This window comes from Citrobacter farmeri (assembly GCF_019048065.1).
Classification (GTDB): domain Bacteria; phylum Pseudomonadota; class Gammaproteobacteria; order Enterobacterales; family Enterobacteriaceae; genus Citrobacter_A; species Citrobacter_A farmeri.
Map to the genome: position 1 here is coordinate 633,724 of NZ_CP077291.1, position 57,671 is coordinate 691,394.

The 57,671-nt window shown below is 54.4% G+C and carries 53 protein-coding genes (1 of these 53 running past the window's edge); 28 read left to right on the forward strand and 25 right to left on the reverse strand.

Features of this window, described 5'->3' with window-relative positions; genetic code table 11:
• A protein-coding gene (locus I6L53_RS02965; protein ID WP_042322701.1) for a hypothetical protein crosses the window boundary here: on the reverse strand, window positions 1–698 show its 5' portion. The gene continues 46 nt to the left of window position 1, outside the view; 698 of the gene's 744 nt are visible here — the first part of the coding sequence; the start codon lies at window positions 696–698; its stop codon lies off the left edge, out of view.
• A 539-nt stretch (window positions 699–1,237) separates the two neighbouring features.
• Between I6L53_RS02965 and I6L53_RS02970 the strand changes: the two genes are divergently transcribed.
• The 7 genes from I6L53_RS02970 (at window position 1,238) to I6L53_RS03000 (ending at window position 6,961) form a co-directional block, all read left to right on the forward strand.
• The gene (locus I6L53_RS02970) at window positions 1,238–1,504 is read left to right on the forward strand and encodes a helix-turn-helix transcriptional regulator (protein WP_000556587.1); all 267 of its coding nucleotides are present in this window, start codon (window positions 1,238–1,240) and stop codon (window positions 1,502–1,504) included.
• A complete protein-coding gene (locus I6L53_RS02975) occupies window positions 1,501–2,052 on the forward strand; it encodes a host cell division inhibitor Icd-like protein (RefSeq protein ID WP_072015729.1) in 552 nt (183 codons plus the stop codon). The genes I6L53_RS02970 and I6L53_RS02975 overlap by 4 nt, the downstream gene beginning before the upstream one ends.
• Entirely contained in the window at window positions 2,049–2,276 is a 228-nt protein-coding gene (locus I6L53_RS02980; RefSeq protein WP_042321772.1) for a hypothetical protein, read from the forward strand. The genes I6L53_RS02975 and I6L53_RS02980 overlap by 4 nt, the downstream gene beginning before the upstream one ends.
• Window positions 2,273–2,593, forward strand: a complete 321-nt coding sequence (locus tag I6L53_RS02985; protein ID WP_000743146.1) for a DUF5375 domain-containing protein — start codon at window positions 2,273–2,275, stop codon at window positions 2,591–2,593. Before I6L53_RS02980 ends, I6L53_RS02985 begins: the two co-directional genes overlap by 4 nt.
• Window positions 2,594–2,607: 14 nt before the next feature.
• A complete protein-coding gene (locus I6L53_RS02990; protein ID WP_042321775.1) occupies window positions 2,608–4,941 on the forward strand; it encodes a primase-helicase zinc-binding domain-containing protein in 2,334 nt (777 codons plus the stop codon).
• 239 nt (window positions 4,942–5,180) lie between these two features.
• On the forward strand, window positions 5,181–6,068 hold the full coding sequence (locus tag I6L53_RS02995; RefSeq protein WP_001672564.1) for a sce7726 family protein: 888 nt from the start codon (window positions 5,181–5,183) through the stop codon (window positions 6,066–6,068).
• The gene (locus tag I6L53_RS03000; RefSeq protein WP_000273847.1) at window positions 6,050–6,961 is read left to right on the forward strand and encodes a sce7725 family protein; all 912 of its coding nucleotides are present in this window, start codon (window positions 6,050–6,052) and stop codon (window positions 6,959–6,961) included. Before I6L53_RS02995 ends, I6L53_RS03000 begins: the two co-directional genes overlap by 19 nt.
• 912 nt (window positions 6,962–7,873) lie before the next feature.
• Here the strand turns inward: I6L53_RS03000 and I6L53_RS03005 are convergent.
• The 7 genes from I6L53_RS03005 to lsrA are packed head-to-tail and all read right to left on the reverse strand — an operon-like array spanning window position 7,874 to window position 14,519.
• Window positions 7,874–8,620: a beta/alpha barrel domain-containing protein gene (locus I6L53_RS03005; protein WP_042321779.1), complete on the reverse strand. Its 747-nt coding sequence runs from the start codon at window positions 8,618–8,620 to the stop codon at window positions 7,874–7,876.
• Window positions 8,621–8,631: 11 nt separating this feature from the next.
• Window positions 8,632–8,922 (reverse strand): (4S)-4-hydroxy-5-phosphonooxypentane-2,3-dione isomerase, encoded by a 291-nt coding sequence (gene lsrG / locus I6L53_RS03010; RefSeq protein ID WP_042321781.1) that lies wholly within the window; start codon window positions 8,920–8,922, stop codon window positions 8,632–8,634.
• A 49-nt stretch (window positions 8,923–8,971) separates the two neighbouring features.
• Window positions 8,972–9,847 carry a 3-hydroxy-5-phosphonooxypentane-2,4-dione thiolase gene (gene lsrF / locus I6L53_RS03015; RefSeq protein WP_042321783.1) on the reverse strand — a complete coding sequence of 292 codons (876 nt, stop codon included), beginning with the start codon at window positions 9,845–9,847 and terminating at the stop codon, window positions 8,972–8,974.
• A 28-nt stretch (window positions 9,848–9,875) separates the two neighbouring features.
• A complete protein-coding gene (gene lsrB / locus I6L53_RS03020) occupies window positions 9,876–10,898 on the reverse strand; it encodes an autoinducer 2 ABC transporter substrate-binding protein LsrB (RefSeq protein ID WP_000155278.1) in 1,023 nt (340 codons plus the stop codon).
• Window positions 10,899–10,924: 26 nt separating this feature from the next.
• The gene (gene lsrD / locus I6L53_RS03025; RefSeq protein WP_042321786.1) at window positions 10,925–11,923 is read right to left on the reverse strand and encodes an autoinducer 2 ABC transporter permease LsrD; all 999 of its coding nucleotides are present in this window, start codon (window positions 11,921–11,923) and stop codon (window positions 10,925–10,927) included.
• Window positions 11,923–12,972, reverse strand: coding sequence for an autoinducer 2 ABC transporter permease LsrC (gene lsrC, locus I6L53_RS03030; RefSeq protein WP_042321789.1), 1,050 nt, complete (start codon window positions 12,970–12,972; stop codon window positions 11,923–11,925). Before lsrC ends, lsrD begins: the two co-directional genes overlap by 1 nt.
• A complete protein-coding gene (gene lsrA / locus I6L53_RS03035; protein WP_042321793.1) occupies window positions 12,966–14,519 on the reverse strand; it encodes an autoinducer 2 ABC transporter ATP-binding protein LsrA in 1,554 nt (517 codons plus the stop codon). Before lsrA ends, lsrC begins: the two co-directional genes overlap by 7 nt.
• A 249-nt stretch (window positions 14,520–14,768) precedes the next feature.
• Here lsrA and lsrR point away from each other — a divergent pair, with 249 nt between their 5' ends.
• The 6 genes from lsrR (at window position 14,769) to I6L53_RS03065 (ending at window position 23,348) form a co-directional block, all read left to right on the forward strand.
• Entirely contained in the window at window positions 14,769–15,725 is a 957-nt protein-coding gene (lsrR, locus tag I6L53_RS03040) for a transcriptional regulator LsrR (RefSeq protein WP_042322706.1), read from the forward strand.
• Window positions 15,726–15,833: 108 nt separating this feature from the next.
• Entirely contained in the window at window positions 15,834–17,426 is a 1,593-nt protein-coding gene (gene lsrK / locus I6L53_RS03045) for an autoinducer-2 kinase (protein WP_042321799.1), read from the forward strand.
• Between the two features lie 12 nt (window positions 17,427–17,438).
• Window positions 17,439–17,789 (forward strand): cupin domain-containing protein, encoded by a 351-nt coding sequence (locus I6L53_RS03050; RefSeq protein WP_042321801.1) that lies wholly within the window; start codon window positions 17,439–17,441, stop codon window positions 17,787–17,789.
• 256 nt (window positions 17,790–18,045) lie between these two features.
• Window positions 18,046–20,013, forward strand: coding sequence for a YjhG/YagF family D-xylonate dehydratase (locus I6L53_RS03055; RefSeq protein WP_042321804.1), 1,968 nt, complete (start codon window positions 18,046–18,048; stop codon window positions 20,011–20,013).
• Between the two features lie 328 nt (window positions 20,014–20,341).
• Window positions 20,342–21,721, forward strand: a complete 1,380-nt coding sequence (locus I6L53_RS03060; RefSeq protein ID WP_042321807.1) for a glycoside-pentoside-hexuronide (GPH):cation symporter — start codon at window positions 20,342–20,344, stop codon at window positions 21,719–21,721.
• A 10-nt stretch (window positions 21,722–21,731) separates the two neighbouring features.
• Entirely contained in the window at window positions 21,732–23,348 is a 1,617-nt protein-coding gene (locus tag I6L53_RS03065; protein WP_042321809.1) for a glycoside hydrolase family 43 protein, read from the forward strand.
• Window positions 23,349–23,360: 12 nt separating this feature from the next.
• On the opposite strand, the gene I6L53_RS03070 is transcribed toward I6L53_RS03065, so the two are convergent.
• Entirely contained in the window at window positions 23,361–24,122 is a 762-nt protein-coding gene (locus I6L53_RS03070; RefSeq protein ID WP_042321812.1) for an IclR family transcriptional regulator, read from the reverse strand.
• A gap of 150 nt (window positions 24,123–24,272) precedes the next feature.
• Window positions 24,273–26,198 (reverse strand): sigma-54-dependent Fis family transcriptional regulator, encoded by a 1,926-nt coding sequence (locus I6L53_RS03075; protein ID WP_042321815.1) that lies wholly within the window; start codon window positions 26,196–26,198, stop codon window positions 24,273–24,275.
• 235 nt (window positions 26,199–26,433) lie between these two features.
• Here I6L53_RS03075 and I6L53_RS03080 point away from each other — a divergent pair, with 235 nt between their 5' ends.
• Genes I6L53_RS03080 through I6L53_RS03090 form a run of 3 tightly spaced genes read left to right on the forward strand, consistent with a single transcriptional unit; the run spans window position 26,434 to window position 29,929 of the window.
• A complete protein-coding gene (locus tag I6L53_RS03080; protein ID WP_042321817.1) occupies window positions 26,434–27,630 on the forward strand; it encodes a CaiB/BaiF CoA transferase family protein in 1,197 nt (398 codons plus the stop codon).
• Window positions 27,631–27,641: 11 nt separating this feature from the next.
• Entirely contained in the window at window positions 27,642–28,559 is a 918-nt protein-coding gene (locus I6L53_RS03085; RefSeq protein ID WP_042321819.1) for a hydroxymethylglutaryl-CoA lyase, read from the forward strand.
• A gap of 20 nt (window positions 28,560–28,579) precedes the next feature.
• Window positions 28,580–29,929 (forward strand): MFS transporter, encoded by a 1,350-nt coding sequence (locus I6L53_RS03090; protein WP_042321823.1) that lies wholly within the window; start codon window positions 28,580–28,582, stop codon window positions 29,927–29,929.
• Window positions 29,930–29,988: 59 nt separating this feature from the next.
• Here I6L53_RS03090 and I6L53_RS03095 read toward each other — a convergent pair whose 3' ends face one another.
• The 7 genes from I6L53_RS03095 to I6L53_RS03120 form a co-directional block, all read right to left on the reverse strand.
• Complete coding sequence (locus I6L53_RS03095) at window positions 29,989–30,381, reverse strand: DUF4280 domain-containing protein (RefSeq protein ID WP_042321826.1); 393 nt, start codon at window positions 30,379–30,381, stop codon at window positions 29,989–29,991.
• A complete protein-coding gene (gene tssA / locus I6L53_RS03100; RefSeq protein WP_042321828.1) occupies window positions 30,378–31,298 on the reverse strand; it encodes a type VI secretion system protein TssA in 921 nt (306 codons plus the stop codon). The genes I6L53_RS03095 and tssA overlap by 4 nt, the downstream gene beginning before the upstream one ends.
• Window positions 31,286–32,479, reverse strand: a complete 1,194-nt coding sequence (locus I6L53_RS23585; RefSeq protein WP_247751668.1) for a hypothetical protein — start codon at window positions 32,477–32,479, stop codon at window positions 31,286–31,288. Before I6L53_RS23585 ends, tssA begins: the two co-directional genes overlap by 13 nt.
• A 237-nt stretch (window positions 32,480–32,716) precedes the next feature.
• Window positions 32,717–34,849 carry a type VI secretion system protein gene (locus I6L53_RS23590; RefSeq protein WP_247751669.1) on the reverse strand — a complete coding sequence of 711 codons (2,133 nt, stop codon included), beginning with the start codon at window positions 34,847–34,849 and terminating at the stop codon, window positions 32,717–32,719.
• Window positions 34,846–35,592, reverse strand: coding sequence for a DotU family type IV/VI secretion system protein (locus I6L53_RS03110; protein WP_042321834.1), 747 nt, complete (start codon window positions 35,590–35,592; stop codon window positions 34,846–34,848). The genes I6L53_RS23590 and I6L53_RS03110 overlap by 4 nt, the downstream gene beginning before the upstream one ends.
• Complete coding sequence (gene tssK / locus I6L53_RS03115) at window positions 35,576–36,913, reverse strand: type VI secretion system baseplate subunit TssK (RefSeq protein WP_042321837.1); 1,338 nt, start codon at window positions 36,911–36,913, stop codon at window positions 35,576–35,578. Before tssK ends, I6L53_RS03110 begins: the two co-directional genes overlap by 17 nt.
• Window position 36,914: 1 nt before the next feature.
• Complete coding sequence (locus I6L53_RS03120; protein ID WP_225934963.1) at window positions 36,915–37,295, reverse strand: T6SS protein Cts2N; 381 nt, start codon at window positions 37,293–37,295, stop codon at window positions 36,915–36,917.
• A gap of 458 nt (window positions 37,296–37,753) precedes the next feature.
• Here I6L53_RS03120 and tssB point away from each other — a divergent pair, with 458 nt between their 5' ends.
• From tssB to I6L53_RS03180, 12 genes are all read left to right on the forward strand, one after another.
• Window positions 37,754–38,266 carry a type VI secretion system contractile sheath small subunit gene (gene tssB / locus I6L53_RS03125; RefSeq protein WP_042321839.1) on the forward strand — a complete coding sequence of 171 codons (513 nt, stop codon included), beginning with the start codon at window positions 37,754–37,756 and terminating at the stop codon, window positions 38,264–38,266.
• 17 nt (window positions 38,267–38,283) lie between these two features.
• Entirely contained in the window at window positions 38,284–39,765 is a 1,482-nt protein-coding gene (gene tssC, locus I6L53_RS03130; protein ID WP_042321842.1) for a type VI secretion system contractile sheath large subunit, read from the forward strand.
• Between the two features lie 18 nt (window positions 39,766–39,783).
• Entirely contained in the window at window positions 39,784–40,269 is a 486-nt protein-coding gene (locus tag I6L53_RS03135; RefSeq protein ID WP_042321844.1) for an Hcp family type VI secretion system effector, read from the forward strand.
• Window positions 40,269–40,649 (forward strand): type VI secretion system baseplate subunit TssE, encoded by a 381-nt coding sequence (tssE, locus tag I6L53_RS03140; RefSeq protein ID WP_042321848.1) that lies wholly within the window; start codon window positions 40,269–40,271, stop codon window positions 40,647–40,649. The genes I6L53_RS03135 and tssE overlap by 1 nt, the downstream gene beginning before the upstream one ends.
• 18 nt (window positions 40,650–40,667) lie before the next feature.
• Entirely contained in the window at window positions 40,668–42,389 is a 1,722-nt protein-coding gene (tssF, locus tag I6L53_RS03145) for a type VI secretion system baseplate subunit TssF (RefSeq protein WP_042321851.1), read from the forward strand.
• A complete protein-coding gene (locus I6L53_RS03150) occupies window positions 42,353–43,324 on the forward strand; it encodes a type VI secretion system baseplate subunit TssG (RefSeq protein WP_084196625.1) in 972 nt (323 codons plus the stop codon). The genes tssF and I6L53_RS03150 overlap by 37 nt, the downstream gene beginning before the upstream one ends.
• Window positions 43,257–45,770: a type VI secretion system ATPase TssH gene (tssH, locus tag I6L53_RS03155; RefSeq protein ID WP_042321853.1), complete on the forward strand. Its 2,514-nt coding sequence runs from the start codon at window positions 43,257–43,259 to the stop codon at window positions 45,768–45,770. Before I6L53_RS03150 ends, tssH begins: the two co-directional genes overlap by 68 nt.
• Window positions 45,771–45,797: 27 nt before the next feature.
• Window positions 45,798–46,397, forward strand: a complete 600-nt coding sequence (locus I6L53_RS03160; protein WP_139155873.1) for a hypothetical protein — start codon at window positions 45,798–45,800, stop codon at window positions 46,395–46,397.
• Window positions 46,398–46,509: 112 nt separating this feature from the next.
• Entirely contained in the window at window positions 46,510–48,468 is a 1,959-nt protein-coding gene (locus I6L53_RS03165; RefSeq protein WP_042321855.1) for a type VI secretion system Vgr family protein, read from the forward strand.
• Window positions 48,468–48,989 carry a toxin-antitoxin system YwqK family antitoxin gene (locus tag I6L53_RS03170; RefSeq protein ID WP_042321857.1) on the forward strand — a complete coding sequence of 174 codons (522 nt, stop codon included), beginning with the start codon at window positions 48,468–48,470 and terminating at the stop codon, window positions 48,987–48,989. The genes I6L53_RS03165 and I6L53_RS03170 overlap by 1 nt, the downstream gene beginning before the upstream one ends.
• Window positions 48,990–49,169: 180 nt before the next feature.
• Window positions 49,170–49,589 (forward strand): hypothetical protein, encoded by a 420-nt coding sequence (locus I6L53_RS03175; protein ID WP_042321859.1) that lies wholly within the window; start codon window positions 49,170–49,172, stop codon window positions 49,587–49,589.
• Between the two features lie 618 nt (window positions 49,590–50,207).
• Entirely contained in the window at window positions 50,208–50,408 is a 201-nt protein-coding gene (locus I6L53_RS03180) for a hypothetical protein (protein WP_042321861.1), read from the forward strand.
• A gap of 70 nt (window positions 50,409–50,478) precedes the next feature.
• On the opposite strand, the gene I6L53_RS03185 is transcribed toward I6L53_RS03180, so the two are convergent.
• From I6L53_RS03185 to I6L53_RS03220, 8 genes are all read right to left on the reverse strand, one after another.
• Entirely contained in the window at window positions 50,479–51,687 is a 1,209-nt protein-coding gene (locus I6L53_RS03185; RefSeq protein WP_042321864.1) for an MFS transporter, read from the reverse strand.
• Between the two features lie 78 nt (window positions 51,688–51,765).
• On the reverse strand, window positions 51,766–52,557 hold the full coding sequence (locus I6L53_RS03190; RefSeq protein ID WP_042321867.1) for an SdiA-regulated domain-containing protein: 792 nt from the start codon (window positions 52,555–52,557) through the stop codon (window positions 51,766–51,768).
• Window positions 52,558–52,739: 182 nt separating this feature from the next.
• On the reverse strand, window positions 52,740–52,997 hold the full coding sequence (locus I6L53_RS03195; protein ID WP_072015731.1) for a putative Se/S carrier protein: 258 nt from the start codon (window positions 52,995–52,997) through the stop codon (window positions 52,740–52,742).
• On the reverse strand, window positions 52,994–53,761 hold the full coding sequence (gene yjiL / locus I6L53_RS03200) for a putative 2-hydroxyacyl-CoA dehydratase activator YjiL (RefSeq protein ID WP_042321876.1): 768 nt from the start codon (window positions 53,759–53,761) through the stop codon (window positions 52,994–52,996). Before yjiL ends, I6L53_RS03195 begins: the two co-directional genes overlap by 4 nt.
• A 9-nt stretch (window positions 53,762–53,770) precedes the next feature.
• Window positions 53,771–54,922 (reverse strand): double-cubane-cluster-containing anaerobic reductase, encoded by a 1,152-nt coding sequence (locus I6L53_RS03205; protein ID WP_042321878.1) that lies wholly within the window; start codon window positions 54,920–54,922, stop codon window positions 53,771–53,773.
• Window positions 54,923–55,018: 96 nt separating this feature from the next.
• Window positions 55,019–55,258, reverse strand: coding sequence for a DUF2164 domain-containing protein (locus I6L53_RS03210; RefSeq protein ID WP_042321881.1), 240 nt, complete (start codon window positions 55,256–55,258; stop codon window positions 55,019–55,021).
• A gap of 9 nt (window positions 55,259–55,267) precedes the next feature.
• Window positions 55,268–56,551 carry a DUF445 domain-containing protein gene (locus I6L53_RS03215; RefSeq protein WP_042321887.1) on the reverse strand — a complete coding sequence of 428 codons (1,284 nt, stop codon included), beginning with the start codon at window positions 56,549–56,551 and terminating at the stop codon, window positions 55,268–55,270.
• Window positions 56,552–56,600: 49 nt separating this feature from the next.
• Complete coding sequence (locus tag I6L53_RS03220) at window positions 56,601–57,527, reverse strand: LysR family transcriptional regulator (RefSeq protein ID WP_042321889.1); 927 nt, start codon at window positions 57,525–57,527, stop codon at window positions 56,601–56,603.
• Window positions 57,528–57,671: the final 144 nt, after the last annotated feature.

A 57,671-nucleotide genomic window follows, 5' to 3' on the forward strand; every position in this document is an offset into this window, starting at 1 on the left:
AGCTTCATCCGTCTGGCCGGGCTTCTTAACAGCGCCATATCAACACCGGTTATGACCGGGCGATTCATGCCCGTTACGGACAGGACCGGCTCCTGCTCCATATCAAAATGATACAGGGCTGACTGCATATTCAGGGCATCACCCAGCTCGCGGGTCACGGTCGCACGCGGCGAGGTTTCTCCACTCATTTCCAGCGACCGTATACGCAACAGAAAGGCACGTAACAGTGCAGGGTTGATACCGGTCAGCGCCTTCTTCCACTCACTGTTGGCGTAGGTAGTGAACGCTTTTTCATGGGCGCTGATATAAGCCGTACCGGAGGAGCATGCGCCAAGCATGGCGTGGCTTTTGTCTTTCTCCAGCTCGGTAATCAGACCGGTGAACTCATCAGCCAGTTCGCGGCTGGCGATACGTTTGCTGTGTTCAGCTTTCAGTTCAGGAGTGAGGTTGCCGCGCAGAGTTCGAAAGCGGCTGCGCCAGTCCTGTTCGGCCTGTGCGCTTTCACTGAGGGCGGTCTGTCGTTCCTGCTCACAACGCTGAATGGAAGCCTCAATGTCGCTGAGTTTACCCATGCTGGCCGAGTGTGCGTCTTTTGCTTCGTTAAGTGCGGCCAGCGCACCGGCAATACGTTGTTCCGCGCCTTCATCCTGTTTACTGATAACGGTCTGCATGGCTTTGATAATGAGTTCGGGTTTCATGTTCAGGTTCTCCGTATGTTCAACCTGAAATGATTCTGACGCCTCCTGCACAACAACACGATTCATTGCCGTTGTCAGAGTGCTGGCACAAACAGACCTTAAAATCAGGCTGGCCAGAGAAAGGTCGCAGGAAAACCTTACTCACCGTTTGTTTTTTTACTTATAACTATTCACTACTGTTCACCTTAAGAAAAAAGACAATTAATACAGTAAGATAAGTGGTGAACAGTTAGGGGGCTGACTGTTCACCGTCTGTTCACCACTGTTCACCCTCCCCTTTTTCAGTCAGCCAATCACTTAGACTTTTTAACGATTAAAAAGTGAAAATATATAAATAAAAGTAATCATGAATAGGCCATCAGTTTGCCAACAATTACCAAAAGATTGCCAACGATTACCACTGTATAAAAATCGTTCTGTTGTGTGGTGAAGCACTACAAAATGACTTGTTGCCCTGAGGGAAAATATTCACAAAATAGAGAGCTACCCGAAGCCGGACGGACACGACCGGCACTGTATGGACTTTGTGAGGTAGCCCGATGCACACCGCTTTTTCTTCCCCGTCTTCTGCCCCTGCCGCGCCGCTGATGCCGGTTTCTGATACCGTTCACGAGCGCTTTATCCGTCTGCCTGAAGTGATGCATCTGTGCGGCCTGTCCCGCTCGACCATTTACGACCTCATCAGCCGGGAAGCTTTCCCGAAACAAATCTCCCTCGGTGGGAAAAACGTGGCGTGGGCGCAGTCTGAAATCACCGCATGGATGGCGGATCGCATTGCCGAGCGCAACCGGGGCTATGACGCATGATGACAACCACTCAGCAAACAGCCCCTTTTTCTGGCTTGCTTCTTTTCGCCGTTTCCAGGTATAGTTTTCCCGCTGTCGCAAAATCGGCAGCCGGGCGTAGGAACCCGTGTAATTCACAGGCGACAACAGACGCGCCATGCGTCTTTTTTTACGTCGTTGCTCAGGCACACCCATTTTTCGGGCTGTGGTGCTTATTCCATAGCCCCTGTCAGATAATGGTGGTCCGGGCGGGGCAGCTTTCGGGCTGGCCGGTATTCTGTGAAGCCGGTATTCCTACCCCCGTTCGGGTCACCACCCATGAGCGTAGGAACTCCGGTGGTGGCAATAACCGCTATTCACAGGAGGTTGCCGCTATGGCTACGACCCTCACCCCGTCACACCCGCAGTTTGTCTTTGTGTTTGCCGCCGTTCGTCGCGCAGACCGTAAACCCCGTATTTGCCTGCTCCGCACCGTTGCCGGTGATGAACACGCTGCACGCCTTTCTCTCGTTCGCGATTACGTCCTCTCGTTTGCTGGCCGCCTGCCGGTTGCGGAGGTGCGCGCATGAGACACACCACTATTACCGCCCGTGACCTCGAATGTCTGGAGCATATGCGCAACGTCGGCCAGCTCGTCGGCGACCTGATACAGGTGCAGGACTGCGCCACCGTTCGTCGTGACCCGGCGCAGCACTTACAGCTCACCTCCGTGATTTACCTCATGACCGCCCAGCTCGACGGTGTGGTCGAACGCTGCAATCAGCAGTGGCTGACCGGGGAGGGTAACGTATGAAAAAGCCATTACCGCCCGTATTACGTGCCGCGCTGTATCGTCGCGCCGTGGCCTGTGCCTGGCTGACCCTGTGCGAACGCCAGCACCGCTACCCGCACCTCACCCTCGACGCGCTGGAAAGCGCCATTGCCGCCGAGCTGGAGGGCTTCTACCTGCGCCAGCACGGCGAGGAAAAAGGCCGCCAGATTGCCTGTGCACTGCTGGAAGATTTAATGGAAGCCGGACCACTCAAAGCCGCCCCGTCGCTGTCCTTTCTCGGGCTGGCCGTGATGGATGAGCTTTGCGCCCGTCATATCACGTCGCCGGTACTGCACTGAGGGAGAAAATAACGATGAAAATGAACGTAACAGAAACCGTAAAACAGGCGTGCGGCCACTGGCCGCGCATTCTCCCTGCGCTGGGTGTGAAGGTGATTAAAAACCGCCATCAGGCCTGTCCGGTGTGTGGCGGCTCTGACCGTTTCCGCTTTGACGATAAAGAAGGGCGCGGGACGTGGTTCTGCAATCAGTGTGGCGCAGGTGACGGGCTTAAGCTGGTAGAGAAAGTGTTTGGCGTGACCCCGTCAGAAGCTGCCGGGAAGGTGAACGCCGTGACAGGCAATCTGTCGCCGGTTGCCCCGGAAGTGATTGCGGCCGCAGAGGCCGAAACTGTGGCCGACCGCAAAGCGGCGGCCGCGCTGGCCGTCAGGCTCATGGAGAAAACCCGACCGGCCACCGGCAATGCCTACCTCACCCGCAAGGGTTTCCCCGACCGGGAATGTCTGACGCTCATCGTCATGCATAAAACCGGCGGCGTGACGTTCCGCGCCGGTGATGTGGTTGTCCCGCTGTATGAGGATACCGGCACACTGGTTAACCTTCAGCTTATCAATGCTGACGGTCTCAAACGCACCCTGAAAGGCGGTCAGGTCAAAGGTGCATGTCATGTCATCGAAGGGAAAAAACAGGCCGGAAAACGCCTGTGGATTGCGGAGGGTTATGCGACCGCACTCACCGTCCATCACCTGACCGGGGAAACCGTCATGGTGGCGCTGTCCTCCGTGAACCTCCTTTCTCTGGCGAGCCTTGCCCGTCAGAAGTACCCGGCCTGTCAGATTGTCCTCGCCGCTGACCGTGACCTTAACGGCGACGGCCAGAGTAAAGCCGTAGCGGCCGCTGGAGCGTGTGAGGGCGTTGTTGCCCTGCCTCCGGTGTTCGGTGACTGGAATGATGCGTTTATGCAGAAAGGTGAAGAGGCCACCCGGAAAGCCATTTATGACGCCATCCGGCCACCGGCGCAAAGCCCGTTTGATAACATGAGCGAGGCGGAATTTACCGCCATGAGCGCCAGCGACAAGGCTCTGCGGGTGCATGAGCATTACGGCGAAGCGCTGGCGGTGGATGCGAACGGCCAGCTCCTGTCCCGCTATGAAAACGGTATCTGGAAAAATATCCCGGCAGCCACTTTTTCACGGAATGTGGCTGACTTATTCCAGCGCCTGCGCGCCCCGTTCTCATCCGGGAAAATTGCCTCGGTGGTGGAGACCCTGAAACTGATTATTCCGCAGCAGGAGGCACCGGCACGGCGTCTGATTGGTTTTCGCAACGGGGTGCTCGATACCCAAAGCGGCATATTCAGTCCACATCATAAATCGCACTGGCTGCGCACGCTGTGCGACGTGGATTTTACCCCGCCGGTAGAAGGCGAAATGCTGGAGACTCACGCGCCGAATTTCTGGCGCTGGCTCGACCGGGCGGCCGGTAAAAATCCACAAAAACGCGACGTGATTCTGGCCGCGCTGTTTATGGTGCTGGCGAACCGCTACGACTGGCAGCTCTTTCTCGAAGTCACCGGTCCCGGCGGGAGCGGCAAAAGTATTCTGGCCGAAATTGCGACCCTGCTCGCCGGGGAAGATAATGCCACGTCTGCCGATATCGACACGCTGGAAGACCCGCGCAAGCGTGCATCCCTGATTGGCTTCTCGCTTATCCGTCTGCCTGACCAGGAAAAATGGAGCGGTGACGGCGCAGGGCTTAAGGCCATCACCGGCGGCGATGCGGTCTCGGTTGACCCGAAATACCAGAACCCCTATTCCACGCATATTCCGGCGGTGATTCTGGCTGTGAACAATAATCCCATGCGCTTCACCGACCGCAGCGGCGGTGTGTCACGTCGCCGGGTGATTATTCACTTCCCGGAGCAGATTGCCCCGGAGGAACGCGACCCGCAGCTCAGGGATAAAATTGCGCGCGAGCTGGCCGTGATTGTGCGCCAGCTTATGCAGAAATTCAGCGCCCCTATGACCGCCCGCGCACTGCTCCAGTCGCAGCAGAACTCCGACGAGGCGCTCAGCATTAAGCGCGATGCTGATCCGACGTTTGATTTTTGCGGTTATCTGGAAATGCTCCCGCAGACCAACGGGATGTTTATGGGGAATGCCAGCATCATCCCGCGTAATTATCGTAAATATCTCTATCACGCGTATCTGGCCTATATGGAGGCTAACGGGTACAGGAACGTGCTCAGCCTGAAAATGTTCGGGCTGGGGCTGCCCATGATGCTGAAAGAGTACGGCCTGAATTATGAGAAGCGGCACACCAAGCAGGGGATACAAACCAATCTGTCGCTGAAAGAGGAAAGCTACGGCGACTGGCTGCCGAAGTGCGACGACCCCGCAGCAACATAACCTCACTCAGACCGGCAACAGCCGGTCTTTTCTTTTATGGCCATTGCCGAAAGCTGAACAATGTGCTGCTCACTCTTTCTCGGTTGATTTAATATTATCTCATTGATATTATTGTTTTTAATATGATTTTAGTGGTAAGTGCATCCCTTAAAATCGTAAATTCTTTAATAATGTTGAGAGAATCAAGGAAATCACGCTACTATTTGTGTCTAATACTATTGGTTTTTGGCTAAAGGTGCGTGAGTGAGATTGGTGTTGAAATGAGCAATAATAAAAATATTGGACAGCTATTTACAAGTCAGGCTATTAATGCTGTTGCAGATGGCGATTTTTCCTTACTCCATGAGTTAATAGGTAATGTTTTAACTCCTAAATTTTTTCCTGTTAAAGTATCCGAAATATTCGATATAGCATTTAAGAAATTATCACATGAATATAAATCAGAATATTTTTTCAAAAATATTATAGCAAACGAAGTATTTTTGAAAAAACATAAAAAAAATGAAGCTGTAATGCTTTCTGAATTTCGAGTTGGAACAAATAAAGCTGATTGTGTAATATTAAATGGATTATCAACTTGCTATGAAATAAAAACGGAGTTAGATAATCTAAAGAGATTGCCAGAACAATTAGATTCATACATAAGCTTATTCGATAAAGTTTATGTTGTAGCAGCAAAAACTCACATCGAAAAAATAAAACTAATCGTTCCAGAAGCTGTTGGTATCATTGAACTCACAGATAAAAATAAGCTGGAAGAAATTAAACCTGCGTTAACCATCAATTCTGAAATTAATCCAAAATTAATGATTGGTTCAATGAGAATTGCAGAATATAAATTTATGGCAGAGGAAATATCAGGGGATAAAATTAACCTACCAAACATGGATGTATATTCTTTCTGCTTAGAAATATTTGAGAACACAGATTCTTATACCCTAAGAAAACACTTTCGTAACTCGCTGAAAAAACATAGGGCTAATGATATTAGCTTCATTAATACGCTACCTAGATCACTAAAATCATCGGCAATTAGCTATAGTATTACTCAGACTCGTCAGAGATCGCTGACAAAAATACTATCAAGCTACATTGAAAAGGATGATATATGTACTTCCCTTTACTGAGAGGTAAGCAGTACGAGTTGATAGCATTAAAAGAGTTATCAACTATTGTTCCTAACGATCTTTTTAAACCGATAATTGAACCCGTACGAAAAAATCTCAAACAGCTCGAAGTTGCAGTTAAGTTATTGAATAAAAACAAAATTATACCAATTATAATTGTTAACTCTGAAATAGGTGAATTAAAAGGTAATACAAATAATTTTATTAACAATCTATATAATATTAAAGGAATATCATTCATGCCGTGTATTAAATACATTGATGATATTCAAGAATTTGATAGATTGAATGGTATTATAAATGGTGAGAAAGCATCCTATGTTGAGAGTGGGGTAACCAAAGAGCTAGTTTCTCGTTTAAAAGTGTTTTCTATTAACATTATACCTGAAGGTTCTCCTAATATTGTTTTACAGCAGTTATCCAATATAGTATTAATGGATGATCCCTTTAAAAAGAAAAAAAGGAACGCTGACTATCCTTCTAATTCATATTTTTCGGACTTGCATGTAAGGTATTCCGGAGTTCATAATTCAGTAATTGGTTTTGGTGATTTTAATATTGCGGGTTCAGATTACGCTGAGTCTGGCGGCCCTGCATACGTAGTGACTATTCATGTGAGCTATCTAGATAGTAATGAATTTGACGCTATGTCAGTTAGACATTTTTCTTCTGTAGATGATGGAACTCCTTCGAATCCATCAGGCAAATTCCAGCAAGCTTTAGAAAAACTTGTATTGCACGATCAAAATTTTCCTAAATTTTTTGATAATACATCAGGCCTAAGAGGGTTCAAATCATTGCATGCGCGAAGACATTACCCTGGATTAGGTCAGGTTAAACAATTGTCAATGCAACATCATATTGAAACGATCTGTAACTTCATCGCAGTCTAGTTTTGTAATATATTTATAAATATGTGTATGATAGTGACTATCATAATAGGATTTATCATCATTTCAATACATTAACTGCTAATCATGATCCTTGTTGAGTGCGGGATGAATTATGAAAAGCTGATTACAAAACAGGCATTTCGGAAAAACCTGCTGCGGAAAGAATAAATCTACGACGACTGGTTGCCTAAATGTAACAAACCTACAGCGATTCAACCTATCTCAGACCGGCAACAGCCGGTCTTTTTATATCTGACCAACACCATGGGGTGAACAATTCATTGTTCACCCTTCACCGTATATTCACCCTGTATCATTATGAAATTATTAATAAAAAACCAGAGGTGAACAGAATGAACAGTAAAACCCAAAAAAACTTTTTATCCCCACGCGCATCACCTGACCGGACACATCCAGACGATCAAAAATCATAAAGGTGAAGAGTCGACTGTTCACTCTTCACCAACTCATCACTACCTAACCACATGATATAAAATGATAAATAACCGAGGTGAACAGTGTGAACAGTTAAATGCAAAAAAACTTTTTTATGACACTCTTGTCCCGGTTAGGTTCCGAGTGACGGATCCTAACCGAAAAGAAGCTTTAACACTTATTTAGTGAGTCATATCAGTTAGCTAGGGTGAAGCGGGGGTGAAAAAATGGTTGGGGGCATAAATGGGGGCACATGTCATAGTTTGTTAAATTTAATTTTTATTTTTCATTTAGTTAAGTTATGTTTCGAGTCCGGCCTTCGCACCAAAAGCGAAAAATAAACGTCAACGGACTTGCCGGAAACCGCGCCACACAAGATTTGCCATTCCAACAATAGATCGCCTCGCTCTGGCTCCCGAACCTTAACTAATTCAACAAGGTTATCCCGCAAATCACGCCCACCCGACAGCCCCCTCATCACCCCTTCGCAGAATGTATCGTCGTTAACCAGCGGGTGGTGTTTTCCGCCAGCGCATCGTTCCTGAAGAGGGCGCTGCCGGATACCACGCGATCGACGCCACTGGCGATGATCTCCGGGAGTTCTTCCAGGGTGAGTGAACCGTCAACGGCCAGAAGTATGGAATCCCGCTTCCCGGATGCATTGAGTAATGCGACAACCTGGGCGATGCGCCTTAGCAAGGCCGACCTGCTGAGCTTGCTACCGTAACCAGGATTCACCGCCAGAATTTGCACGATCTCGACGTCTTCAATAACCGGCAGAATGTGTTCCAGTGGTGTTGCCGGACAGAGGCTAATCCCTCGCAACACCGGCATCGTACCACCGGAGACTTCCGCGTTTTGCTCGCCCAGCCAATGGAGCATATGGTGCAAATGCGGCGTCTTCTCCACCTGCAACGTGACGCAGTGCGCGCCCGCTTTTACGCTTGCCTGCACGACGGGCCAGGGATTATCCACCATCAGGTGAACATCCTTAATTATCTGCTGTGGCAATTGCGCGATTGCCCAGGGACCGACGGTGAACTGAGGGCAAAAATGCCCGTCCATCAGATCCAGGTGAAGAACAGGTTGTTCAAGTGCGCGAAGCGTTTGTTGGTACTCACCGAGTTTGAGCCACTGGCCGGCAAGAATACCGATGCTTAACGGGTAACGCTTCATCAACGATACGCACTCTGCGCGATTCAAACTGGAAAAGGGACGGTTCATTTTTTAGATCCTTATGGCATCAATCCATTGAAGACGCGTTTTTTTCGTGGGCAACTCATCAGCGATTCCAGTTTTTCCACACAAGCGAGGTAGTGGGGCGTTGTTTTATGGAACGCAACGGCGGCTTCATCCTTATAGGCTTCATAAATATAAAAGCGGCTCTCAATCTCCGGATCCTGCAACACATCAAAACGCAGATTCCCCTCTTCACGCACAGACCCCAGATGATTGAGGCGAAATACGTCGATAAATTCGTCGACTTTGTCTTCGTGGACGTTAATTTCCACCAGAGTGACATGCATACTGTTCTCCTTGAAACGCATGGGCCCGCCAGGCAGGCCCATGACCTTTTTAGTTTTTCTCGCTCAGATAGAGTTCATACGCGCGTTCAGCGGTTTCATTACGGTGTACCACCGCGTGGACGGCCTTCATCATGGCGACAGGGTGATCGGACTGGAAGATGTTACGTCCCATATCGACACCGGATGCCCCCTGGTCGATGGCCTGCCAGCACATCTCAAGCGCTTCACGCTCAGGTAATTTTTTCCCACCCGCGATAACAATCGGGACCGGGCAACCTGCGGCGATGCGCTCAAAACCTTTATCGACATAGTAGGTCTTGATGATCTGCGCCCCCATCTCTGCGGCGATACGCGTGGCGAGTGAGAAGTAGCGCTGATCGCGCACCATGTCTTTCCCCACGCCGGTTACCGCCATCGTCGGCATGCCGACTTTGATACCGGCATCGATCAACTGAATGATATTTTTGATCGACTGGTGCTCATACTCACTGCCGATATACACCTGCGCCGCCACGGCGCAACTGTTGAGACGAACGGCATCATCAATGGAAAGTGCGACTGCTTCATTGCTTAACTCGGTGAGAATAGAGTTGGCCCCCGAGGCGCGCAGTACCACCGGCTTGTTAGTGGCAGGCGGCACCACGCTGCGCAGAATACCGCGTGTACACATCAGCACATCGGCGAGCGGGAACAGGGGGGCGATATTAATATCGATACGCTCCAGTCCCGTTGTCGGCCCCTGAAAATAGCCGTGGTCAAACGCGAGCATGACCGTTCTTCCCGTCTCAGGATTAAAAATGCGCGACAGTCGGGACTGCATCCCCCAGTCAAGCGCGCCGCATCCCTTAAGCGTGAACGGGGTGTTGCGCTGCGGCGTATCGGTATGGAAATCCTTGCCATCTTTGATGTCATCTAAATCAGCCATTTTTTACTCCATGGTTAAGGGATGAAACTCAGAAATCGTATTTGTCGATGTTCTCTTTAGTGAACACCACGCGTTCAGGCAGCAGCACAATGCCATTGCCCTTCGCCTCGTAGCTGTAGCCCTGTACGCTGTTCGGCGAGACCTCGACCTGGCCCACGCCCGGAATATCCAGCTTGTCGCCAGTATTCATGTCGCCTTTTTTCAGCAACGCGTCAGCCACGTACACGGAGATTTTGCCCTGCTGGACCACGTCCCAGAGGCCAAACTCTTTCACCGTGCCGCGTTCAACATAAGGACGCATCACGTTTGGCGTGCTGAATCCGACAATTGCCACGCTGGTGTTTTTCAGGTTTTCAGCGGCCTGGGCAGCAGCGGGAAGAGCGTTGGCATCCGGTGCGATGATGGCGTCAAGATCGGCATACGCTTTAATGATGCCTTCTGCGGTTTGCAGCGATTTGGTGGCGTCGTTATAGCCAAACTGGGTGGTGACAACTTCCCAGCCCGGATGATCTTTGGCGATTTTGTCTTTTGCCTCTTTCACCCACTGGTTCTGATCGGTCACGGTAGGGCTGGAGTAGAAGAAGGCCACTTTGGCTTTCTCTTTTTTGACCTGATTTGCAGCCATATCAACCAGCATGCCGCCTAACTGGGCTGGCGTGCCCTGGTTGATATAGTACGAACGGCATTCCGGCTTGGTGTCAGAATCCCAGGTCAGCACCTTCACGCCGCGCTGCATGGCGCGCTTTAACGCCGGACATAAGCCATCCGGCGAAACGGCGGAAACCACAATGGCGTTGTACCCCTGGTTGACGAAGTTATTGATGAGCTGAACCTGACCGGACACGCTGGGCTCCGTCGGGCCGTCATAGGTAACATCGACACCCAGTTCTTTACCGGCCTCCAGGGCACCGTTACCGCCACTGGTAAAGAATCCCACGCCAACCAGTTTGGGGATAAACGCGATTCGCTCTGCGGCATAAGCGTTGAGGGTAAACGCCGCCAGGCTAAGGGTACTGATTACGGCAATTTTTTTAATGCTCTGAATAGTCATGTACTTTTCCTTTAGGGCAATGGGTTTCAGGCCTGCCGGATAGCGCGACGACGCGCCATCCAGTCTTTAATTTGCTGACGATGCAGGCTGACGGAACGACCTACGACAACGACAATAAGCAATGCGCCGGAGAGGGCGCTGGATACCTGATTGGGCACGCCAGCCATCTGCAACCCCTGCTGCAAATAGCCCACCAGCAGCGCGGCGATGGCGGTGCCGAGAATTGACCCGGAACCGCCGTAGATATTGGCGCCGCCCAGGACGACCGCCGTGATGGCCGGCATCAGGAAGGACGCGCCAAGATCGGAACGCGCGGAGCCAAAATAAGAGACCAGCAGCACCGCTGCGACCGCCGAGGCAAAACCGGTCATCGCGTACAGCGCGTACAGCGTCCGGTTCACCGGGATAGCGCTATACAGCGCCACGCGGGGGCTCTGCCCAATCAGAAAGACATTTCGTCCGGCGTGGGTTCGGTGCATCAGTAACCAGAAAAAGAGCACGCTGACGAGAAAGAAGATCAGTGGCACGGGCAGGCCCAACACATCGAGGTTGGCAAAATCGGTGAAGCCTTGTGGGAAGCCGCCGATGCCTTCATAACCGGTCGCCCCGGCCATCCCCGAGAGCAGCAATGCGCTGCCGCCGAACAGGTATAATGTCCCAAGCGTGATAACCAGCGGGTTCACACCCGTGTAGATAATCAGTCCGGCGTTGATCAGACCGCACAGCGCACCCAGCGCGAGCGTCAGGATAATGGCCAGCGGCAGCGGTACGCCTCCCTGGAACATCACGCCCAGCGCGATGGCGCACAGCCCCATCGTGGAGCCAAAGGAGATATCGATCCCGCCGCTGACGATCACCATGGTTAAGGGCAGGGCGACAATGCCAATGCAGATAAAGTCGCTGGTGCTGAACAGCAGGACGTTCAGATCCAGCAGGCGCGGGTTCAGGGCGCCGAATCCCAGAATCTCAATAACCAGTAGCGCGGCGAGCGCCAGTTCCCAGCCGTAACGGTGTAAACGAGTCATCAGGCAACCTCACGTTTTTTGGCGGTGCGCACAGTATCCGCTGCGCTTTTTGCCGACGGACGCGGCTGGGGCGGCGGAGTGAAGCGGGCATATTTTTGCCGACGGATATTACGTTCCAGCGCACAGCGCAGCCGGCCATCAAATACCAGCACCGCCAGCAGAACCAGACCGGCAATAAAGTCATTCCACCACGCCGGAATGCGCAGCAGGACCAGCACGCTGTCGATTTGTGTCAGGAAATAGGCACCGAGCACGGCACCAACGATCGTCCCGGACCCCCCCAGCAGGCTGATTCCCCCCAGTACGCAGGCGGCAATGGCTTTCATTTCCAGCCCGGTTCCCGTCTGATTAGGGATAAAGCCAATCTGCGAAGCAAAGACGATCCCGGCCAGCGCCGCCATGCAGCCATTGAGTGAGAAGGCCAGAATACGGATGGCTTCGGTACGTACACCCAGCTGCCGTGCGCCCTGTAAATTATCCCCGGTGGCATAAAAACAGCGGCCAAAAGCGGTTTTTGCCAGCAGCCAGGCCATCAGCAGCATCAGCAGCAGGGTCAGCCAACCGATGGCGGAGATGCCGAGGAAAACCGGAGCAGAGAGTTGCTTAAGCTGTGCCGGCAGTCCTTCAATCCATTTACCGCCCGTCCAGAGCAGCATGACGCCGCGATACAACCCCAGCGTTCCCAGCGTGGCGACAATTGCCGGGATTTTCAGCCAGGCGACCAGCACACCATTGATAAACCCCGCCAGCAGTCCCAGTAGCAGCGTCGCGACGCAGGCCACAGGCAAGGGATATCCCGCGTTTAGCAGCAGTCCCAACAGCACAGCGCACATCCCGGTTACCGATCCAACCGATACGTCGATGTTGCGGGTCAGCATCACCAGCGTTGCCCCCATCGCCAGCAGCATGAGGATTTGGGCGCTGCTGAAGATCATCGTCAGCGTCTGAACGCTGAGGTACTGGCTGTCAAGCATCCCCGGCAGAACGAACAGCAACAGCACGGCCAACAGTGCGGTTGCCTCGCGGTTATTCTGGATAAATTTCAGCATGGCGCCTCCCCGGTATGTGGCGTAGTCCCTGACGTGCTGTCGCCGAACGCTACGTGCATGATGGTGTCGACATTAATCTCGTCGCCCTGCAGAGCCTCGTTGCCGGTTTCCCCCTGGTGCATGACGTAAACGCGATCGGCCATCTGTTCGATCTCCTCCAGATCGGACGAGATGAACAGCACCGCGACATTCTGCGCCGCAATACTGCGGAGTAACTGGTAGATGTCGTTACGGGCAGAGACGTCCACACCGCGTGTCGGCTCATCCACAATCAGCACCTGCGGCGAGGCTTCGAGGCATTTGGCGATCAGAATTTTTTGCTGATTACCGCCGGAGAGCGTGCGGGCGGGTTGTTCGGAATCGTTCAGCTTAATATTGAGCGCGCGGCGATAGCGTTCGAGCGTGGCGCTGTCTTTTGCCGGATTGGCCCAGAAACCGCTTTGGTTGTGAGTTAACGCGCAAACATTCCACGCCAGCGAGGCATCCAGGTTCAGCCCTGACGATTGCCGATCCTCCGGTAAATACACCAGACCGTGTTGCAGACGTTCGCGCGTTGAAAATGCGGAGATATCTGTGCCGCCGAGCATGATATTCCCGGCTCGCAGAGGGCGTAGCCCATAAAGCGTTTCGGCAAGTTCGGTGCGCCCGGCGCCGACCAGACCAGCCAGACCTAAAATTTCTCCGGTGCGGACTTCGAAGCTGACGTTCATAAATCCTTCTCCGGTCACATTCTCGAGGCTTAACACCGGCGTGCCTGCCTCGTGCTGCGGACGGTTGCCGGGCAACTCCAGCCACAGTTTCTGTGTCGCACTCAGCGCATTCGTGCGTGACGCGGGCGTGATGGCCTGGATAATCTCGTCGGTGGTCAGATCCGCTGTTTTACCGGAAAGCGCAATGGTCCCGTCCCGCATAATGCTAATGTAATCCGCGATCTGGCGTATCTCAGGCAGCTTGTGGGAGATAAAGACGATCCCCACACCGGTGCTCAACAATTCACGCAGACGACTAAACAAGCGATCGGTTTCCGCAGGCGTCAGTGAGGCGGTAGGCTCATCAAGGATCAAAATTCGCGAATCGCGCATCAACCCGCGCATGATTTCGACCATTTGTCGATCGGCGACATCCAGTGAACCCGCCGGGCTGTTAATATCAAACTGACAGCCCAGCGCGGTCAGCATCGCGCTCATCTTTTGCGTCGAGTTCTGATGTTTGGGTAGGCCAAAGAGGATATTCTCTTTTACCGTCAGGCTGGGGAAGAGCAGCGGCTCCTGGGGCACAAGGTAGATCCCCAACTGATGCGCCAGAATGGGCGTCAGTTTTGTACAGCGGGATCCCTCAATCTCAATAACGCCACTGTCCGCGGGAGTAATGCCGGCGATGATTTTCATCAGCGTGGATTTCCCTGCGCCATTCCCACCCAGGAGCGCATGGACTTCACCTTTGTGCAAAACAAAGTCAATACCTTTCAGTACCTTGACTCCGGAATACTGCTTGCTCACAGACTGAGCGCTGAGCAGTGGTGCGATCTTTTCGTGACTCATTTGCATGCCACCTCCGTTCGTCCTGGGTAGAATCAGGTTGAACAAATGTATTGTGCGATTCGAATTGTTCATAACCTTATGACCTAACTGCTCATAAAACCGACGAATAGATCACGTTTCATGCTAAAATGATCATCAATATTAAATTTGTTCAAACAAATGCCACTGAAGTGTGGGTTTAATCACAGTTATTAACGACCAATGAATGAACAATTGTGTTCAGAAATTCGATATGTTCAAAGTGAAGACAGAATGATGACTATTAACGACCCGATGATTTCCGAGCAAGGGATGAGTGAAGAAGAGCTGGTGGCGCGCATTGCGTGGTTCTATTACCACGACGGTATGACGCAGAGCGACATCAGCAACAGGCTGGGGCTGACGCGGCTTAAGGTGTCGCGCCTGCTGGAGAAGGGGCATCAGTCCGGGATTATTCGCGTACAGATTAATTCTCGCTTTGAAGGCTGTCTGGAATATGAAACTGAATTACGTCGTCGCTTTGACCTGAACAATGTGCGGGTTATCCCGGGACTCCCTGGAGCGGATGCCTGCGTTCGCCTGGGGATTGGCGCCGCGCATATGCTGATGGAGTCACTCCAGCCGCAGCAGATTCTGGCGGCGGGCTTCGGCGAGGCGACCATGAATACCTTAAAACGGCTGAGCGGGTTTATCTCTGCTCAACAAATTCGCCTGGTGACGCTCTCCGGTGGCGTGGGGCCCTACATGACCGGGATTGGACAACTCAACGCGGCCTGTCCGGTCAGTATTATTCCGGCCCCGCTTCGCGCCTCTTCCGCAGAGATTGCCCGGACGTTAAAAAATGAAAACAGCGTCCAGGATGTCCTGCTGGCCGCCCAGGCCGCCGATGCGGCAATTGTCGGTATCGGCGCAATCAACCAGAAAGATGAGGCCACCATTATTCGCTCAGGCTATATCACTAAGGGTGAGCAGTTGATGATTGGTCGCAAAGGCGCCGTGGGCGACATTCTGGGCTACTTCTTTGATGGCGAAGGGCAGGTGATTCCGGATATGAAGATCCACGATGAACTGATCGGGTTAACCCTCAATACCCTGAAGACGATCCCGACGGTGATCGGCGTTGCCGGGGGGGGGAATAAAGCGGAAGCGATCGCCGCGGCGATGAAAGGGGGTTATATCAACGCATTGGTCACTGACCAGGAAACTGCTGCCGCCATTGTCAGCGGGCAGTAATGCGTATCTGCCGTGCAGGCGCACGGCAGGGGAGTAACAGAATTTCCGTTTGTACCGTGGAGAAAGCATTGACGACCTGACAGATATAATAAGCCGAGGACAAAAACGATGGCCCGACTCTGTACCCTCTCTGAATCAGCACATTACCTGATGGCACTGGACGCCGGAACCGGAAGCGTTCGTGCTGTGATTTTCGACCTGGAAGGCAAACAAATCGCGGTGGGACAAGCGGAATGGCGGCACCTCGCCGTACCGGATGTTCCCGGCTCGATGGAGTTTGATCTGGGGAAAAACTGGCAACTGGCCTGTGAATGCATCCGTCAGGCATTGCATAACGCCGGGATTGCGCCGGACGCGATTGCCGCCGTTTCCGCCTGTTCGATGCGCGAAGGCATTGTGGTCTATGACGCAGAAGGAACGCCTGTCTGGGCCTGTGCAAACGTGGATGCCAGAGCGGCACGGGAAGTCAGCGAGCTTAAGGAGATCCACGACTACACCTTCGAAAGTGAGGTCTATCGCAGCACGGGTCAGACGCTGGCGCTGAGCGCCATCCCACGTCTGCTCTGGCTGGCGCACCATCGTTCGGATATCTATCGTCGCGCCTCAACGGTCACGATGATCAGCGACTGGATGGCCTACATGCTCAGCGGCGAGCTGGCGGTGGATCCTTCCAATGCCGGAACAACGGGCCTGTTGGACCTCAAAACGCGCGACTGGAAGCCGTCATTGCTACAGATGGCAGGACTGCGGTCGGATATTCTCTCACCGGTTAAAGAGACCGGAACGCTGCTGGGAAGGGTGACGGCCCAGGCCGCCGCGCAGTGCGGGTTGAAAGCGGGCACGCCGGTGGTAGTGGGCGGCGGAGACGTTCAGTTGGGCTGCCTGGGTCTTGGAGTCGTGCGTCCGGCGCAAACCGCCGTACTGGGCGGCACATTCTGGCAACAGGTAGTGAATTTACCCGCGCCGATTGTTGATCCAGAGATGAACGTGCGCATTAATCCGCACGTCATTCCGGGAATGGTGCAAACCGAATCCATCAGCTTTTTTACCGGTCTGACGATGCGCTGGTTCCGCGACGCGTTCTGCGCCGAAGAAAAGCTGATCGCCGAGCGTCTGGGCGTTGACACCTACACGCTTCTGGAAGAGATGGCCTCCCGGGTACCGGCAGGCGCATGGGGTGTGATGCCGATTTTCTCTGACCGGATGCGCTTTAAAAGCTGGTATCACGCCGCGCCTTCGTTCATCAACCTGTCTATCGATCCGGAAAAATGCAACAAGGCCACGTTGTTCCGCGCGCTGGAAGAGAATGCGGCCATTGTGTCGACCTGCAATTTACAGCAAATCGCTGATTTTACCGGCATCCATCCTACTTCACTGGTGTTTGCAGGAGGAGGCTCGAAGGGCAAGCTCTGGAGCCAGATTCTGGCAGACGTTTCAGGGCTGACGGTCAACGTTCCGGTCGTCAAAGAGGCAACGGCGCTGGGCTGCGCCATTGCGGCCGGCGTCGGGGCAGGGATCTGGTCATCAATGGCCGAGACCGGCGAGCGACTGGTGCGCTGGGAGCGAGAGCATGTGCCGGATAAAGAGAAGCACGAGCTTTATCGGGAATCACGCGAGAAATGGCAGGCGGTATATCAGGAGCAGTTAGGTCTGGTCGATCATGGGTTGACGACCTCTTTGTGGAAAGCGCCGGGTTTATAACAGGAGATCGTAATGATTAAATCTAATGAAGCGCAGCATGAGTACCGTTTTGGCGACAGTGGCCCGAAATACCTCATTCGCGGTCCGGTGTGTGACATGGGGGTCGTCATGCTCCAGCCCGGTCAGTCTTTTCCCAACCATCGGCACATCGAAGCCTGCGAAATTTTTTATACCCTGGCAGGCGAAGTGACGCTGTACCTGAACGGTGAGCCCTACACGTTAGGCTCGGGGGATGTCCTGCACTGCGATCCCGGTGAAGCGCATTTTCTGGTGAACAAAGGGGACGTGCCGTGGAAAGGCGTCTTTGTGAAATCCCCGCATATTCCGGGTGACAGCCATCCTGTCGAGCCTGCCGGGTATTAGTTTTTGAGATTTATGCAAAGTCATCAATGGTCGGAGAGCGCTCTGCTATCCGACCGTTCCGTTGCGATTCCCTCCTCGTTACATTTTGTTGCTCACTGTTTTGTGATCAAGGCTAAAAAACACACAGCCTGCTCCTCTCTCTGATTTACCTCTACGCACGGCCTGCATTACAGTGAATTTATAAATAAGAACGTTGTTCTATAATGTAGAACAACAATGGAGCGACCTGAACCCCGACGCTCGGGAGAGTGAGACGATGTCTATCAACACCATTTTTACGCCGCAGGATGAACAGTTCTATGCGGTGAAAACCCACGCAGCCGGCCCCCAGGGGGCATTACCCCTGACGCCGCAGATGCTACTGGAGTCTCCCAGCGGCAATCTTTTTGGCATGACGCAAAACGCTGGAATGGGTTGGGATGCTAACAAGCTCACTGGCCGGGAAGTGTTATTGATTGGCACGCAGGGCGGTATTCGCCATTCGGATGGCCGCCCCATTGCCCTCGGTTATCACACCGGGCACTGGGAGATTGGCCTGCAAATGTCGGCGGCGGCGAAGGAGATCACCCGCCTTAATGGCATTCCCTTTGCTGCGTTTGTCAGCGACCCGTGTGACGGTCGTTCGCAGGGCACACACGGAATGTTCGATTCGCTGCCTTATCGTAACGACGCCGCAATTGTCTTTCGTCGTTTGATTCGTTCGCTGCCGACGCGGCGGGCGGTAATCGGCGTGGCGACCTGCGATAAGGGGTTGCCCGCGACGATGATTGCACTAGCGTCAATGCACGATCTGCCGGTGATCCTTGTGCCGGGTGGGGCGACATTACCGCCTACCTTTGGTGAAGATGCCGGAAAGGTGCAAACCATCGGGGCGCGTTATGCGAATAATGAACTGAGTTTGAAAGAGGCGTCCGAATTAGGGTGTCGCGCTTGTGCATCGCCTGGCGGCGGATGCCAGTTCCTGGGCACCGCAGGGACTTCGCAGGTGGTGGCAGAAGCGTTAGGACTGGCGCTGCCGCACTCGGCGCTGGCACCATCGGGTCAGGACGTGTGGCTGGAGATAGCGCGTCAGTCGGCACGTGCAGTAATGGCGCTGGATGAGAAGGGAATTACCGCCCGCGACATCCTCACCGATAAAGCGATAGAGAATGCGATGGTGGTGCATGCGGCCTTCGGGGGATCGACGAATTTGCTGCTGCATATACCGGCTATCGCCCATGCAGCCAGATGTCGCCTGCCGGATGTGGCGCAGTGGAGCGCCATCAACCGCAAGGTGCCGCGCCTGGTCAGCGTGCTGCCCAACGGGCCGGATTATCACCCGACGGTGCGCGCATTCCTGGCGGGAGGTGTGCCGGAGGTGATGCTACACCTGCGTCGACTGGGGCTGCTGCATGAAGATGTGATGACGGTTACCGGGCAGACGCTCGGTGAGAACCTCGACTGGTGGGAGCACGCCGAACGACGGGTGAAATTCCGTCAGTGCCTGCGCGATCGTGACGGTGTGGAACCAGATGAGGTGATCCTCTCGCCGGAAGGGGCAAAAGCCAAAGGGATGACCTCCACGGTGGCATTCCCGGTGGGCAATATCGCGCCAGAAGGCTCGGTGATCAAAGCGACGGCTATCGATCCGTCAGTGGTGGATGAGGACGGTGTGTATCGTCATACGGGAGAGGCGCGCGTCTTTGTCTCGGAAGAGGCGGCGATCAAAGCCATCAAACAGGGGCAGATCCAGCAGGGCGATATCATGGTGATCATCGGTGGCGGGCCATCCGGCACCGGTATGGAGGAGACTTACCAGCTCACCTCGGCGCTGAAACATATCTCGTGGGGGAAAACGGTATCGCTCATTACCGATGCCCGTTTTTCCGGCGTATCCACCGGCGCTTGCCTGGGACACGTTGCGCCGGAAGCGCTGGCGGGAGGACCGATCGGCAAACTGCGCACGGGGGATGTGATTGAAATCGTGGTCGATCGTTTGTCATTGAAGGGCAGCGTGAACTTTATCGGCAGTGTGCAAGCACGATTGACGCCGGAGGAGGGCGCGACGGTACTGGCGGAGCGCGAGCTACATCCCGACCTTAAAGCTCATGATTATCTGCCTGACGATACGCGACTGTGGGCCGCGCTGCAGGCCGTAAGCGGTGGAACCTGGAAAGGGTGCATCTACGATACAGATAAAATTATTGAGGTGATCAACGCCGGAAAAAAAGCACTTGGGCTTTGAATAATTAAAATTAATTTATCTGGTCGCCGGAAAGTTATTTCCGGCGGCTGATTGTGTGAGCCTGAAATATATTATCCTTTACGGGAGGGACGCCTTTTTTTATTTTTCAGGAAAGTGAATCGTTATCACAGAAGTTAAAATACATAATCACTAAAGCAAATATGACAATTGTTGCCTCATCTAATCTCTCTACAATCTTCCTCGTAAGTATCATCTGATAAGCACACGGATAAAGGGTGTATTCCTCACAAAGTTCACGTTCAGCTATTTAATTTTGTAGGTCCCGGTCATTCGGAACGTATTTCTCTCATATGATCTGGAGGTAGAAATGCAGTTAACAATGAAAGATAAAATTGGTTATGGACTGGGGGACACCGCCTGTGGGTTTGTCTGGCAGGCCACGATGTTTTTGCTGGCCTATTTCTATACGGATGTCTTTGGCCTGTCAGCAGGTGTGATGGGCACATTATTCCTGATTTCGCGCGTGCTGGATGCGATAACCGATCCATTAATGGGGCTAATGGTTGACCGAACGCGTACCCGCTACGGCCAGTTTCGTCCCTATCTGTTGTGGGGGGCCATCCCGTTTGGCATCGTCTGCGTATTAACGTTTTATACGCCAGATTTTTCTGCTCAGGGTAAAATTATCTACGCGTCTGTCACCTATATTTTACTGACGCTGGTTTATACCTTCGTTAATGTCCCCTATTGTGCAATGCCTGGCGCTATTACCGCTGACCCAAAAGAGCGTCATGCTTTACAATCGTGGCGTTTTTTCCTGGCCGCTGCCGGGTCATTAGCCATTAGCGGTATTGCCCTGCCGTTGGTGAAAATTATTGGTAAGGGGGATGAACAAGTCGGCTATTTTGGCGCGATGTGTGTGCTGGGTATTTGCGGCGTGGTACTGCTGTTTGTGTGCTTCTTTACGACGAAAGAACGCTATACGTTCGAGATTCAACCTGAATCCTCTGTTAAGAAAGACCTTAAATTGCTGATGGGCAACAGCCAGTGGCGAATTATGTGCGTCTTTAAAATGATGGCAACCGGTTCGAACGTTGTTCGCGGTGGTGCAACGCTCTATTTTGTAAAATACGTGATGGACCACCCTGAACTGGCCACGCAGTTTTTGCTCTATGGTAGCCTGGCGACCATGTTTGGCTCTCTGTGTTCGTCCCGTCTGCTCGGTCGCTTTGACCGCGTCACGTCGTTTAAGTGGATTATCGGCATCTACTCACTGATCAGCCTGAGTATTTTCTTTATTCCGTCGGACAATATCGCGTTGATATTTGCGCTGAATATTTTGTTCCTGTTTGTCTTTAATACCACCACCCCGCTGCAATGGTTGATGGCCTCTGATGTGGTGGATTATGAAGAGAGCCGAAGTGGGCGTCGTCTTGATGGCCTGGTATTCTCGACCTACCTCTTCAGCCTGAAAATCGGTTTGGCCATTGGCGGCGCGCTGGTGGGCTGGATCCTTGCCTTCTCCAGCTACTCGGCAAGCAACGCCGTACAGCCAGATAACGTCCTGACGACCATCAAAATCCTCTTCTGTATCGTACCGGTCGTGCTTTACGTCGGTATGTTTACGCTGCTTTCGTTCTATAAGCTGAGCAGCAAGCGTGTGGAAGAGATCAGCCAGCAACTGCAACGTCAGCGCACCGCGCAGCCTGAGAAAAACCCTGCCGATACCGCTGTGGCGGTGAACTGAGGAGAGAACCATGTATCAGATTGAAAACCCGATCCTGACCGGCTTCAACCCGGACCCGTCTCTGTGCCGCGTGGGGGACGATTATTATATCGCCACTTCAACCTTTGAATGGTTTCCCGGTGTGCGTATTTATCATTCTCGCGACCTGAAACACTGGTCTCTGGTCAGTACACCGCTCGACAGCGTGGCGCTACTGGATATGAAAGGCAATCCGGACTCTGGCGGCATCTGGGCTCCTTGCCTGAGCTATGCCGATGGCAAATTCTGGCTGCTGTATACCGACGTTAAAATCGTTGATTCGCCGTGGAAAAATGGTCGCAACTTCCTGGTTACCGCACCGTCTGTTGAAGGGCCGTGGAGCGCTCCTGTTCCAATGGGCAACGGCGGATTTGACCCCTCACTCTTCCATGACGCGGATGGACGAAAATACTATATCTATCGTCCGTGGGGGCCGCGGCATCACAGTAATCCCCATAACACCATTGTGTTGCAGGAGTTTTTCCCTGATACACAGACTCTTTCACCGCATCGTTCAACGCTCTTTACCGGTACACCGTTGGGCTATACCGAAGGGGCGCACATTTATCGCCGCGAGGGCTACTACTATCTGGTGGTGGCGGAAGGTGGAACCAGCTACGAACATGCCGTGGTGGTATTACGGGCAAAAAATATTGAGGGGCCATACGAGCTGCATCCTGACGTGACGATGATGACCAGCTGGCATCTGCCGGAAAATCCGTTACAGAAGAGTGGTCATGGTTCATTGCTGGAGACGCACACAGGCGAATGGTATCTGGCGTACCTGACCAGCCGCCCACTGCATCTTCCGGGCATCCCGCGATTAGCGGCTGGCGGGCGGGGGTACTGCCCGCTCGGGCGTGAGACCGGGATCGCGCGTATCGAGTGGCGTGACGGCTGGCCCTATGTTGAGGGGGGCAAACATGCGACGCTGACGGTGCCAGGGCCGCGTATGGCGGAGCAGGCTGCCGCCGGAACGGGAGCGTGGCGGACGGATTTTGACAGTGAAAGGCTCGACCCGGAATTACAGACCCTGCGAATCCCGTTTGACGATCGGCTTGGCTCGCTGACTGCCCGCCCTGGATTTTTACGTCTGTACGGCAATGATTCATTGAACTCCACCTTTACCCAGTCAACGGTCGCCCGCCGCTGGCAGCATTTCTGTTTTCGGGCAGAAACGCAGATGGCTTTTTCCCCCAGCTATTTCCAACAAAGCGCTGGGCTAACCTGTTACTACAACAGTAAAAACTGGACATACTGCTTTATGGACTGGGAAGAGGGGCGCGGGCGGACGCTGAAGCTTATTCAGCTCGACCACAACGTGGCGCACTGGCATCTTTACGATAATCCGATTCTGGTGCCGGAGAAGGCGGAAAGCGTCTGGCTGCGCGTGGATGTGGACAATCTGGAATACCGCTATAGCTATTCCTTCGATGGTGATCGCTGGCAGACCATCCCGCTAACGTTTGAGGCGTGGAAACTTTCGGATGATTACATTGGCGGCAGAGGCTTCTTTACCGGGGCATTTGTCGGTTTGCACTGTGAGGATATCAGCGGCGACGGTTGTTACGCCGATTTCGCCTCATTCTCTTATCAGCCCAACGTATAGCGGGACGCTGGGCTAGGGTTGACGGTAGCCGAGCGTTATCGACAACCCCAGCCCGGCATCTATTAGTTTCTGGCGACAGGCTGTCAGCGCATTATCGTTAACGCGAGAAGTGAGGGTTGAGAGGCTCAGGGCCGCGATAACCCGCGATTCATGATTCCAGACCGGTACCGCGACGCAGCGCACGCCAGGCTCATTCTCTTCGTTATCCAGCGCATACCGGTTGCGGCGGGTTTCTTTCAGCTCGGCAAGCAGCGAGGTACGATCGGTAATGGTGGCGGGGGTAAAGCCGTTGAACTGATACCCCTCTAATACCGCCGCAAGTTCTTCATCATCCAGCCAGGCGAGCAGCACCTTACCAATGGCCGTGGCGTGAACAGGCAAACGGCGACCAATTCGCGAATAGGCGATGGCAGCCTGCTTACCTTCGATTTTCTCAATATAAACTCCTTCGCTGCCGTCCAGAATGCCCAGATGCGTGGTCTGTCCCGTTTCCTGGGAGAGACGGGTCAACCAACTTTTTGCCTTCTGGCGAATATCCATTGTGCCAACAACAAAGTGACCACGCTCAACCAGTTTCATCCCCAGGCGGTATTTCCCGTTTTCCGGGTTCTGATCGATATAACCATGCAACTGAAGCGTTTTGAGGAGCGAGTGGAGGGTACTTTTGCTCAATCCCATCAGTTTGCTTATCTCGGTGATTTTGAGCTCCGTCGCCTGTTCATTAAACAAGTCGAGGATCTGCAAAGCACGTTCAACAGACTGAATTATTGGCATAATTTTCCACCATCCACGAAGAATTCTTCTTGTGTGACCGTACTATTTTCGTTGGGGAAAAGCAATGCCGGACACGCTTGCATGATGCACGTTTTCGGTCGGGTAAGCGCAGGATTGCCAGATGCTTCAGAAATTATCCTGGAACATACATTACTCCCCCGCATCTATAACGTTCTGATTATACTTGCGCCATAAACTCATTTTGCTGATCCCCAGATGGGCGGCGACTTTCTCCTGATCCTGTTCAAAAAGATCCATATAGAACGCAATAATCTGTCGCTCAAGATCTTTAATCACGGCTTTCAGTTGCCCCTTACTCAGATCCGCAACGATCGTCCCGTTTGCCTGTGACGAGTTGAAGGAATTAAGCGCGTTAAAACCCGTGAGATTTAATATTTCAAACAGCGAAGCGTTGGGGAATCCGGCGGATAATAGCGCCAGCCGTTCAATGATAAAATTCAGTTCGCGCACGTTTCCCGGCCAGCTGTAGGAGGAAAACAGGGCAATGAACTGCGCGAGTTTATGCCCACAGCCCGATTTTTCGAGGAAGTGGTCAGCCAGAAAACGGATATCGCCCTCTCTTTCCCGCAGCGGAGGTACCATCAGCGGTAAGACGTTTAGACGGTAATAGAGGTCGCTGCGAAACGAGCCTTCCTCCGCCATTTTCTCCAGCGACCGGTTGGTGGCACCAATAATCCGCACATCGACAGGAATAATGTCCTTTCCCCCCACGCGCATAATTTCGTATTCCTGTAAGACGCGCAATAAACGACTCTGAATGGGTAGCGGCAGTTCGCCAATTTCATCGAGAAATAAAGTTCCCTGGTGCGCCAGTTCAATCAGACCTTCTTTTCCTTCGCGCCGCGCACCGGTAAAGGAGCCGCCTTCATAACCAAACAGTTCGCTTTCCAACAGGGTTTCCGGGATGGCGGCGCAGTTAATGGCGACAAAAGGACCCCGGTGGCGTTTACTCTGGTTATGAATACTCTGCGCGAATAACTCTTTACCGGTGCCGGATTCCCCATAAATCATCACCGGGGAGTGGGTATTCGCATAAATTTTTGCCAGATGAATCACCGACTCCATGTGTTTATTTTGCGTGAGGATATGCTCAAACCGGTAACGGGCGGTGAAGCCTTTTTTCATCAACTTGCCACGAATAATCCGTTCCACTTTTTGAATTTGCGGCGTATCGGTAAACGAGCACACCACTCCGATACACTGCGTTCCACGAAATATCGGCACCCGACTGGTAATGATGGACGTATTGTCCAGATCCATAATCTCCCGAATTTCGGGGGATTTTGTCAGTAATACCTGATTAATTCGCGTATTTTTGATGACGGTATCCACCGGTTTGCCAATCACCTGCGAAGCCATCAGGCCAAATATGTTTTCTGCGGATTTATTGAAAATCTGGATCTCGTTATTTTCATTGGTGACGATGATCCCTTCCGTAATTGAGGAGAGAATGATCTCCAGTCGCGCCATATCCTGCTGCTTGCGGTGAGTTGTTTCAACGATAGCCATCGCCTCGCGCAGGGCACTATTCACCGATTCCAGGCCATTTTCGATCAGAATTCCCTGCATCGCATATTGCTCCGCTGTGTCTGAGACCGGTAATCCCCCCGCTATAGTCTGGAAATTTCTCGCGCGGCATTTTTTGAGTTTATCGACCATATCGGCGTGCGACAGAAAGATAAATTCTTCAATCTCCACTTCCAGTGCGGTCGCCACCAAATTTACGTCAGATAAATAGTTCTGATAATTAAAAAAAGCGATTTTATGCGGATGTTTTTTCAGTGGCGTGAGCGATTTAAGTAAATCCAGCGCGGACGTAAGAATACGCACCACGGGAATTTTGGTCACGCGATCGATATAGTCCGCCGTACCACCACGACTAATAATGATGTCATAAAAATCAGGATCGAGATTTCGGGCGATCCCCGCCGCTTTTTCCAGACTGCCATGAAAGACATGGCAATTAAAAATACCGGCACATTGTTCAGTGACAACGGCTGCCAGTGCCGGATAAGGGGTAATCAAGGCCAGGTTGGGTAATGTTTTATGTGACATAAATCACCATGTGAAATTTGTGGCTATCACAAATCAATATCACAACTGTTATAGATTTCAAAATTGAAAGGCAGTTCTCCCTCTCTCAGATAAATAATAGAATTAAATAATATTAACAATATCATGTAATTATGTTGTTTATTTCTACCTTCTTCATTTCTGGCACGCATCTTGGATTGCACAGGCTATAGGCGAGCAGCCTTGTTGCACTATCCAATAAAAAGTGAGGGAAAGAATGAGCAAACAGTCTGGTGTATTAAGTGGGGTTCGCGTTCTGGATTTAACCCGGGTACTGGCTGGCCCCTATTGCGGAATGATGCTGGCGGATTTCGGCGCCGATGTCATTAAAATCGAATTGCCGGGAAAAGGGGATGATTCGCGGGCTAACGCGCCACAGATTAATGGCGAAAGTGCCTATTTCATGAATTTAAACCGCAACAAGCGCGGGATGACGCTGAATCTTAAATCGGAAGAAGGTCGACAGATATTCCTCGATTTAGTCCGCGACAGCGACGTGGTTCTGGAAAACTATCGGCCGGGGGTGATGGAAAAACTGGGGCTAGGTTATGAGGATTTACGCAAAGTGAATCCGGCGATTATTTACGGCGCGGTTTCCGGCTTTGGTCATACCGGACCATACGCTAAACGCGCGGGCTACGACATTATCGGCCAGGCCATGAGTGGACTAATGAGCACCACCGGTTGGCCTGATACACCGCCCACCCGCACCGGAACAGCCATTGCAGATGTGGTTGGGGGAATGAGTTGCGCCATCGGCGTACTTGCCGCTTACGTTAATCGCCTGAAAACCGGTGTCGGTGAAAAAGTGGATATTGCGCTGGTCGACTCGATGGTGTCGTCTCTGGAAATTATCAACATTATTTACCTTAATACCGGACGTATTCCGACGCGTATTGGTAACCGTTATGAAGCGATTTATCCGTATGACTCTTTCCAGGCGCGTGATGGCTACGTCATTATTGCCTGCGGCAATGACAAATTATACGGTCTGCTGAAACAAGTCCTGCAAATAAGCGCCCTCGAGGATGAGAAATTTAAATCCAACCTCGATCGTGTCGCCCACCACGCCGAACTGAAAGAAATAATCGAATGCTGGACCCGAGATTTAGATATCGACACCATCGTGACGTTGCTGCTGGATGCCGGTATTCCTTCTGCGCCGATCAATACCATTGATCGCGTGACGCAGGATCCACATATCGCCGGAGCCCGTGAAATGTTTGTCGATATTGAACATCCGGTCGCCGGAAAAATTACAATGACCGGCAATCAGGTTAAATTCACGCATAACAAGGCAACCATCAGAATGCCTGCGCCAACGCTCGGTCAACACAATTACGAAGTGCTTAAAGAACGTCTGAACTATTCAGATGAAAAAATTGAGCAGCTAATTCGTTCAGGCATTCTGTAAGGGATTTCACCATGTCGACATTTATCCAGATTACGGAAGTGGGGCCAAGAGACGGCTTTCAGAACATCAAAACGTTTATTCCAACCGATTTAAAAATAAAAATTATCGATCGTCTGGTTGAGGCGGGTATCGGTGCGATGGAAATCACCTCGATGGTCAGCCCGAAAGCGATCCCACAAATGCGTGATGCCCGTGAGGTTATTCAGCATGTTCTGACCACGCATCCGCATATTATTCCATCTGTGTTAGTACCGAACGTAAAAGGTGCCAGCCTCGCTAATGAGGCAGGTATTAAAAATATTAACTATGTCGTTTCGGTCAGTCCGGCGCATAACAAGGCCAACATTAACCGGACCCATGCCGAATCGCTGGAGGATCTTTATAACATTCGCCATACCTTTGCGGATATGACCATCACGCTGTCGCTGGCGACGGTATTTGGCTGCCCGTTTATTGGCGAGACGAGTCGTGAAACGTTAATGGATATGATCAAGTTTGCGGATGACCTCGGGATTTCGGCGATAACCCTGTGCGATACCATAGGCGTCGCCAACCCGACCCAGACGTTGTCCGTGCTGCACGGGATCCAGCAGAAATTCCCCAAAATGGATATTGGTTTGCATCTGCATAATACCCACGGCATGGCGCTGGCCTGCATGTTTGCCGGCGTCCAGTCCGGGATCACACGCTTTGAGACCGCCGTCGGTGGACTGGGCGGGTGTCCTTTCGCGCCCGGCGCCGCCGGCAATGCGGCGACCGAGGATGCGGTGAATATGTTTAACCGAATGGGGCTCGATACGGGGATTTCCCTGCCTGACCTGCTGGATATCGCAAACCTGATCCGCAGCACGATCGAGCCGATATTGTTGAGCAGTCTTTCGCGTGCCAGAACCTACGGTGAATTTAATTTTTGCAGCGAACAATTCTGACCTCTGATACGGAAACAGACATGATGAATAATAATATCGGGAAACCGAAGATGACCCATTACAGATGGTGGGTTATGAGTTTTATCTTTGTTACCTACACCGTGGCTAACGCCGACCGTGCGAATATCGGCTTTGCTATTCCGTTTATTCAGGAAGAGTTTCAAATCTCGAATACCATGGCCGGGTTGTTGATCAGCCTGTTCTTTGCCGGATATGCTTTTTTTCAGATCCCTGCCGGGTATTTAATTAAGAAATTCGGGATGCGTAATGCCTTTGCGATGGGGATGTTATTAACCTCCGTATTTACGGGGTTGATGGGGATGGTGAATAACATTTTCCTGCTGAAGATCCTGCGTTTTATGGTGGGCGTCTGTGAGTCGCCGGTGGTCATTGGCTCGACGGTGACCATTAACCAGTGGTTCCCGCCGAAGGAGAAAGGGACGGCGACCGGGCTGTTTCTGGCGGGATCCAAGTTTGGTCCGCTGATCGTTCCGCCGCTGTGCGCATGGATAATCACTGTCTGGGGATGGCGATATATTTTTGTCTTCTTTGCTATTCCGGGCATGCTGCTGGCGATCTTCTGGTATCTGATGGTTCGCAATAAGCCGGAAGAAAGCCGCTTCGTTAATGAGCAAGAAGTCGCTTACATCCGCGAAGAACAGCTTCCGGCGACGACCCAGGAAGCCGCCGCACCGGTTGCGCATGTGTTCAATTATTGCTGGCTCGACAAGTTGATTCGCACAAAGCAGGTTGAAGAACTGTCCAGTTCAAAACAGGTCTTCCGTTGCTGGGATATTTACGGTGTCGCGCTGGGATACTTCTCGATGGTGGGGATCGTCAGCGTGCTGATGTCCTGGCTGCCCAAGTATCTGATCACCGAGCGCGGATTCGATCTGACGAGTTCTGCTGCACTGGCAGCGGCACCATTCCTTGGGACGGTAATGGGCAACTTTATTGGCGGCGTTCTTTCCGATCGGGTGCTGAACAAGCGGCGTAAACCGCTGATGTTGCTCAGTGCCGGGGCGACGATTTTCACCATGTACTCGCTGGTTTATGCGCCGGAAAGCAAAATTGTTCTGTCACTGATGCTGTTCCTGCTGGGGCTGATGTTGTCGCTGGGCTATTCGGCTTACTCGGTCTATGCGATGGGACGGGCGAATAAAGACATTTACCCGATCGCTTATAGCGTGATCAACATGGGTGGACAGTTGGGCGGAATGTGTATGCCGCTGATTGTGGGCATTATTCTGGATGCTTACAACTGGGATGCGGTGTTCATGGCGATGACCGGGTTCTGTGTTCTGTGCTTTATTCTGGTCTCCACGGTCATCGAACCGCTGTCGAAAAATATGAAGGTTAACTACCGGTAACCGGCGTGATGATGTGCGGGTAAGCTTGTGGACTTACTCGCACCTCGCCGTCCGGGTCTTTAACTCACCATCGTCGTCACCTGTCCCGGAAAACTGATTTGAATCACCCCACCCCAGGCGCAGATGAGTCTGGACTGCGCATTCAGTGCCGGAGCGTTGCCGACCATGATTGTTGGCGACCCGGGCGCCCACGGGGCGATGGTTGCGGGAATACATGGCATTGGCGTAAGCACGCCCAGCGCGGCGGCGGTGGCCGCCGCCACCGTAGGGTTAGCCAGGCTGCTGCACATGCCAAAGGGCAGAATATTAACGAACGGTTGGTTATCCATAATATTTGCCATCGGCAGGTTATTCACCAGTGTACGGTTGACGGGCAGGACGTTTAACGTCGAAGGCGCAATGCCAAACGAACACTGAATCATGGCTCCGGTACAAACGGCGGGACAACTCATGGTAGCACCCCCAGTTGCCGCCAGAGTCGGCGGGCAGATTCATCACCGCTAATTAATTCCTGAAGTAATTCAGGCAGAGGCATGTGTCCCCAGGCCCAGGCGCGCTCGAGCAGATAAGGTACCGGGCTGTGCGGCTCTGTACGTTGCAGATAGCTGGCAACCTGGCGAAGCATCTGATAGGCCTCCTCGCGATTGGCGAAGGTGCCGGAGGACGAGACCGTCGGCGGTTTATTAACTTCCGCTGTCAGCGTGTCTTCTGGTGGTGCGCTGCCCAGCGCCTGTTGGCAGGTTTTGATTTTTTGTTCCAGTACGTGAAAGGAGGGGGCGGACGCTTCTGGCCAGTGCTGGCAGACTGCGTTCAGGCGTTGCAGCCATTGCAGACTGGCCTCCAGCGCTTCGGCTACAGGGCGACTGGCCTCGCTGAACGGTGGGCTGGGATGATGACCCTGCTGCCACTGGCTGAGTGCGATGCTTTCACCGTCGACCTCAAACAGCGGGGTATTGGCAACCAGCATGGCGTAATGCTGCGCCACCCAACTGAGCGGTGCGGCGCGATAATCATAATCCCCCTCTCTGATCTGCGGATGCAGCGCTTCCGGGTACTGTTCCAGCGCCCGCGTTAGCAGCGCCAGCGCCTGCGGCAGAGCGGGCAGACCGTGCAGGCGGATCCAGGCGTCGCCAAGCCAGGACATCACTACCAGATCTTTACTGCGGCTGGTGGTCAGGTGGCTGGCCAGTCTGGCGACCTCCTCCCAGTCGGCACGCCGTGGTGTGCTCTGCCAGACGCCGGTGGGCAAGGATTCATCGTCCTCCTGGCGCGCGCTGACCAACCGATCGAACTCGGGCGAATAGCGGATGGACTCCCCACAGGGGTTGTCCGGACTAATGGGAATAAGTAACGCGTCTATCTGTTCCATTGATGTTCTCCCGAAAATCCCTGTTCAGTCAGGATGACCCAGGGCAGCGGTGCATTGGTTTGCGCATTCAGTAACGCAAACTGGATATTGACGGTCGCACGAGAGCGCTGTTGTCCATCGCTCACGGGCAGGGAAAAACGAAGCGGCACAGGCTGCGCCAGTGCGCCGCCGACGCGCTGCTGGTCTGTCATGCGCAGCAGCGCCCATGCACCTTGCCAGCGCCAGCGCGCCGTATCGCCCGTCACGCTCAGGCCGACAACGGTGCTATCCGGTACGGGACGCCACGCGGAATTCGCCGCCCAGCGCAGGCTGAACATCAGCTTATCGCCGCTGCGCCAGTGCAGATCGGCGCTGGTGCCTCCGGGCCAGGTCAGGGTTTGTTGATTACCGCTTAACTGCCAGTCGACGATCTGATCCGCGCCGGCTTCCTGATTGCGTCCCGTCCGCCAGTTCACCCGCACCACCACGCCGTCTGGCGAGACCAGCGCGGAAAGCAACGGTTGTGCGGCGGCTAACTGGCGGATCAGCGCGGGTTGGTCTGCGAGCGTTTCCGGCGGCAGCTCCGCCAGTAACGATACCAGTTCGCGAACCCGATCCACATCCGCATCCGGCGCATGGGGCCGCGCCGTGAAAGGGAAACGCCCGGCAAGCCAGTTGTTATACAGCGTGAAGATGTTCTGCACCACGCCGATACTGCCCTGCTGACGTAGCTGCTGACAGTTTTGCGCCGAGGCGCTGAGCAACGCGTTAAGCGAGGTGCTGTAAAAATCCTGTTGGCCCGTTGCACGAAACGATGCCAGTTCGCTCTGACAATTTTGGGCGGTTAACGTCGGTAACGTTGCAGCGAGGGTTTGCAGTTGTGCTGGCGCACTGGTGGGATCCTGCTGTTGCAGGCGGATTAACGTTTCCAGTGAACTGACCCAGCGGGCGATCTGCTGATTTTGCGCGGTGGTCAGCCACGGTCGCTGCGCGCTGAGCCATTCTATCGGTTGCCGGTAGCGGGTGAGCGTCGCAGAAATCTGCGCCGTCTGGGCTGCGGCCCAGCTCATCACCTGCTGTCCGCTCGCCTGTGCCCTCTCCGGCGTCGCCGTGTTGACCGACGGCGGGCGGATGTCGGGCAGGCGTGCGCTGCCTTCATTGTTTACCCGCGCAATGATTTGTGCGGCAACCTGCTGGCGCAACGCGCTGGCGAGGGCCGGGCGATTGATCTGCGTCAGCGCCGCGATGACGCGATCGGCATTTTCAGTGTCGATCTCTCGCGCTGCTGCGGCGGCAGGTACGCCGCGGTAGAGCGCCCGACGAATGGCGCGTTCGACGGCATTCTGCGCCAGTTCACTGAGCCGGGGTCGCCAGAGGCTGTCAGGAAGCTGTTCGCTATACCGCTGATAACCAGTAAACAGCGTTGCGGCTTGCTGAATCTACTGATCGCCAGGATAGCCGAGACTCTCCGGTGGCAACTGCCCCGCGCCTTGCTGCCAGAATGGTTGGTTTAGCAGATCGCGTAAACTTTTTTGCAGCGCCAGAATGTCGGGGGAGAGCTGAAAATCACCCTGTGCGGATTGCGCGGTCAGCGTGGAAAAATGCAGTGGAGAGCGGTCAATCTGGGCCATCAACCGTTGACGTAATTGTTCCTCATCGTTGAGTAGTTCGTGAATAGCCGTCCTGTCGAGCAGACGCAGTGCCTGCGCCTGGGTAAGCAACGTGTCCAGGGCAAGCCGCGCAGGGGAGTGCGCCGCGTCCTGACTGAGACTATTGAGTGTGGTCAGGGCGTTTTGCAGTCGACTTATCTGCCGCATCAGCAGACGCACGAAATCCGCGTTAATCTCCCCGTCGCTGGTGAAAGTAAGCAGCAGGTCGTCGAGCTGTCCGGCATAGATCTCCAGACTGGCATTATCGTAGATTTGCTCCAGCCAGCGCCGGGTTTCGCGGATAAACTGTTCGCTATTGCGTTGGGTCAGTTCGCTGGCATCGGCCAGGTTCATCTGGCTCAAGGGGAGCGTGGCAAGCATTTCATTAAGCTCAGACGTGGCGGGCAGGGCAGCCACTTCCACATTAACGCCCCAGACGGTTGAAGAGACCTCAGCCAGTGTCTGCACCGTGGGGCGTTTGACCTGTGTCAGTTGCAGCAGCGGCAGATAGCGGGTCTCCATCTGCTTCGTCTGCTCAAGTAAAAACAGGATCCGCCGGTAACGCTCTTCCGCCAGCAGGTCGTCCCGTTCGCGCAGGCTATCGCCGCGCCTCGCGCTCTGATGTTGCACGCAGATGCTGTTGATTGCCGGTGCCAGCAGGCTGCGTAGGGTGGCGTGATGAAAGGTGGCGCTCAGTTTGCTGTCGGTACGGCTGAACAGCGAGCCCGGCCAGATGAACGAGCGAAAATGCCACTGCGGGACGTCATTCACCATCCGCCAGTACCGCGCGGCAGAACGTTCCCCGGGGGTATCGCCAGGAGCAATTTGCGTCGCGAGGCTTTGCAACTCGTTATGCAGCAACAGGGCGTTGGTATGCTGAGACGGCCAGCGCCAGATCATCACTACCAGCCAGACGACGCACAGTGCGCTGTAGCCCGCGAGAAGCGTAAAATGGCGGCGCAGATTAAGCCGCAGCAGGCGACGTACCGGCAGCGCCAGCCCGCGTTCCGCGAGGATTTTGTCACGCAGTAGAGGCTGGCAGAACGCCATCTGCGGTTTTTCGTTCGCCATATGATGTGCGACAAACCAGATCCCACGCAGGAGCGGCGGCTCATCGCGGGCATTGCTGCTCAGCAGCCCATCGAAACCGGCGTGTAGCGCCGCCGCCAGCGACGGAAAAAACTCTGGCAGGCGAAACAGCGATGCTGACGTCCTGCCCCTGAGCGCGCCGAGTTCAGTAACCGTCTGGCGCAGTGAGAAGCGGGTGTTTTCCAGCGCATCGTCAATCCACTGCGGTTTCCAGACGGCTTCCCGGGGACAAGAAATCGCGCTTCCGATGGCGTATCCCTGGGCCTGGGGCGGAAGTTGACGCAGTAGCGTTCGCACACCGTCCTGCGCTTCCATACCGCTGATCAACAGATAAATGGGCAGGCTGAGGCCGCAAACCTGCTGGATCTGCTGGCAGCGTTCTGACAGATAAGCGTATGCGTCCCCCTGTAACTCCGCGAGCGGCAGGGTCAGGATCAGCGCATCCAGCGGGCGCTGAGGGCGACTTTTCACCAGCGCCGCCACCATCTTTTGCCAGTCGTTCTGTCGGATCAGCCGAGTTTTCCCCGTGGCTTGCAGCGAATGCGGCGCGCAGAGCAGGCTGCACTGCGCGTTATACCACCACTGCCCGAACCAGGACTCCATACCGTCGGTTAACGACCAGGTGCGGCACAGCAGACGGTTGTCCTCCTCGTTGCCCAGCATCAGGATCCGGGTGCTGTCATAAGGATCCTGTCCGCCATTGGCGCGCTGGATCTCCTTTTGCGCGCGGATAAAAGCGTCGTTGCGATATTGCCATTGCCACCAGACGTACCAGAGCGTGACTGCCAGCAGCACCAGTACCACGATTGTAAGCGACAGCCACGGCTGCGTCATGGCGTCTCCTCCGGGCAGAGTTGAGTCGCGGAAAAGCCCGGTAGCGTATTCACGCCAAGGGCGTCTTCGAGGCCTAGCCACAGGTGTTGGCTCAGTAGTAACAGCGCCAGCAGCACGATCAGCGCAACCAGATGCAGACGGGAGTGATCGGGCAGACGGCGGCGGGGAGGCAATTGCAGTGGCGCCCCCAACGAGTCGGCATTCAGGCGTTCGACAATGTCAGCGGCCCGTGGGGCCTGCTGAAACGCAAAATGCCACAGTAACCGGCAGGTCTCCTGATGTGCCGTTTCATTGAAATCGTCGCGGTGAATACCAAAACCCAGCGTCAGGCAGCGTAAGTAAAGCGCGGCTAAATCGCGCTGGCCAGGAAGGCGTTCGCTGAGCAGGGCCTGAATGCGTTGCGGAAGGGCATCCCCCGCGCGATGCGTTTGCCAGAGGTGGTATTCCAGCGGGCACGCCTGCCACTGAAGGTGCGCAGGCCACGGCGTGTAGAGCACCGTCTCATCGATCAGGGCGACCAGCGCATACACGGCGGCATCGATCTGCGCCTGAAACGGACTGCCCAACTCCCGGTTGAGGCGTTGCGCGTAGTCCGAAACGACCTGATTACTCCAGGAGAATGCCTGTTGATACAACATTTCCGGTGCCTGCGTGCTGGTTTTCCAGTGTTCAAATTGCGTCAGCCAGCAGGTAAAAACCGTATCAAACAGACGGCTGGCGGGCATGTCAGTCGCCATCGGCATGGTGTTGCGCCTCCTGCCGATAGAGCATGATCTTCTCAGGACTGACGCTGGTCTTATGCAGTGGGGCGATGATCAGTGGGGCGTCGTGCTCAAACCATTGCGTGGTGAGCGTGAGGGTAAACAGCGCGATGGTGCTGTCGGTTTCCCACTCCGTCCGCTGTTGTGTCGTAAGCGGCGCGACGGACATGCCGTGCATGCGCTGGCGGCGTAAGATCGGCTGAAACGGCTGGCAGGCAATCAGCGACGACTGTAGCCAGTCGATCGCCGACAGCGGGCTGCCGTCAGGCATCAGGATACCGATCACCACCTGTTCGCCCGCGCGTATTTCATCAGGCAGCCTCAGGGAGAAGTCGTCTTCCCCGGGAGTAAAACGCAGTCGTAGTCGACGGCGGTGGATACATGCCAGTTGCGTGCGCAATAGCGTAAACAGCGTGGTAAATCCTGGCTGCATGTTTTCGTAGTCGAAGCCGGGAAGCCAGGGCAGAGGTTTATCCTGAGTCAGGACAGCGGTCTGACCGCAGAACAAACACAGTGTGCGAAACAGATCCACCGGATGGGACTTTCCACTGTTTACCAGACATTCCAGCAGCGGCAGCACGCCCTGAATACTTTGCAGGCAAAGCGTTAGCCAGAGCCAGTTGTGGGTATGGTCGTTCTGCCTGGCGAGCTGTGCTTCACGGCTGAGAAACAGGATTTTTTCTCTGGCCAGCAGACAAAGCTCACGAGCCTGTTGGCAGAGCGTGCTGCCCTCGACCACCTGAGGTGATGGGGGAAACCAGTCGTTGCGGCGAAATCCCCCTTCGGTGTAGACCACCTGGATCAGCGGCAGACAGAGGAGGTCGGCGCGTTCATGCTGGCTGACCAGGCGTGGTGCGGGCTGCCAACTGGCAATAGATTCGGGAAACTCTCCGCTGGATAAATCGGGCAGCGGTGCGCTGGTGATGGAACGAAAACGGGTGGTAAACGGCTGCCACTGACCGCCGCGGTTTGCCGACGGTAGCGCCAGCCAGAGGGTGTGTTCGCTGTCGGCCGTTGCCGGGAGCAGACGAGTGCAGTCAAATTCCAGCGGCGGATCGCGTTGGATATCGTAGTCAATGGGTAAGCCATCGGGCATGATCGCCGTCAGGCGTAAGAGCCGCAGAGTACCGGCGCAAAGCGCGGCATCGTCAATCTCCAGATGGTTCACGCCCCAGAACCACGGATTAGCATGACCTGCAAGCGCGGCGGCGAGAGTGTCATGACGCAGCGACTGCAACTGGAAATGCTGCGGTAACATCGCCATACCTTCATACCAGCAGACCATTGCCGGAATTGTCGTCATATTACTTTCCTTGTTCAGGTGACAGTATCGCCTCGTCCGCCATCAGTTGCAGATGCAGGGAGGTGATGTTGTCCAGCCGCAGACGGTGCTCGCCTTCGCTACGATAGCGGGCGAACAATAGCGTGGCTTCTGCGGGAGCACCGCTTAGCGGATTGTCATCAGCGCTAAAGCGGGAGCCGGGAACCAGTTCCAGAGACCAGACGTGCAAACCGCCAGGGTAATCGCGCTGTAGTTGCGCTCTGGCGTTAAACCACTGCGTTGCCGAAAGCGTCTGTACCACCGGCACAAGCGAGGCATCGGCAATGGCGACAATATCCACGGCGACAGGGGTGTTATCATTAGCGTGAGCAACGGTGTCGATGGTCACCGTCTTTAATTTCACCTGATTTGACCAGAATGAACAGCCATTATTAAGCAATGCTAAACAAGTAATAAATATTATTCGGGTCAAATGGCATCTGCCGTTAGTCATATAAATTCCTTTTATATCCTCGCTAAGAAAATAATTAATGGGGAGGTTTGTTTAGTTGATTTAAATCATTATTCGGTGTTAATCATTAAATAAACAGGTGAAAATAGAGTACGCCCGTAGGGTGAATATAACGTATGGAACATTCACTTCATCATCTGATTTCTTGTATTATATTGAATGATAAGACTTTTAACATTTTTACGTGACGTTGATCAACCAAGGGTATTCTTATCCGGTAAACAAAAATTGGTTGATATTTATTTTTCGTTGTGTTTTTTATAATAGCGATTGATTTTCTGAAATAATGCTTTCAAATAAAGATGCAGGCAGGATTGCATCAGGGATTCTTATTGCAAAAAGGACAAGTTATGGCAGAGAGTATTCAGCATAAACTCAGTCGTATTAGACCTCCGCGGGTACAAATTACTTATGACGTTGAAACGGGGGGAGCAATAGAAAAAAAGGAATTACCTCTTGTGGTCGGTATTTTAGCCGATCTATCCGGTCAGCCAGCCTCTCCACCTGAAAAGCTACGTGACCGGCGGTTTGTCGATATCGATCGTGATAATTTTGATGATGTGCTCGGGTCGATAGCACCTCGTCTGGCGCTCCAGGTGGAAAATCGGCTGGCGAATGATGACAGCAAATTCAACATCGAGCTTCATTTCAAAACCATCGAAGATTTCTCTCCTCTCAACATTATCGATCAAGTGAAACCCCTACAGCGTCTGTTTCTTGCCCGCCAGCGCCTGCGCGATCTGCTGACCAAACTGGATGGCAATGACGATCTGGATGCTCTGCTCCAGCAGGTGGTCAATGATAACGCTGAACTTCAGGCGTTGCGGCCAACAACAGAAGACAAGCCGGCAGAAAACGCCTAACCGAAGAGGAAAGAACAATGGAAACGGTTCAGGAACAGGCTGAAACGGGCGGTCAAACGGTCACGCTGAGCGTGTTGGATCGCATCATTCAGGAAGGGCGCATGGCGCGCGATGAGCTACAGCAGACCTATGCGCGCGACATGCTGGAAGAACTGGCGACGCAGATCCTTGATGAAGGTATGACGGTGGAAAGCGACACCGTCGCCATGATTAACCATCGTATCGCGCAAATTGACGCGCTCATTAGCGCTCAGCTTAACGAGGTGTTGCACCATCCGGATATGCAGCGGCTGGAGGCCTCCTGGCGTGGGCTTCACCAGTTCGTGATGAACACCGAGACCAGCTCCCGACTCAAGCTGCGTTTGCTTAACGTCTCGCGTAAAGCGCTGCAAAACGATCTCGAAAAAGCGGTGGAGTTCGATCAAAGCGCGTTGTTCAAAAAGTTGTACGAAGATGAATACGGTACTTTCGGCGGTAACCCGTATAGCGTACTGGTCGGCGATTATGAATTTGGTCGCCATCCGCAGGACGTGGCGCTACTGGAGAAAATTTCGCAGGTCGCGGCGGCGGCCCATGCCCCCTTTATTGCCTCAGCCAGCCCACGCCTGTTTGATATGGGATCGTTTGCTGAGCTGGGCGTGCCGCGCGATCTGGCGAAGATCTTCGAAAGTGCCGAGTTGATCAAATGGCGGGCATTCCGTGAGAGCGATGAGTCCCGCTATGTGACGTTAGTTTTGCCTCACGTATTGCAGCGCTTGCCTTATGGCCCGGATACCGTGCCCGTGGAAGGGGTCAACTTCATTGAGGACGTCAACGGTCTGGATGCCAGTAAGTATCTGTGGGGCAACGCGGCGTGGAAGCTGGCAAACCGGATCACCGATGCCTTTGCGCTGTACGGCTGGTGCGCGGCGATTCGCGGTGCGGAAGGCGGCGGTTTGGTGGAAGATCTCCCGGCGCATACTTTCAGCACCCCATCCGGCGACATCAGTTTGCGTTGTCCGACGGAGATTGCCATTACCGATCGCCGCGAAAAAGAGCTGAACGATCTCGGTTTTGTTGCTCTGTGCCACAAGAAGAACAGCAACACGGGCGCTTTTTTTGGTGGCCAAACCACTAATCAGGCACGGATCTACAACACGCCGGAAGCCAATGCCAACGCACGCATTTCCGCGATGCTGCCATACATTCTTGCCGCTTCCCGCTTTGCCCACTATCTCAAGGTCATTATGCGCGACAAAGTCGGCAGTTTTATGAGCCGCGACGAGATTGAAAGCTACCTCAATAACTGGATTGCCGACTACGTTCTGCTGCGCGACAGCGCGCCGCAGGAGATCAAAGCCCGTTACCCGCTGCGCGAAGCGCGGGTTGACGTCAGTGAAGTCCCCGGCAATCCGGGTGTTTATCGTGCCGTCGTTTTTCTGCGCCCGCATTTCCAACTGGAAGAGTTGACCACCTCAATTCGTCTGGTTGCTGAGCTGCCACCACCGGCAGTTGCCTGATTAATAAGGAGATAAATCATGGATGCTATTTTTTTAAAACTGGACGATATCAAGGGTGAAAGTCAGGCTGATGGCTTTAACGATCAGATTGAGATCATGTCCTACAGCCACAACGTGGCGATGCAGGTGACCAACGATGTCAGCAACACCGAACGTACCTCCGGGCGTGCGCACGTGGGGGAGATGTCGCTGACCAAGTTTGTCGATCTCGCCACCCCGGTACTCAACGAATACTGCTGTAGCGGCAAAATGATCAAAGAAGCAAAGCTGACGCTGTGCCGCAATGATGACGGAAAAATGCTGCCTTTTATCGTCTATACCCTGACCAATGTCGTCATCTCTCACCTGAGCGTAAGCGGCGGGTCCGGCGGTAAACCGGTCGAAACGATGTCGTTGAATTTCACCAAAATCAAATGGGAAATCACCGCGCAGAAATCGGAGGGGACCCAGCAGGGAACCAGTTCTTCGGTCTGGGATATGACGATGAATAAGAAAGGGAGCTAATGATGAGCTCCTCCATACCGGTTGCGTTACTCGACAGGCTGGCTGATGAGACTATCTCACCACGCGAGTCGGTCTACCGGGAATTGCGCAGGTTGTTCAATACCCGCGCGCCGAAGGACGCTGAATCACTCCCCGCGCTGCTCGCCTGGGGCGTTCCCGAATGGCATGGCATCAATGCCGATGATGATCGGGTGCTCGACTGGTTCTGTCGCCAGCTCAGACGCACGATTTTGCATCTTGAACCCCGCATTAAAGCATTGACGGTCAGTGTCAAAGAGGCGCATCACGCCACGCTGGCGCTCCATCTGGAAGCGCAACTGTGGGATGACGATGCGCTGTTGGCGCTGGATCTGACGTATCAAAATGGTCGTTGGCGGTAAAGCCAACAGGAGAGAACGATGGACGACAGGTTGCTGGAGGATTATTTGCAGGAACTCCGGTGGTTGCGTGCCGCCAGCGGTGAATTTTCCCGCCAGCATCCGAAGATCGCCGCTCGCCTGCGTTTAAGCGAATTTGACTGTCCCGACCCGCATGTCGAGCGGCTGCTGGAAGGGTTCGCGCTGCAAAGCGCGCGCCTGAACCAGCGGCTGGACGAAGGGTTTAGCGAACTGAGTGAATCGCTTCTGGAACTGCTCACCCCGCATCTGCTGCGCCCCTATCCCTCATTTGCCACCGCCCGCTTTACGCCCGATCCGCTGGCGGGCGATCTGACGCAGGGCTACTCGCTGCCCGCTGGCACGCCGCTGTACGCGCTGACGGCAGAGGGTGAAACGGTCTGGTGGCGTACCGCATTGCAGCATACGCTGTGGCCGGTCGCGATCGATGACCTCGCCTGGCTCGATGCGAGTGCGGCTCGTCAGGCGTGCGGGTTAAGCCAGGCGCAGGGCGCATTGTCGCTTCGTCTTCGTTGTTTACCGCCCTGGCAGTTTTCCACGCTGACGATGCGCACGCTGCGCATTTATCTGGGGGGTTCTCCGCAGATTAACGCCGCGCTTTTTGACCTGCTGTATGCCCACGCGATAGGCCCACAGCGTCCGCAGCCGGTAGGGCTCGAAAATGCGGAGCACCTGCTGGCGAGCGAGCCAGGCGTCGAGTCAAGCGGGCTGGCGTTGAGCGCCTGGATGCACTGCCCGCAGGCGCTGATGTATTTCGACTTGCCGATCCCGCAGACCCAGCACGGCGACACGATGACGCTCTGCATTCCTTTTCGTCGCGCCCCGGACACGGCGCTGCATCTGACACGGGACGATGTGCGTCTCGACTGCGTACCGGTGGTAAATCTGTTTACGCGAACCTCGGAGCCGCTGCCCGTCGGGCACACGCACAGCGAATACCGGCTGGTCGCCGATCTCTACGACAAAGAGATGCAAATCTACCGCATTGCGCAACTGTGGATGAGCCGACGCGATGAAGCCTGGCCAGTGCCACCCTATTACGGTGCGCAACAGCATGCTGATGCCCGTTGGTTCTGGCATGCGCGGCGACATTATCGGCAGGAGAACGATCTCTGGCTGACGCTGGTGGACAGCCGTTTTGATCCCTTTGCCGCCGATGAAGAGGCCACGCTGACGGCAACGCTTCTGTGTACCAACGGGGAGTGTGCATCGTCGCTGATGGCAGGAACCCCGCTGGCCTTTGATTTTCCGGGGCCGATAGCTCAGGTCTGTTTGCTGGGCACGCCGACGGATCCGGGTCAGTCCGTAAGGCAGCGGAACGCGCGCTGGAAGTTGGTTTCCTCACTGGTACTTAATCATGTGTCGCTGACCGAAGGCGACGAGGCGCTGGCATCACTAAAAGAGATGCTCTCTCTGTATGCCTCTTCAGGAGAATCGGTGGCAGTCTGGCAGCAGATCGACGGCATTCGCGCGATGCGCTGCGAGCGGGCCAGCGAACATTCTGGTCGTGATGCATGGCGCGGCTGGCGTAACGGTATTCGGGTCACGCTGACGCTGGATCCTCAGGCGTTCACCGCCAGCAGTCGCCTGCTTTTTGCTGCAATTATCGCCCGTTTTCTGGCGCATAACGCCACGGCAAACTGCTTTGTACATACCGTATTACAGGATGACAGTGAGGAGATCCCGCTATGGCGCGATACCGATCCCACCCGGCCGATAGTGTGATAGCGCAACTTCGGCGCGAACCTTGGCGCTTTTCGCTGGAGCAGTGCGTCCGGTTACTCGAACTGAGCGGCGTGTCGCCTGAACTGCGCGGTGAGCGGGGACTGACCTTTGCCCCGGCGGAGATTGGCCGTTTGCAGGGGGCATGCGTGCAGGTGCGAAGCCTTGGTCTGGGCGGCGCGGACGGCGTTTTACCCTACGGCGTGCTGGAGGCGCTGCCGCAGGCGGCGCAGGATTTCCTCAGCCTGTTTGAGCAGCGGTTGATTGAACACGACTGCCGGAGCCGAAGCGCATATCGACTGGTGACGCCTTATGCCCGGCGAGAGCAGGCGGCAGGGGGAGAACTCATGCAGGCGCTGTGTGGCTTTTTGACCACGTCGCGTCCGGCGCAGGTGTCGTTATCGCTGATCCAAAGCGGTCTGTTGGCAAACCGCAGGCGTTCCGCCGCAGGATTCGTCGCACTGGCGGCGGCGATGATGAACATCAGCGTGTCGGTGGAAGAGTTTGCGGGGCGCTGGCAGGTACTGCCTGCCGATGCGCAGAGCCGCACCGGCTGTCGGCTGGGGCGCAACAGCGTGGCGGGTCGCCATGCCTGGCATCAACACGCGGGCATCCGGCTCCATCTGATCGCCAGCAGTGCCGCGCAATGGCGCACGTTTTTACCCGGGGGCGAAGGCTTCACCACGCTGAGCTTTGCCGGGCGCCTCTGGTTTGGCGCGGCAATTTCGCTGGAGCTTGTCATGCGTGGGACGTTGACGCTCGACACCTGTCTTTCACGCGCGCGGCCTCCGCGCCTGGGGCGTACCGCACAGCTACAGGGGCGCAAAGCGTCGCCGTGCTGCTGTCGTCTGTTTTTCAGGGAGGATGAACATGGATTTAAAAGCGTTAGTACAACGACTGAACCCGAATTGCTTTCGCGCGCTGGAGCTGGCGGCTGAACGGAGCCGGGCGCAGGGACACTGGTTTGTTGAACCGGAACATTTGCTGCTGGCCCTGCTGGATGAGGAACAGGGCGATCTGACCTGTTGCCTCGGGGAGGCGGCGATCCCCGCGGATCGGCTGCGTGAAGAGATTCAGCGCACCCAGGCGCAGTTTAAAACCGGCTGTACGCGCATGCCGGTATTTTCCGTCCAGCTAGTGGAACTGCTGGAAGGGGCCATTCTGCTGGCGACCTTCCAGGGTCTTGCGCAGGTGCGGTCGGCGTTGCTGCTGCTGGCATTGCTGACCCGCGAACGGCTGCGTAGCCAACTGGCGCAGGGGATGCCGTTGTTGCTCGGTATCCAGGCCATCACGCTGGAAAACCAGTGGCGGAACTGGTGCCGACTGTCCGTGGAGGAGCGAAACGCGCCGCAGTCTGACGATCGCCCTGACCATGAAAGCGGCGTACTGGATCAATTTACCCACGACCTGACCCGCGATGCCCGCGAGGGGCGGATCGACCCGATCATCGGTCGCGATAGCGAGATCCGTCAGTGTATCGACATTCTGCTGCGCCGTCGGCAGAACAACCCGATTCTGGTCGGCGCGCCTGGCGTCGGGAAAACGGCCGTTGCCGAAGGGCTGGCGCGACGCATTGCTGAAGGCAGCGTGCCGCCGCCGCTGCGCGACGTGGCGCTGCTGGCGCTCGATCTCGGCCTGTTGCAGGCGGGGGCAGGCGTGAAGGGTGAATTTGAGCAGCGGCTTAAAGGGGTGATTGACGCAGTCAAAAAATCCCCACTGCCGATCGTCCTGTTTATCGACGAAGCTCATACGCTGATTGGCGCGGGTGGCACCGAGGGCGGCAGCGACGCCGCCAACCTGCTGAAACCGGCCCTGGCGCGCGGTGAGCTGCGAACTCTCGCGGCGACCACCTGGCAGGAGTACAAGAAATATTTCGAGAAGGATCCCGCGCTGGACCGGCGCTTTCAGCGTATCCAGATTGAAGAACCGGATGAGCATCGCGCGGTGGTGATGCTGCGGGCGGTGGCCGACAAGCTGGAAGCGCATCATGGCGTACAGATCCTCGACAGTGCGATTCGCGAAACGGTGCGCCTGTCGCAGCGCTACATCTCCGGACGACAGCTGCCGGATAAAGCCATCAGCGTGCTCGACACCGCCTGCGCGCGCGTGGCGTTGGCGCAGCATGACGTGCCGCCTGCGCTCGAAGAGATCCGCCAGCAACGGGCGGCCATCGACGAAGAGGGACAACGGCTGAATCGCGAGCTGCTGGTGGGCGTTGATCATCACGACCGGCTGTGCGAGCTGGAGGTGCAGGCGGAGAAACTCCAGATTCAGGCGCGGGAGGTGGAAGGGCGCTGGCAGGATGAGCGCCAGCGGGTCGGCGAGCTGCTCGCTGCCCGTCAGCGGATGCTGAATCTGAGCGAACGGCCCGATGAAGATGACGAAGAACTGGAGCAGCAGTTGGTGGAGTGCGCGGCGCTGATTAGCAAGCTGGAAACCGCCGCCGCGCAGCTGCGAGAGGAAGTGCCGCTGGTGGCCGATTGCGTAGACGCCGCCACCGTCGCCGCCGTGATTAGCGGCTGGACGGGGATCCCGCTCGGGCAGATGCTGACCGATGAAGCCCACGCCCTGCGTACGCTGGTCGAGCGGATGAGCGAACGGGTGATGGGACAACAGGCGGCGCTGGAAACCATTGTTCAGCGCCTGCGCGCATACCGCAGCGGCCTGACCGACCCGCAGAAGCCGGTCGGTGTGTTCCTGCTGGTGGGGCCGACCGGCGTCGGCAAAACTGAAACCGCGTGTGCGCTGGCCGATGCCCTGTACGGCGGCGAACGTAACCTCATCACCATTAATCTTTCCGAGTATCAGGAAGCGCACACCGTCAGCCAGCTCAAAGGCGCGCCGCCGGGTTACGTCGGCTACGGCAGCGGTGGGGCATTAACCGAAGCCGTACGCCGTCGCCCCTATTCGGTGGTGCTGCTCGACGAAATCGAAAAGGCGCACCCGGACGTGCTGGAGGCGTTTTATAACGTTTTCGATAAGGGCGTAATGGAAGACGGCACCGGGCTGATTGTCGATTTTAAAAATACAGTGATGCTGGCAACCAGCAACGTTGGCGCGGAGCTTATTCTCGACACGCCAGCTTCTGAATTAAACAGCGAGCGGTTTAATGCGGCATTGCGCGAGGAGTTATTAACACATTTCCGCCCGGCGTTTTTAGCAAGGATGACCACGGTGGCCTATCGCGCGTTAGATGAAGAAATATTAAAAGGCATTGTGCTGGCGAAATTGGAGAAATTAGCACAGCGATATTTTGTGGCGACGGGGGAGCGGTTAACTATGGATGAGGGGTTAATCGCGCGCGTTATGGAAAAATGCCAGGGCGCAGGAGCCAGGGATGTGGAAAACCTGGTGGTTGGGGAAGTTATGGGGCGAAATGATTGAACAGAGTACTATCTAAGTGGAGATGATATGAAATCTTTTTGGAAAAAATTAAGAAATATCACGACAGGTATTAATAGTATTGGTGATATAACGCTTCAAGGTCATATTCTACAAAGTGAGTACGATCCTATCTTGAACACGCCAAGAGTCATTAAGGTTAGAGCAACACCGTTTCTTCATAATCCAGGATATGCTTTATCTGAAACACAAGAATATGGACCTGATATTGAAAATGTTTTCTGGCTTCCTTGGTTAAATTATCGAGTTACTTATGCTGCCAGAGCTCAATACGAATACAGCAAGTCTTGTAATTTTTTTATTACTTCCGCTCTAACAGGTTGTCGTTTTACTGTTACACCTGATTTGGTACTACATGTTGCTCACGGGGCAATTGGAAGTACAGTATTTACTCGCACTGGCGCTGAGGAAGATATAACAGGAGCACGTCATCAAAGAACTCGGAGATTATCAATTTCACATGATAATCCTCCGAATGATATTTGTTATGGTATTAATGGCATACCCCACAGAACTTTAGTTTTTGGTGTAAAGCTGTTTGATGGGGTATGGACATATAAGATATTTAAATCCTTTCCTGCACCAGGAAGCTGGGAAACTATTTTATAGCTCAGAAGCTAAAGTATAATTTCACCTGATAAGTTGTATCATAAAAAGTAGGCCCGATAAGCGAAGCGTCATCGGGCATTACGTACCCTGCAAATATAAAAGGACTTTATTCATGCCAGACAATATCCTCAAACTCACCGCGAAGCTAACTGGCCTTACCGCCGCAACCGCGCAAACCGATTCTCAACTTAACGGCCTGACCATCGCCACGGTTACCGTAACCACCTCTGCGCCGTTAACGCTTGATACCGCGCTGGCGACCCATCTTACCGCCACCATCAACAACGCCGACTACGACGGGCTGATTGCGGAGATTTACCAACTGCCCGCGACGCGCAACGCTGACCGCTATCAGTTTGTGCTGCGTCCCTGGCTGTGGTGGTTGACGCTTTCCAGTAACAACCGCGTGTTTCAGAACCTCAGCGCACAGGAAATTGTCGGGAAGGTATTTAAGGACGCCGGATTTACCGATTATAAATTTCAGCTCAAAACCACACCGGCAAAGCGCGAGTACTGTCTGCAATACAACGAAAGCGATTTTAATTTTGTCTCGCGGCTGCTGGAGCAGGAGGGAATTTTCTGGTTCTTTACCCACGCAGCAGGCAAGCACACGCTGGTGCTGGCGGATGACAACAGCGCATTCCCGCCCATCCCCGGCGAGAAAAAGGTGAAGTATCAGGCGGCGCAGAGCGGTGAGCGGGAAACCGGGGCGATTCGCTCGGCGGCGCTGCGCGTGCAAGCTACCGCGCAGGGGTTTCAGACCAGCGATTTCAACTACGAGCAGCCGAAGGCTGCGCTCTTTTCGCAGGCGGGTGAGAAGAAAGGCGGGGTGCATTATCAGCATCCGGGGCGGTTTAGCGTTAAAGCCGACGGTGACGCGCTGGCGGCATGGAAGGTTAACGCCCTGACGTCGCAGGCGAAGCAACTGGTAGGCGAAAGCGACTGCGCGGCGTTAACGGCGGGCCACTGGTTCACTCTGACCGATCATGATGATAAGACGCTCAATACCGACTGGCTGGTCACTGCCGTCACCCACGACTACGACGGCGAGCACTACCGCAACCGCTTTACCGCCATCCCGAAGGCCACATGCTATCGACCGCAAAGCAGCACGCCGAAACCGGTTATGCACACGCAAACGGCAACGGTGGTCGGCAAGCAGGGAGAGGAGATCTGGACCGACAAACTCGGGCGGGTAAAAGTGCAGTTTCCGTGGGATCGGGAAGGCGAACGTGATGAAACCAGCTCCTGCTGGCTGCGGGTCGCCACCGCCTGGAGCGGTAACGGCTTCGGTACACAGTTTATCCCCCGCGTCGGCCAGGAGGTGGTGGTGAGCTTTATCGATGGCGAGCCGGACAAACCGCTCGTCACCGGCTGCGTCTATAACGGCGTCAACGCGCTGCCCTATCCGCTGCCGGCGAGTCAGACCCAGTCCGGCATTAAAACCCACAGCGAAAAAGGGTTTAACGAACTGCGCTTTGACGACAAAAAAGACGCCGAACTGCTGGCAATGCAGGCGCAAAAGGACTTCCAGCTTATCGTGCTGAACGACAGTAGCACGACAGTCGGCCACGATGAAATCCACAGCGTCAAAAACGACAGCACCCGTACCGTTGAAGAGGGCAACGAAAGCGTCACCCTGAAAAAGGGGAATCGCACGGTGAAAATCGAAACCGGCAGCGACACGCTGGAGGTGAAAGAGAAGCGCAGCGTGACGGTGAAAGGCGATCAGGAACACGCGGTGGACGGCAATGAGACGCACAAAGTGAAGGGCAACTACACGCTGAACGTCGACGGCAACCTGACGATTAAGGTCAGCGGTACGCTCACGCTGGAAAGTGGTAAAACGTTGACGGTGAAGAGCGGGACGGATCTGAAAGCCAGTGCGGCCACGAGCCTGAATCTTGACGCTACCAGTATCGCCAGCGATGCGAAGGGTTCGCTCACCCAGAAAGCTGCAACGATAAGCCAGGAGGCGAAAGCCACGCTGACCAGCAAAGCCAGCGCAGCGCAGACTCTGGAGGGAGGCGGGATGCTGACGCTCAAGGGCGGGATGGTGAAGATTAACTAATGAGTGAGCTTCTGGAATATCAGCAGGACGCCACCCGGCTACAGGCTGCCCTGACGGACGGCCTGCTCTGCGGAGAGATGCAGATTGAGGAGCATGGGCGTCGACTGGTGGCGATGCACTATCAGCAGGGCATTCTGCACGGCGTTACCGAAAGCTGGCATCCTAATGGCCAACTGGCGATGCATCAGGAATATCATCACGGCAGATTGCAGGGGGGGGCGCGCTACTTTAGCGAAGAGGGCGTGCTGATCCGTGAAGAGCACTGGCGGGAAGGGCAACTGCACGGCGAATGCCGCTGCTTTTATCCGTCCGGGCAGATGCAGATGCGTGAACAGTGGCAGGACGGCCTGCGTCATCAACAGAGTGAACAGTTCTATCCCGATGGGGCCTGCGCCATGCGACAACAGTATGTCCACGGCCGCCTGGTTCACGCCCCCGAGCGCTGGTTGCCGGATGGCCGTGCCATCAATGCCAGGGGACAACCCCAGTCGCGGTTCAGCAAATGGACGGAGCATCTGTAGGCGCGATCGCGCAAGATCAATGAAAGGTATGAAACACCACGCGCAGACTACGACTTTCCTGTTATGGAGCGCGGCCGCAGAGTTCATAAAAATTAGTGTTACCCCCGCCAGTTCGTCATCGTTTTGTACGGGCGGCCTTCTGCGGCCTGCATAACTGTGTTTGCGTAAAGGTGATGATATATGGTTGATCGAATGTACGTTCCGCCACTGGCTTCACGACGGGTGAAGCGAACCCAAATTCGCTCACGTGATAAATGGGCTGAAACGGATCTGTTTGTTGAGCAGGGCGTCAGGTATTTCTTCCGTGTCACCGGTAAGTGGTGCGATATGAGCCATTGCTGTGACGCGAACGGTTACACCGTCGGCTATCTGAATTTTGCCCGAATCTGGCTGCGGTGCCGTCACGATCCTGCGACCTGGTTTACCCTGATTGGTACCATCGACAAATCAACCGACACGATGTTTGTGATTGGCGATGGTGCCCGACTCAATAACGGCTGGATTGCGCCCCGCAGCGGTGAGCTGGTGGTCTTTGCGAATGATATATCGGGGATGTACTGGAATAACTTTGGTTCAGTCGTACTGGAGGTCTGGCGGTGAAAAGCGAAGTCAATATCACCCGCTAATTACGCAGTCACCTTGTGGCGTAAAATTTAATGTACAAAAACAGTCGGTATTTGTGCGTTTCATCAGATTCTTACCATAAGTGGGCAAATCACATCTCTTAAAATTGATAAATATCAATTAAGACACACTTAATTTGCGTCGTTAAAAAATGTCCTTATTTACGACTTGTTTACTTTTTTTGCGTTAACGGTCGGGGTGGTACGACGTCTGATGACAAAAGTGACTTACTGCGTTAGCGAAAATAATTGAAAGAGATCGTCGTAACGCACTCTAAAAAAGCCCGTTATTGTTCTTAATGTAAACATTTATCTCAGAAGTAACTTATTGGCGAATAGGAATTTTCAATAATTACTCTGAATGATTGGGCTGGAGGAGGGGGCGCGAAATGCACTGAATTAACCTTTGCATGGCAATAAACCCTGACATCATTAGCCTGCTATGTGTTATCTTTCACTTGAAACAGCGTTCCATTTCAAGGTGTTTTCTTAACATTTCCATCACCCGACTGCTGAAATTATGTGCGTTGACTTGTTATTCGGCCAACTGCATATTCCTCCCCTGTTAAGACGAAATAGCCTTCAGGAGCTGACGATGCCTTCCCGTGATTATCCCGATACCCGTAAAGCCAGAGGAACCCGTTCTAAAGATATGGTGCTGTTAAGTGCCCGTGTTGAAACCACGCTTTGGGACTATGTTCGGACACTGGCCTTAGAAACGCGTAAAAGCAAACAGGATATTATTGCCGAAGCGCTTATGCTGCATCGCACCGCCAATGAAGGCGGTCGTGATTAAGTGCGGACAGCTTTTACAGGATGATATTGTTACCACTCTGGCGCGCTAATTATGTATGACGATCGCCGCATTAGGGCCGTTGGCGCATTTCGTTGATGTGACACACCAACAAACGCTTTTGTTTATAGAATTGCAGCGCGCTGATCGTCGCGGCGAGAAATAACGCCAGCGCACCGCACAGCGTGGCATCGGTAATGGCCTGCGTGCCGCTGCCCAACAGCGTGGTTAACAGCGGCCCCAGGATCTGCCCGATGCCGTAGGTTAACGTGACAAAACCCAGCAGATTGAGGTTTCCCGGCACAATAAGCTGGCGCGCGAGGGTCATAACCAGCGACGTGGTACCCATAAACGTCGCGCCAAATCCCACGCTGCTCAGCACCAGCAACAGCGGAGAGCCGCTGGCAAGTGTCAGAAGCACACAGGCAGCCTGAATCATCAGGTTCGCCGTCAGACATTGCAGTACTCCCCAGCGTTTCGCAGCCCACAGCCAGGCGAAGCAGCCCGGTATGATTGAGATGCCAACCAGCGTCCACAGATGCACCGTCAGCAGCGGTGAACCGGCGTCTTTTGCCATCAGCGGCAAATAGGTTGCGACGATGATGTAGCCAAATCCGGCCAGACCGTAGAGCAGCGCCAGCAGCCACCAGCGCATCGGCTGTGGCTCGTTTTTTGCCTGTGTTGCGGCAGGCAGCGCGTGAGCGCGGGACGGAAGCAGCAGCGCCAGCAGAATCGCCAGCACGGCGGAGAAGATCGCCGCCCCGATCCACAGCGTGTGGGAAGAGAGCGCAAAGTGCAGCCCTGCAATCACGTACTCGTTACCCAGCGCAATTCCGACGCCGACGCCAGAAAACAGCGAGGCAATGACAAAAGGATTGCGGGTATGTTGCAGCACCAGCGTGGAACCAAAGATCAACATCCCGGCGCTGGCGACGCCTGCCAGAAAGCGTACCAGCATCACCACCCCCGGCCCGGAGAATAGCGCCATCGCGAGGATCAGTCCGCTGGTCGCCACCGCTGAACTCAACAGCATAGGGCGTAAACGTCCAGGCAGATGAAAAAGCCCGAAGGAGAACAGCAGGCTGCCGGCCAGGTATCCCGCATAGTTGACGCTGGCTATCCACGACAGTTCGGAAAACGTGAAGCGCCCCTCGGCCAGCAGCACCGGCAGCATGGGGGTATAGAGAAAACGGCCAATCCCCATGCCCAGCGCTAATACCATCATCCCGAAAAGGGCTGTGCTGAGTGAATATCGGTCTGCGATGTGCTGTGGCTGGCTCATGCCGTACCCATTGTTATTCGTCGAGTGAGAATTGCGAGAGTAACAAATTTATAACAAATGGGTAAGGCTGCGGGTGAATTATTGTGCGGCGTCAGATGTGAAGCGGTAAAACAGGTTAGGCTCTGCAACCATAAACAGCGATCCCTGGTTATCCATCGCGATCCCTTCAGCCTGCTGTATGGTGCGCGCCAACCCGTGATGGCCTTCGGTTAACGTCATGACGCCGATAACTTCGCCGTCGATTTTGACCTCTTTGAGCACGCGGGATTCGTGAGAAAGGATCAGCAGGCTATTCTTTCGCGCATTAAATTCCGCGCCTGAAATATCTTTTACATTAAGCTGTTGTTGCAGAGTATTGTCTTTGCCAATGGTTAAATTGTCATTATTGAGCAGCCCCGTCACTTTATAGATCCCAATCGGTCTCTTTTCTTTGAAAAACCAGAATGTCTCTTTTTCTCGTGACCACGCGAGTCCTTCAAAGCCGTCGTTTGTTGGGGTTTCATACAGATCAAGCTTCAACTTTTTGATGATGTTCACCTGTGACTGCGCATTGAGCGTAATGACGTAAATGGAATAATCACTTTCATCGCTGATGACAAACGTGTCGTCACCAATGAACTCGATGGTTTCCAGATCGCGAATAAAATCGAGCGGGATACTCCGCAGCAGTTGACCCTGTTTGGTCAATTCAATAATCGTGGCAGGTTTATTGATCGTGCTGAACAACGTATCACTTTTATCCGACCAGGTGAGTGAGGAGACATTTTTTTTCACGCCAGCGATCGTTTTGCCGTCTATTGTTGCGCGATAGTCCGCAAGGGAGTTGTTGTCGTCGTCGGGCGTGGCACCACCGGATACGACATAACTCATTCCTGCAATGAATAGAGTAAGAAGAAGCATAACTCGCAGAGATGAGTTCAGGTATCGGGTGGACAATCTCATTATTCTTCCCTAAATAAAATCAAAGCCATTAAGGGAGAAAGTATAAAGATTAATCTTAATGAATCCTTAAACCTGCGCTAATGGGGGGAAATTTATCGCGATTTAGCGGATCAACGCGATAGCGCGTCAAAGGTTGCCACACATTGCCAGTCGCCCGACTCAAGGCGGTAGATAGATTCTGTATGGCCGGGGATGACCCACCGTGCTTCTTCCCCGGGCTGGCAATGCAGGTGGACGCACAGCCCGCAACCTCCGCGCAACTGGCGGGGAATATCAGCGACCCGAAAGCTCATGCCTGCGGCCTGCAACGCTTTGCGGGTCTGGATCACGCCTACCGTCGAATGAAACAAGAACAGATATTCCGTCATCCGCGCTTTCTCTGTCGTTGACCAATTAACGCCGCGCCAATGGCACCGGCAAACTGCGCATCCGGGTGGGTGTGTACCGGGATGCCGACATGGCCTTCCAGCATGCGGGCAAAGGCCATACAGTGGCTGACGCCGCCGGTAAACAGCAGCGGCCCCTGTGAGGAGAGTCGACCGATGAAGTTGGCGCTACGCCGCGCCATTGCGTTGATCACGCCCGCGAGAATGGCTTCCGGGGCGATACCCGCAGAGCGCAGGCTAATCACTTCAGATTCGGCAAAGACGGTGCACATGCTGCTGATGGCGTGTGGCGCAACCCCGGCGGTTATGCTGTCGAGTTGCTCCACGCTGGCGCCCAGGGTTCGCGAAATGACTTCCAGAAAACGTCCGGTGCCTGCCGCGCATTTGTCATTCATCAGGAAGTCGGTGAGGTTACCGTCGTCATCCAGTTGAATAACCTTGCTGTCCTGTCCGCCGATATCAATGACCGTGCGGGTGGCGGGAGCCAGTAGCCGCGCGCCCAGTCCGTGACAGGAGATTTCTGTTACCTGCTTGTCGGCAAAATCAACCAACTGGCGACCATAGCCGGTTAAGGTCAGGTATGGCCGCGTTTCCAGACCTTGTGCGAGAACGTCCCAGGCCTCGCGGATGGCATCGGCTGGCCGGAATGGCGTCGGGCACAGGAAGCGGCGCTGAATCACGCCGCCAGCCAGTAAAACGCCTTTGGTCGCCGTCGAGCCGGAATCAATCCCTATCGAATACGTCACGCCGGCTCCTTACAGCATTTCAATAAAGGCCGCGACGCGGGTGCTGAGCTGGCCGATATCCGAGGTGGAGTAGTCGGTTTCAATGGCGATATAGGGAAGGTTGTGCTGCTGACGAACATGACGCTTAATGGCCAGTGACTCAACGGCATAGGTATGACAGGCCTGCAAAATCACGTCCACCACGCCGTCCGCCTGGTACTCTTCCACCATCTGGCTGAGCAGCGTCAGGCGCTGCTCGTTTGGAGAGATGCACGAACAGCCGATGGCGAGATATTTGTCGGTGAGCGAGTCGTATACGTCGCCGGTTTCCGCGACGCACTGCTCGGTCGCCTTCGCGCCGGTGCAGTTTTCGTATCCCACCACCCAACCGCCGTTTTCTTCAATGGCGCGTACCACTTTTTCTGCCGCTCCGCCAATCGGGCAACCGGTGATCAGAATGCGTGGACGGGCGTCCAGTCGTTTACCGTCTTGCCACGCCTGGCGCACCCGTCCGGTCATGCTGTCCAGTTCGTCGATAAGGGCTTCTTTATCAAAGCGGAAGGTCGCACCATACACCACTTTCAGGATGTCGCTGCCGCTCAATGCGGGGGGATTAAGCTGACCGAGACGATAGAAATTCGCCAGCGCGCGGCGTTCACGGTTTTTGAGGACGATGGCTTCGCGCAGTGCCGCTTCGGTTACCGGCGTCCCAAAGCGCGCTTCCACGGCCTGTTGCAGGCGCAGAATTTCTGCTTTCCACAGTGCGCGGGAGGCGGCATCCTGGCTGCTGTTTGGCAACTGCATGACGTGAACGGCTTTGAACTCAGCCATGTACTCATACATTTTCTTTTTGCCGTCGCAGGTGGTTTCACCCACGACCAGGTCAGAAAAGTAGAAATAGGGACATTTGTCAGTTTTGCCGAAGCCGTAGCTGCTTTTGATCAACGGGCAGAGGTTGCGCGGCAGATCCTTTTCGGCCTCTTCGATGGTTTCGTCGGACGTTGAACACAGCGAGACCACCACCGCCCCCGCCGCCATTGGGATCTCCTGCGGCATGAAGGTGCAATAGGTCCCCACCAGCGGGATACCCTGCTCTTTGAGATCCATCACGGTGAGAAAGCCTTTCTGGCGGGCTTCAGAAAACTGGTCGAAAATGGCGGGTAGATCGGTGATAAGCGACATGGATTTTCCTTCCCCGTGACACGGGAGATGTTAAAAGTGCTCGCATTATAACCATGTCATTGTTGTGGGTTTATTGATCTCCCGCCAGGTAAGGCACTATAAAATCTTCTTCAGATCCATCTCTTCCTGGATGCGCTCGTTCCAGGCAAGATGCGTGCGAATCGCCTCCTCAATGCCCGCGTTGTAGTACGCCGGCCCCAGTTTTTCGCTAATAAAATCAATAAAAAACTCGGCGTCGAACTGTTCCAGCTCCAGTTCGAAATGGTCGCGGCAGTAGTCTCTGAGCGCCTCGCGCAGACCGTCGCGTTCCGCCGGGGACAGGGTAATGTCAGCCATTTTTTCTCCTTAAAAAGTGGACAGTGCGGGCAGCAGTGAGGGGATCTGCGACAACAGATATAGCACCAGCCCGATCGTCCCGCCCACCAGCGTGCCGTTGACGCGGATAAACTGCAAATCTTTACCGATGTTAAGTTCAATCTGTCGTGACATATCGCGGGCATCCCAGCTTTTCACCGTGTCGCTGATGTGGCGGGTCAGGAAGGCGGCAAACTCCGGTGCTACCCGATGGGCGGCCTGTTCCAGGTGGCCGTTGAGCGAGGCGCGCAGCGCATCGTCGGCAACCAGCGTTTCGCCAAACCACTGTCCGGCATGGGCGATTCGCTGTTTCACCCGGGAATCCTCGGCGTTGATATCATTCTTTAACCACTGGCGTAAATCCGCCCACAGCTCGCCGAGATAGCGGTTAAAGGCCTCATCTTCTTTCAGGTAATCCTTGATGCTTTCCGCCCGGTTCGCCATCTGCGGATCGTTTTTCAGTTTGTCGATGAGCCTGAAGGTGGCGCGATCGAAGGCGTGGCGGATCTGATGGGCGCGATCGTGGCTGATATCATCAAGCAGTGAGTTCACCGCCTCTGACACCAGCTCGGCACTGTGTTCGCCCAGCCACTCGGTAGGTAAAATTCGGGCCTTCAGCGGGTGTTCGGTCTCCAGCCAGTGGACGATCTGCCGGGCGATAAAGGTCCGGGAGCTGTCGCGCTGGAGGAGTGCGATCAGTTGGGCGATCAGCGTGTCGAGTAACTCCTGATGACGATCGTTTTTGGTCATGCTTTCCAGCATCAGGGCGCTGGTGCCGGAGAGATCGACCTTATCGATCGCCTTATGCACCGCACGTTTTAGCAGGCGCTGGATACGGGCATCATCGGTCAGTTCCAGAAAACCGCTCATGATCTGCAACAGATGCTGTCCGACCCGCCGGGCGTTTTCCGGTTGGCTGAACCAGTTTCCGATCAGTAGCGCTGGCTCGTGGCGGCGGATTAGCGCGACCAGGGACTGGGTGTCGAGGAATTTCTCCTGCACGAACTGGCCCAGATTCTCGCCGATCCGGTCTTTATTGCGGGGAATAATCGCCGTGTGCCGCGAAATGAACGGGAGAGGGACGCGGCGAAACAGCGCCACCACCGCAAACCAGTCCGCCAGCGCACCGACCATCGCCGCCTCGGCAATGGCTTTGATCCCGCTGACCCAAAAGCCGGGCGGCAGGAAGAGGGTGATGACGAATGTGGTAGCCGCGATCAGCAGCAACGAGAGCGCCAGCAGTTTGGCGCGTTTGAGTTCAGCGATTTTATTCATAGGGTTAAGGATAGAGCCAGACGGGGGGATCGTGCAAAAACAACCGGGATCAGCCGGGGATCCAGTTGTCCCACGCCGGCAGCGTCCCTAACTCCTCGACCAGAAAATCAATAAATGAACGCACCTTCGGGTTGCTGTATTTGCTGGGGAAATAGAGCGCGTAAAGGGTGTGCGTTTCGCAGGTGATGGTGCCATCAAGCATCAGCGGGGTGATCTCCTCTTTCTGAATATGATCGCCAATCAGATAGGTGGGCAGATAGGCGACACCCTGATCTTCCAGTACCGATTTCAACAGTACCAGACTGCTGTTCGCCTGGATAGGCATATGCAGTTTCAACTGATGCAGGCGATCCTGCTCGTCGGCAACCTTGAGAACGGGGGTCAGGCCGGGGTAAACCAGACAGTCGTGATCCACCAGATCGGTACGCCGCAGCGGCATCCCTTTCTTCGCGAGGTAACCGGGAGACGCGCAGTACGCCCAGCGGATCGGCACCAGTTTACGCATGGCATAGTTTTGCGGTGGCGCGGTGGAGATGCGCAGCGCGATATCGAAATCCGTGTCGTTCAGATTGACGAAGTTATCGTTGAGATCGATATACAGATTCACATCCGGGTACTGGGTGCGATATTTGTCCACCAGATTGACCAGTCGGGAATAGCCGAAGGCAATCGAGCAGGTAATGCGTAATTCACCCTGCGGATTGTGATAATAACCAGAGGTGGTATTTAGCGTTTCATCAAATTCTTTCAGTAATTTATTGGCCCGGTTAAATAAATATTGCCCGGCGTCGGTCAGCGTAATACTGCGGGTCGTGCGCTTAATTAATGTTGTCCCCAGCGTATCCTCCATTGCCGCCAGACTTTTACTGACCGCCGACGGTGACACGTTAAGTTGCACCGCGGCTTCAGATAATCCTCCGCAGTCCACAATCCGGACAAAAAATTCTAAATGCTTGAGAGAAATGGGTGTGCTCATTGTTTCCTTTTGCTCACAAGTGATTTGCAAAAACGGTACGAATAGGCCGTTACATTGGGTTTTGAAACATGTAACTATTGAACCACAGGAAACGACCTACACACAAAATGAAAAAATAACAACTTAAGTGAGTTGCGTCACAAA

Bases quoted from the DNA above. Each gene is read 5' to 3' on its own strand.
- I6L53_RS02970 (WP_000556587.1), top strand. From the start codon at position 1,238: ATGCACACCGCTTTTTCTTCCCCGTCTTCTGCCCCTGCCGCGCCGCTG.
- I6L53_RS02975 (WP_072015729.1), top strand. From the start codon at position 1,501: ATGATGACAACCACTCAGCAAACAGCCCCTTTTTCTGGCTTGCTTCTT.
- I6L53_RS02980 (WP_042321772.1), top strand. From the start codon at position 2,049: ATGAGACACACCACTATTACCGCCCGTGACCTCGAATGTCTGGAGCAT.
- I6L53_RS02985 (WP_000743146.1), top strand. From the start codon at position 2,273: ATGAAAAAGCCATTACCGCCCGTATTACGTGCCGCGCTGTATCGTCGC.
- I6L53_RS02990 (WP_042321775.1), top strand. From the start codon at position 2,608: ATGAAAATGAACGTAACAGAAACCGTAAAACAGGCGTGCGGCCACTGG.
- I6L53_RS03000 (WP_000273847.1), top strand. From the start codon at position 6,050: ATGTACTTCCCTTTACTGAGAGGTAAGCAGTACGAGTTGATAGCATTA.
- I6L53_RS03005 (WP_042321779.1), bottom strand. From the start codon at position 8,620: ATGAACCGTCCCTTTTCCAGTTTGAATCGCGCAGAGTGCGTATCGTTG.
- lsrG (WP_042321781.1), bottom strand. From the start codon at position 8,922: ATGCATGTCACTCTGGTGGAAATTAACGTCCACGAAGACAAAGTCGAC.
- lsrF (WP_042321783.1), bottom strand. From the start codon at position 9,847: ATGGCTGATTTAGATGACATCAAAGATGGCAAGGATTTCCATACCGAT.
- lsrB (WP_000155278.1), bottom strand. From the start codon at position 10,898: ATGACTATTCAGAGCATTAAAAAAATTGCCGTAATCAGTACCCTTAGC.
- lsrD (WP_042321786.1), bottom strand. From the start codon at position 11,923: ATGACTCGTTTACACCGTTACGGCTGGGAACTGGCGCTCGCCGCGCTA.
- lsrC (WP_042321789.1), bottom strand. From the start codon at position 12,972: ATGCTGAAATTTATCCAGAATAACCGCGAGGCAACCGCACTGTTGGCC.
- lsrA (WP_042321793.1), bottom strand. From the start codon at position 14,519: ATGCAAATGAGTCACGAAAAGATCGCACCACTGCTCAGCGCTCAGTCT.
- lsrR (WP_042322706.1), top strand. From the start codon at position 14,769: ATGACTATTAACGACCCGATGATTTCCGAGCAAGGGATGAGTGAAGAA.
- lsrK (WP_042321799.1), top strand. From the start codon at position 15,834: ATGGCCCGACTCTGTACCCTCTCTGAATCAGCACATTACCTGATGGCA.
- I6L53_RS03050 (WP_042321801.1), top strand. From the start codon at position 17,439: ATGATTAAATCTAATGAAGCGCAGCATGAGTACCGTTTTGGCGACAGT.
- I6L53_RS03055 (WP_042321804.1), top strand. From the start codon at position 18,046: ATGTCTATCAACACCATTTTTACGCCGCAGGATGAACAGTTCTATGCG.
- I6L53_RS03060 (WP_042321807.1), top strand. From the start codon at position 20,342: ATGCAGTTAACAATGAAAGATAAAATTGGTTATGGACTGGGGGACACC.
- I6L53_RS03065 (WP_042321809.1), top strand. From the start codon at position 21,732: ATGTATCAGATTGAAAACCCGATCCTGACCGGCTTCAACCCGGACCCG.
- I6L53_RS03070 (WP_042321812.1), bottom strand. From the start codon at position 24,122: ATGCCAATAATTCAGTCTGTTGAACGTGCTTTGCAGATCCTCGACTTG.
- I6L53_RS03075 (WP_042321815.1), bottom strand. From the start codon at position 26,198: ATGTCACATAAAACATTACCCAACCTGGCCTTGATTACCCCTTATCCG.
- I6L53_RS03080 (WP_042321817.1), top strand. From the start codon at position 26,434: ATGAGCAAACAGTCTGGTGTATTAAGTGGGGTTCGCGTTCTGGATTTA.
- I6L53_RS03085 (WP_042321819.1), top strand. From the start codon at position 27,642: ATGTCGACATTTATCCAGATTACGGAAGTGGGGCCAAGAGACGGCTTT.
- I6L53_RS03090 (WP_042321823.1), top strand. From the start codon at position 28,580: ATGATGAATAATAATATCGGGAAACCGAAGATGACCCATTACAGATGG.
- I6L53_RS03095 (WP_042321826.1), bottom strand. From the start codon at position 30,381: ATGAGTTGTCCCGCCGTTTGTACCGGAGCCATGATTCAGTGTTCGTTT.
- tssA (WP_042321828.1), bottom strand. From the start codon at position 31,298: ATGGAACAGATAGACGCGTTACTTATTCCCATTAGTCCGGACAACCCC.
- I6L53_RS23590 (WP_247751669.1), bottom strand. From the start codon at position 34,849: ATGACGCAGCCGTGGCTGTCGCTTACAATCGTGGTACTGGTGCTGCTG.
- I6L53_RS03110 (WP_042321834.1), bottom strand. From the start codon at position 35,592: ATGCCGATGGCGACTGACATGCCCGCCAGCCGTCTGTTTGATACGGTT.
- tssK (WP_042321837.1), bottom strand. From the start codon at position 36,913: ATGACGACAATTCCGGCAATGGTCTGCTGGTATGAAGGTATGGCGATG.
- tssB (WP_042321839.1), top strand. From the start codon at position 37,754: ATGGCAGAGAGTATTCAGCATAAACTCAGTCGTATTAGACCTCCGCGG.
- tssC (WP_042321842.1), top strand. From the start codon at position 38,284: ATGGAAACGGTTCAGGAACAGGCTGAAACGGGCGGTCAAACGGTCACG.
- I6L53_RS03135 (WP_042321844.1), top strand. From the start codon at position 39,784: ATGGATGCTATTTTTTTAAAACTGGACGATATCAAGGGTGAAAGTCAG.
- tssE (WP_042321848.1), top strand. From the start codon at position 40,269: ATGATGAGCTCCTCCATACCGGTTGCGTTACTCGACAGGCTGGCTGAT.
- tssF (WP_042321851.1), top strand. From the start codon at position 40,668: ATGGACGACAGGTTGCTGGAGGATTATTTGCAGGAACTCCGGTGGTTG.
- I6L53_RS03150 (WP_084196625.1), top strand. From the start codon at position 42,353: ATGGCGCGATACCGATCCCACCCGGCCGATAGTGTGATAGCGCAACTT.
- tssH (WP_042321853.1), top strand. From the start codon at position 43,257: ATGGATTTAAAAGCGTTAGTACAACGACTGAACCCGAATTGCTTTCGC.
- I6L53_RS03160 (WP_139155873.1), top strand. From the start codon at position 45,798: ATGAAATCTTTTTGGAAAAAATTAAGAAATATCACGACAGGTATTAAT.
- I6L53_RS03165 (WP_042321855.1), top strand. From the start codon at position 46,510: ATGCCAGACAATATCCTCAAACTCACCGCGAAGCTAACTGGCCTTACC.
- I6L53_RS03170 (WP_042321857.1), top strand. From the start codon at position 48,468: ATGAGTGAGCTTCTGGAATATCAGCAGGACGCCACCCGGCTACAGGCT.
- I6L53_RS03175 (WP_042321859.1), top strand. From the start codon at position 49,170: ATGGTTGATCGAATGTACGTTCCGCCACTGGCTTCACGACGGGTGAAG.
- I6L53_RS03180 (WP_042321861.1), top strand. From the start codon at position 50,208: ATGCCTTCCCGTGATTATCCCGATACCCGTAAAGCCAGAGGAACCCGT.
- I6L53_RS03185 (WP_042321864.1), bottom strand. From the start codon at position 51,687: ATGAGCCAGCCACAGCACATCGCAGACCGATATTCACTCAGCACAGCC.
- I6L53_RS03190 (WP_042321867.1), bottom strand. From the start codon at position 52,557: ATGAGTTATGTCGTATCCGGTGGTGCCACGCCCGACGACGACAACAAC.
- I6L53_RS03195 (WP_072015731.1), bottom strand. From the start codon at position 52,997: ATGACGGAATATCTGTTCTTGTTTCATTCGACGGTAGGCGTGATCCAG.
- I6L53_RS03205 (WP_042321878.1), bottom strand. From the start codon at position 54,922: ATGTCGCTTATCACCGATCTACCCGCCATTTTCGACCAGTTTTCTGAA.
- I6L53_RS03210 (WP_042321881.1), bottom strand. From the start codon at position 55,258: ATGGCTGACATTACCCTGTCCCCGGCGGAACGCGACGGTCTGCGCGAG.
- I6L53_RS03215 (WP_042321887.1), bottom strand. From the start codon at position 56,551: ATGAATAAAATCGCTGAACTCAAACGCGCCAAACTGCTGGCGCTCTCG.
- I6L53_RS03220 (WP_042321889.1), bottom strand. From the start codon at position 57,527: ATGAGCACACCCATTTCTCTCAAGCATTTAGAATTTTTTGTCCGGATT.